57 protein-coding genes, 1 tRNA gene and 3 pseudogenes (1 of these 61 running past the window's edge) are annotated in these 55,581 nt (G+C 61.4%); 35 read left to right on the forward strand and 26 right to left on the reverse strand.

Annotated elements, in window-relative coordinates; translation table 11 throughout:
- Positions 1-71: 71 nt before the first annotated feature.
- Positions 72-1,298, reverse strand: coding sequence for a DNA recombination protein RmuC (locus N1937_RS00285; RefSeq protein WP_222386616.1), 1,227 nt, complete (start codon positions 1,296-1,298; stop codon positions 72-74).
- A gap of 204 nt (positions 1,299-1,502) precedes the next feature.
- Between N1937_RS00285 and N1937_RS00290 the strand changes: the two genes are divergently transcribed.
- From N1937_RS00290 to truA, 6 genes are all read left to right on the forward strand, one after another.
- The gene (locus N1937_RS00290; protein WP_260057171.1) at positions 1,503-2,999 is read left to right on the forward strand and encodes a globin-coupled sensor protein; all 1,497 of its coding nucleotides are present in this window, start codon (positions 1,503-1,505) and stop codon (positions 2,997-2,999) included.
- A gap of 97 nt (positions 3,000-3,096) precedes the next feature.
- A complete protein-coding gene (gene def, locus N1937_RS00295; RefSeq protein WP_222292507.1) occupies positions 3,097-3,612 on the forward strand; it encodes a peptide deformylase in 516 nt (171 codons plus the stop codon).
- Between the two features lie 64 nt (positions 3,613-3,676).
- On the forward strand, positions 3,677-3,961 hold the full coding sequence (locus N1937_RS00300) for a FitA-like ribbon-helix-helix domain-containing protein (protein WP_162115387.1): 285 nt from the start codon (positions 3,677-3,679) through the stop codon (positions 3,959-3,961).
- Entirely contained in the window at positions 3,958-4,380 is a 423-nt protein-coding gene (locus tag N1937_RS00305; RefSeq protein WP_260057172.1) for a type II toxin-antitoxin system VapC family toxin, read from the forward strand. Before N1937_RS00300 ends, N1937_RS00305 begins: the two co-directional genes overlap by 4 nt.
- Positions 4,381-4,400: 20 nt before the next feature.
- Positions 4,401-5,336 carry a methionyl-tRNA formyltransferase gene (gene fmt / locus N1937_RS00310; RefSeq protein WP_260057173.1) on the forward strand — a complete coding sequence of 312 codons (936 nt, stop codon included), beginning with the start codon at positions 4,401-4,403 and terminating at the stop codon, positions 5,334-5,336.
- Complete coding sequence (gene truA / locus N1937_RS00315) at positions 5,336-6,160, forward strand: tRNA pseudouridine(38-40) synthase TruA (protein ID WP_260057174.1); 825 nt, start codon at positions 5,336-5,338, stop codon at positions 6,158-6,160. The genes fmt and truA overlap by 1 nt, the downstream gene beginning before the upstream one ends.
- On the opposite strand, the gene N1937_RS00320 is transcribed toward truA, so the two are convergent.
- From N1937_RS00320 to dapD, 3 genes are all read right to left on the reverse strand, one after another.
- Positions 6,161-6,757 carry a hypothetical protein gene (locus N1937_RS00320; RefSeq protein WP_162115383.1) on the reverse strand — a complete coding sequence of 199 codons (597 nt, stop codon included), beginning with the start codon at positions 6,755-6,757 and terminating at the stop codon, positions 6,161-6,163.
- Positions 6,744-7,937 carry a succinyl-diaminopimelate desuccinylase gene (gene dapE / locus N1937_RS00325; RefSeq protein WP_260057175.1) on the reverse strand — a complete coding sequence of 398 codons (1,194 nt, stop codon included), beginning with the start codon at positions 7,935-7,937 and terminating at the stop codon, positions 6,744-6,746. Before dapE ends, N1937_RS00320 begins: the two co-directional genes overlap by 14 nt.
- A 101-nt stretch (positions 7,938-8,038) precedes the next feature.
- Positions 8,039-8,899 (reverse strand): 2,3,4,5-tetrahydropyridine-2,6-dicarboxylate N-succinyltransferase, encoded by an 861-nt coding sequence (gene dapD / locus N1937_RS00330; protein ID WP_260057176.1) that lies wholly within the window; start codon positions 8,897-8,899, stop codon positions 8,039-8,041.
- A gap of 192 nt (positions 8,900-9,091) precedes the next feature.
- Between dapD and N1937_RS00335 the strand changes: the two genes are divergently transcribed.
- The gene (locus tag N1937_RS00335) at positions 9,092-9,958 is read left to right on the forward strand and encodes an LOG family protein (RefSeq protein ID WP_260057177.1); all 867 of its coding nucleotides are present in this window, start codon (positions 9,092-9,094) and stop codon (positions 9,956-9,958) included.
- Between the two features lie 101 nt (positions 9,959-10,059).
- On the opposite strand, the gene N1937_RS00340 is transcribed toward N1937_RS00335, so the two are convergent.
- Both N1937_RS00340 and N1937_RS00345 read right to left on the reverse strand, forming a co-directional pair.
- Positions 10,060-10,701, reverse strand: a complete 642-nt coding sequence (locus N1937_RS00340) for an EF-hand domain-containing protein (protein ID WP_260057178.1) — start codon at positions 10,699-10,701, stop codon at positions 10,060-10,062.
- 104 nt (positions 10,702-10,805) lie between these two features.
- Positions 10,806-11,513, reverse strand: a complete 708-nt coding sequence (locus tag N1937_RS00345) for a pyrimidine 5'-nucleotidase (RefSeq protein ID WP_260057179.1) — start codon at positions 11,511-11,513, stop codon at positions 10,806-10,808.
- Positions 11,514-11,615: 102 nt separating this feature from the next.
- Here N1937_RS00345 and N1937_RS00350 point away from each other — a divergent pair, with 102 nt between their 5' ends.
- Both N1937_RS00350 and N1937_RS00355 read left to right on the forward strand, forming a co-directional pair.
- On the forward strand, positions 11,616-12,704 hold the full coding sequence (locus N1937_RS00350) for a bifunctional transcriptional activator/DNA repair enzyme AdaA (RefSeq protein WP_260057180.1): 1,089 nt from the start codon (positions 11,616-11,618) through the stop codon (positions 12,702-12,704).
- Entirely contained in the window at positions 12,701-13,471 is a 771-nt protein-coding gene (locus N1937_RS00355) for an isocitrate lyase/PEP mutase family protein (RefSeq protein WP_260057181.1), read from the forward strand. The genes N1937_RS00350 and N1937_RS00355 overlap by 4 nt, the downstream gene beginning before the upstream one ends.
- Before the next feature lie 172 nt (positions 13,472-13,643).
- On the opposite strand, the gene N1937_RS00360 is transcribed toward N1937_RS00355, so the two are convergent.
- Entirely contained in the window at positions 13,644-14,792 is a 1,149-nt protein-coding gene (locus N1937_RS00360; RefSeq protein WP_260057182.1) for an alpha-hydroxy acid oxidase, read from the reverse strand.
- Positions 14,793-14,860: 68 nt separating this feature from the next.
- A complete protein-coding gene (argB, locus tag N1937_RS00365; RefSeq protein WP_018068726.1) occupies positions 14,861-15,748 on the reverse strand; it encodes an acetylglutamate kinase in 888 nt (295 codons plus the stop codon).
- Between the two features lie 143 nt (positions 15,749-15,891).
- Between argB and N1937_RS00370 the strand changes: the two genes are divergently transcribed.
- The 3 genes from N1937_RS00370 to N1937_RS00380 all read left to right on the forward strand — a co-directional run bounded on the left by N1937_RS00370 (position 15,892) and on the right by N1937_RS00380 (position 17,826).
- Positions 15,892-16,431 (forward strand): sigma-70 family RNA polymerase sigma factor, encoded by a 540-nt coding sequence (locus N1937_RS00370; protein WP_222386629.1) that lies wholly within the window; start codon positions 15,892-15,894, stop codon positions 16,429-16,431.
- A complete protein-coding gene (locus N1937_RS00375) occupies positions 16,428-17,147 on the forward strand; it encodes an anti-sigma factor (protein WP_170257412.1) in 720 nt (239 codons plus the stop codon). The genes N1937_RS00370 and N1937_RS00375 overlap by 4 nt, the downstream gene beginning before the upstream one ends.
- A gap of 124 nt (positions 17,148-17,271) precedes the next feature.
- A complete protein-coding gene (locus tag N1937_RS00380) occupies positions 17,272-17,826 on the forward strand; it encodes a fasciclin domain-containing protein (protein WP_260057183.1) in 555 nt (184 codons plus the stop codon).
- A gap of 272 nt (positions 17,827-18,098) precedes the next feature.
- Here N1937_RS00380 and N1937_RS00385 read toward each other — a convergent pair whose 3' ends face one another.
- The 8 genes from N1937_RS00385 to rpmH all read right to left on the reverse strand — a co-directional run bounded on the left by N1937_RS00385 (position 18,099) and on the right by rpmH (position 23,689).
- Positions 18,099-19,175: a sensor histidine kinase gene (locus tag N1937_RS00385; protein ID WP_170257414.1), complete on the reverse strand. Its 1,077-nt coding sequence runs from the start codon at positions 19,173-19,175 to the stop codon at positions 18,099-18,101.
- Between the two features lie 123 nt (positions 19,176-19,298).
- The gene (locus N1937_RS00390) at positions 19,299-19,574 is read right to left on the reverse strand and encodes a hypothetical protein (protein WP_003544996.1); all 276 of its coding nucleotides are present in this window, start codon (positions 19,572-19,574) and stop codon (positions 19,299-19,301) included.
- Positions 19,575-19,701: 127 nt separating this feature from the next.
- On the reverse strand, positions 19,702-19,926 hold the full coding sequence (locus tag N1937_RS00395) for a hypothetical protein (RefSeq protein WP_260057184.1): 225 nt from the start codon (positions 19,924-19,926) through the stop codon (positions 19,702-19,704).
- Positions 19,927-20,058: 132 nt separating this feature from the next.
- Positions 20,059-20,268 carry a cold-shock protein gene (locus tag N1937_RS00400; protein WP_003588915.1) on the reverse strand — a complete coding sequence of 70 codons (210 nt, stop codon included), beginning with the start codon at positions 20,266-20,268 and terminating at the stop codon, positions 20,059-20,061.
- A gap of 263 nt (positions 20,269-20,531) precedes the next feature.
- Positions 20,532-21,185 (reverse strand): ribosome biogenesis GTP-binding protein YihA/YsxC, encoded by a 654-nt coding sequence (yihA, locus tag N1937_RS00405; protein ID WP_017966788.1) that lies wholly within the window; start codon positions 21,183-21,185, stop codon positions 20,532-20,534.
- Between the two features lie 153 nt (positions 21,186-21,338).
- Complete coding sequence (gene yidC, locus N1937_RS00410) at positions 21,339-23,132, reverse strand: membrane protein insertase YidC (protein WP_026154407.1); 1,794 nt, start codon at positions 23,130-23,132, stop codon at positions 21,339-21,341.
- Positions 23,132-23,533: a ribonuclease P protein component gene (rnpA, locus tag N1937_RS00415; protein ID WP_017966790.1), complete on the reverse strand. Its 402-nt coding sequence runs from the start codon at positions 23,531-23,533 to the stop codon at positions 23,132-23,134. Before rnpA ends, yidC begins: the two co-directional genes overlap by 1 nt.
- Before the next feature lie 21 nt (positions 23,534-23,554).
- Positions 23,555-23,689, reverse strand: a complete 135-nt coding sequence (gene rpmH / locus N1937_RS00420; protein ID WP_003545006.1) for a 50S ribosomal protein L34 — start codon at positions 23,687-23,689, stop codon at positions 23,555-23,557.
- Positions 23,690-24,107: 418 nt separating this feature from the next.
- Between rpmH and N1937_RS00425 the strand changes: the two genes are divergently transcribed.
- From N1937_RS00425 to N1937_RS00445, 5 genes are all read left to right on the forward strand, one after another.
- Entirely contained in the window at positions 24,108-26,105 is a 1,998-nt protein-coding gene (locus N1937_RS00425) for a methyl-accepting chemotaxis protein (protein ID WP_170277347.1), read from the forward strand.
- 356 nt (positions 26,106-26,461) lie between these two features.
- Positions 26,462-27,982, forward strand: coding sequence for an ATP-binding protein (locus tag N1937_RS00430; protein ID WP_170260439.1), 1,521 nt, complete (start codon positions 26,462-26,464; stop codon positions 27,980-27,982).
- Positions 27,983-28,104: 122 nt separating this feature from the next.
- Positions 28,105-28,181 (forward strand) — tRNA-Arg (locus tag N1937_RS00435).
- Between the two features lie 123 nt (positions 28,182-28,304).
- The gene (locus N1937_RS00440) at positions 28,305-28,541 is read left to right on the forward strand and encodes a CopG family ribbon-helix-helix protein (RefSeq protein WP_017966793.1); all 237 of its coding nucleotides are present in this window, start codon (positions 28,305-28,307) and stop codon (positions 28,539-28,541) included.
- A gap of 6 nt (positions 28,542-28,547) precedes the next feature.
- Entirely contained in the window at positions 28,548-28,835 is a 288-nt protein-coding gene (locus tag N1937_RS00445; RefSeq protein ID WP_162119278.1) for a type II toxin-antitoxin system RelE/ParE family toxin, read from the forward strand.
- Positions 28,836-29,484: 649 nt separating this feature from the next.
- Here N1937_RS00445 and N1937_RS00450 read toward each other — a convergent pair.
- Positions 29,485-29,730 (reverse strand): DUF982 domain-containing protein, encoded by a 246-nt coding sequence (locus N1937_RS00450; RefSeq protein WP_064245140.1) that lies wholly within the window; start codon positions 29,728-29,730, stop codon positions 29,485-29,487.
- 447 nt (positions 29,731-30,177) lie between these two features.
- Between N1937_RS00450 and N1937_RS00455 the strand changes: the two genes are divergently transcribed.
- Together N1937_RS00455 and N1937_RS00460 are read left to right on the forward strand one after the other, a co-directional pair.
- Positions 30,178-30,360 carry a hypothetical protein gene (locus N1937_RS00455; protein WP_170279306.1) on the forward strand — a complete coding sequence of 61 codons (183 nt, stop codon included), beginning with the start codon at positions 30,178-30,180 and terminating at the stop codon, positions 30,358-30,360.
- Between the two features lie 54 nt (positions 30,361-30,414).
- Positions 30,415-30,704: pseudogene (locus N1937_RS00460) on the forward strand (hypothetical protein).
- 229 nt (positions 30,705-30,933) lie between these two features.
- Here the strand turns inward: N1937_RS00460 and N1937_RS00465 are convergent.
- Complete coding sequence (locus N1937_RS00465; protein ID WP_162119282.1) at positions 30,934-31,425, reverse strand: hypothetical protein; 492 nt, start codon at positions 31,423-31,425, stop codon at positions 30,934-30,936.
- A 208-nt stretch (positions 31,426-31,633) separates the two neighbouring features.
- Between N1937_RS00465 and N1937_RS00470 the strand changes: the two genes are divergently transcribed.
- The 6 genes from N1937_RS00470 to N1937_RS00495 all read left to right on the forward strand — a co-directional run bounded on the left by N1937_RS00470 (position 31,634) and on the right by N1937_RS00495 (position 35,453).
- Positions 31,634-32,221: a hypothetical protein gene (locus tag N1937_RS00470; protein WP_260057185.1), complete on the forward strand. Its 588-nt coding sequence runs from the start codon at positions 31,634-31,636 to the stop codon at positions 32,219-32,221.
- Between the two features lie 237 nt (positions 32,222-32,458).
- The gene (locus N1937_RS00475; protein WP_170279309.1) at positions 32,459-32,779 is read left to right on the forward strand and encodes a hypothetical protein; all 321 of its coding nucleotides are present in this window, start codon (positions 32,459-32,461) and stop codon (positions 32,777-32,779) included.
- Between the two features lie 191 nt (positions 32,780-32,970).
- Positions 32,971-33,339 (forward strand): hypothetical protein, encoded by a 369-nt coding sequence (locus N1937_RS00480; protein WP_017966799.1) that lies wholly within the window; start codon positions 32,971-32,973, stop codon positions 33,337-33,339.
- A gap of 154 nt (positions 33,340-33,493) precedes the next feature.
- Positions 33,494-33,796, forward strand: a complete 303-nt coding sequence (locus N1937_RS00485) for a hypothetical protein (RefSeq protein ID WP_017966800.1) — start codon at positions 33,494-33,496, stop codon at positions 33,794-33,796.
- 330 nt (positions 33,797-34,126) lie between these two features.
- Entirely contained in the window at positions 34,127-34,798 is a 672-nt protein-coding gene (locus tag N1937_RS00490) for a class I SAM-dependent methyltransferase (protein ID WP_170257421.1), read from the forward strand.
- A gap of 19 nt (positions 34,799-34,817) precedes the next feature.
- Positions 34,818-35,453 (forward strand): TetR/AcrR family transcriptional regulator, encoded by a 636-nt coding sequence (locus tag N1937_RS00495; protein WP_260057186.1) that lies wholly within the window; start codon positions 34,818-34,820, stop codon positions 35,451-35,453.
- Positions 35,454-35,561: 108 nt separating this feature from the next.
- On the opposite strand, the gene N1937_RS00500 is transcribed toward N1937_RS00495, so the two are convergent.
- The 3 genes from N1937_RS00500 to N1937_RS00510 all read right to left on the reverse strand — a co-directional run bounded on the left by N1937_RS00500 (position 35,562) and on the right by N1937_RS00510 (position 38,121).
- Positions 35,562-36,284: an urease accessory protein UreH domain-containing protein gene (locus N1937_RS00500; RefSeq protein ID WP_260057187.1), complete on the reverse strand. Its 723-nt coding sequence runs from the start codon at positions 36,282-36,284 to the stop codon at positions 35,562-35,564.
- A gap of 136 nt (positions 36,285-36,420) precedes the next feature.
- Positions 36,421-36,699, reverse strand: a complete 279-nt coding sequence (locus tag N1937_RS00505) for a metal-sensing transcriptional repressor (protein ID WP_024323399.1) — start codon at positions 36,697-36,699, stop codon at positions 36,421-36,423.
- A gap of 72 nt (positions 36,700-36,771) precedes the next feature.
- Positions 36,772-38,121 (reverse strand): cation diffusion facilitator family transporter, encoded by a 1,350-nt coding sequence (locus tag N1937_RS00510; RefSeq protein WP_260057188.1) that lies wholly within the window; start codon positions 38,119-38,121, stop codon positions 36,772-36,774.
- Positions 38,122-38,522: 401 nt separating this feature from the next.
- Between N1937_RS00510 and N1937_RS00515 the strand changes: the two genes are divergently transcribed.
- From N1937_RS00515 to N1937_RS00550, 8 genes are all read left to right on the forward strand, one after another.
- The gene (locus tag N1937_RS00515; RefSeq protein ID WP_162119290.1) at positions 38,523-39,419 is read left to right on the forward strand and encodes an aldo/keto reductase; all 897 of its coding nucleotides are present in this window, start codon (positions 38,523-38,525) and stop codon (positions 39,417-39,419) included.
- A 309-nt stretch (positions 39,420-39,728) separates the two neighbouring features.
- Positions 39,729-40,715 (forward strand): IS110 family transposase, encoded by a 987-nt coding sequence (locus tag N1937_RS00520; RefSeq protein WP_222281449.1) that lies wholly within the window; start codon positions 39,729-39,731, stop codon positions 40,713-40,715.
- A 603-nt stretch (positions 40,716-41,318) separates the two neighbouring features.
- On the forward strand, positions 41,319-42,596 hold the full coding sequence (locus N1937_RS00525) for an alpha/beta hydrolase (protein WP_222296591.1): 1,278 nt from the start codon (positions 41,319-41,321) through the stop codon (positions 42,594-42,596).
- A 116-nt stretch (positions 42,597-42,712) separates the two neighbouring features.
- Positions 42,713-43,963, forward strand: coding sequence for an NAD(P)/FAD-dependent oxidoreductase (locus N1937_RS00530; protein WP_260057189.1), 1,251 nt, complete (start codon positions 42,713-42,715; stop codon positions 43,961-43,963).
- Between the two features lie 9 nt (positions 43,964-43,972).
- Positions 43,973-44,683 carry an SDR family oxidoreductase gene (locus N1937_RS00535; protein ID WP_260057190.1) on the forward strand — a complete coding sequence of 237 codons (711 nt, stop codon included), beginning with the start codon at positions 43,973-43,975 and terminating at the stop codon, positions 44,681-44,683.
- Positions 44,684-44,698: 15 nt separating this feature from the next.
- On the forward strand, positions 44,699-45,736 hold the full coding sequence (locus N1937_RS00540; RefSeq protein WP_260057191.1) for a 4-hydroxyproline epimerase: 1,038 nt from the start codon (positions 44,699-44,701) through the stop codon (positions 45,734-45,736).
- 665 nt (positions 45,737-46,401) lie between these two features.
- Positions 46,402-46,641: a hypothetical protein gene (locus N1937_RS00545; RefSeq protein WP_260059028.1), complete on the forward strand. Its 240-nt coding sequence runs from the start codon at positions 46,402-46,404 to the stop codon at positions 46,639-46,641.
- Between the two features lie 373 nt (positions 46,642-47,014).
- The gene (locus N1937_RS00550; protein WP_222351084.1) at positions 47,015-48,322 is read left to right on the forward strand and encodes an IS4 family transposase; all 1,308 of its coding nucleotides are present in this window, start codon (positions 47,015-47,017) and stop codon (positions 48,320-48,322) included.
- Between the two features lie 128 nt (positions 48,323-48,450).
- Here N1937_RS00550 and N1937_RS00555 read toward each other — a convergent pair.
- From N1937_RS00555 to N1937_RS00575, 5 genes and pseudogenes are all read right to left on the reverse strand, one after another.
- Positions 48,451-48,735, reverse strand: a pseudogene (locus tag N1937_RS00555) (TetR/AcrR family transcriptional regulator); the annotation flags it as partial.
- A gap of 232 nt (positions 48,736-48,967) precedes the next feature.
- On the reverse strand, positions 48,968-50,356 hold the full coding sequence (locus tag N1937_RS00560; protein ID WP_260057192.1) for a putative bifunctional diguanylate cyclase/phosphodiesterase: 1,389 nt from the start codon (positions 50,354-50,356) through the stop codon (positions 48,968-48,970).
- Between the two features lie 161 nt (positions 50,357-50,517).
- A pseudogene (locus tag N1937_RS00565) lies at positions 50,518-51,181 on the reverse strand (hypothetical protein).
- A 241-nt stretch (positions 51,182-51,422) separates the two neighbouring features.
- A complete protein-coding gene (locus tag N1937_RS00570) occupies positions 51,423-51,899 on the reverse strand; it encodes an RbsD/FucU family protein (RefSeq protein ID WP_170258858.1) in 477 nt (158 codons plus the stop codon).
- Positions 51,883-53,130 carry an ROK family transcriptional regulator gene (locus N1937_RS00575; RefSeq protein WP_260057193.1) on the reverse strand — a complete coding sequence of 416 codons (1,248 nt, stop codon included), beginning with the start codon at positions 53,128-53,130 and terminating at the stop codon, positions 51,883-51,885. Before N1937_RS00575 ends, N1937_RS00570 begins: the two co-directional genes overlap by 17 nt.
- A 229-nt stretch (positions 53,131-53,359) precedes the next feature.
- Between N1937_RS00575 and N1937_RS00580 the strand changes: the two genes are divergently transcribed.
- A complete protein-coding gene (locus N1937_RS00580; protein WP_017966815.1) occupies positions 53,360-54,379 on the forward strand; it encodes a sugar ABC transporter substrate-binding protein in 1,020 nt (339 codons plus the stop codon).
- 155 nt (positions 54,380-54,534) lie between these two features.
- Positions 54,535-55,581: the 5' portion of an ABC transporter permease gene (locus tag N1937_RS00585; protein WP_026154411.1), read on the forward strand. The gene runs 18 nt beyond the window's last position; only the first 1,047 of its 1,065 coding nucleotides appear in the window; the start codon lies at positions 54,535-54,537; the stop codon falls past the right edge of the window.

Here is a 55,581-nt window from a genome sequence, read left to right on the forward strand (position 1 = left end):
AAAGTGTGATCGGTTTTCGGCCGACATCATGCTCCTACTGTTTCATGCGGGCGAGACACTGCCCGAAGCGATCACTCCTCGTCAACCACCCGGAGCTTCAGAAGACCGGTGCGGCTTTCTACCGATTTGGCCGCGGCCTCGCCGTCGCGGGCGGGGGGTGCATCGCCGCCGCCCGCCTCAAATTCCAGCGCTTCGATCTTGGCGCCGCGTTTGGTCAGCTTGTCGGCCGACGTGACCACCATGTCGATATCCTTCTGCGCCATGGCGAAATGGCCTTGCAGCTTGCGCACCCGCTCGTCGAGGCGGCTGAGATCGTCCATCAGGATTGCCACCTCGCCCTGGATCAGATGCGCCTGCGCCCGCATGCGCTGATCCTTGAGCACGGCCTGGATGACCTGGATCGACAACATCAGCAGCGACGGCGAGACGATGACGATACGCGCGCGGTGCGCCTTCTGCACCACCGGCTCGAAGTGCTCGTGGATCTCGGCGAAGATCGATTCGGATGGCACGAAGAGAAAGGCCGTATCCTGCGTTTCCCCCTGGATCAGATATTTCTCGGAAATGTCTCGGATATGGATTTCCATATCGCGGCGGAACTGCTGGCCGGCGATCTTGCCTGCCTCGGGGCTGCCGGCGTCGCGGATCGCGTTCCAGGCTTCGAGCGGAAATTTCGCGTCGATCACCAGCGGCGGCGCGCCGTTCGGCATGCGGATCGTGCAGTCCGGCCGTGAACCGTTGGACAGCGTCTGCTGGAAGGCGTAGGCGCCCATCGGCAGACCGTCGGCAACAATCGTTTCCATCCTGGACTGGCCGAAGGCGCCGCGCGTCTGCTTGTTGGACAGAATGGCCTGCAGTCCGACGACATCCTTGGCGAGCGTCTGGATATTGTTCTGCGCGGCATCGATGACCGCCAGCCGCTCCTGCAGCCTTTGCAGGTTCTCATGCGTCGATTTCGTCTGCTCGGTGATCGTCGAGCTCATGCGCTGCGACATGCCGTCGAGGCGCTGGCTGATCGTCTGGTTGAGTTCGCTCTGCCGCGCGCCGAAGACCTCGGTCATCGCCGCGATGCGGCCCTGCATCTCGGCCTGGATCTTCAAAAGCTCGGCCATCCGCGCTTCGTTTTCCTCGGCACGAAAGCTCGCTTCCTCCGCCTGCTCGCGGCGAAGGCTGGCGCCGCGCAGCAGAAGCACGATCACTAGCAGGGCGAGGGCGGCGAGAACGCCGCCGGCAAGCGCCAGCATGGCCGGACTGATCGAGGCAAGGGAAAGGGCGAGCGATTCGGAATGGATGGTCATGCGGCAAGCATAACAGAAGAAACGGCGATATATAGATCAAAACGTGAACGGAATGGACGGCGTGCAATATCCTCGCACGCTATCGTTCTTCCTCGCTCCGGGAGAAGAAATCGCCGTCCGATTTAACGATTGCTCAACCATATTGGCCAAAACCTGCGGCGCAGAAATTCCTTCCCGCGCCGCGCGCCAAGTACAGAGATCTCCATGACCGCCCAGCAGACCGACAATGCCCTCAGGCAGCGCCTCGATTTCATCGAACTGGATGAGGCGGCGCGCAAGTCGATGCGGGATCTGCGCCCTGTGATATCAGAGCTGATCGGCGGCGCCCTCGACAAATTCTACGCCAAGATCGCCAAGACCCCTGCTGTCGCCGGCTTCTTCGCCGATAAGAATCACGTCGGCCATGCCAAGAAGCGCCAGCAGGATCATTGGGCCAATCTTGCCGGCGGCGCGTTCGATGAGAGCTATGTCAACGGCGTGACCGCAGTCGGCCGCACCCACGCCCGCATCGGGCTGGAGCCGCGCTGGTATATCGGCGGTTACGCCATCGTCATGTCCGAGCTCGTCAAAGGCATCATGGAGAAGCAGTGGCCGTCGATCTTTGCGCGCCGAGAGGGCAAGGCATTGGCCGAGAAGCTGTCGGCCGTCATCAAATCAGGCATGCTCGACATGGATTATTCCATCTCGGTCTATCTGGAAACGCTCGAAGCCAAGCGTCGCGCCTTGGAAGAAGAGCGCGCCCAGGCCGAATCCGACCAGGCGATCGCCCTGGAGCAACTGCGCCGCGGTCTGGAAGCGCTGTCGAAAGGCGATCTTGAAGCCACCCTGCCGTCCGACCTGCCGGGCAATTTCAGGCAGATGGCCGAGGATTACAACCGCGCCGTCAGGGCGCTAAGGCAGTCCTTCGCCTCCGTACGCGAGACCTCGGGCCATATCATGAGCGGCGCCGACGTTATATCCAATGCGACCAACGATCTGGCGCTACGAACCGCCCAGCAGGCGGCAGGCGTCGAGGAGAGCTCGGCCGCCCTGCAGCAGCTGTCCGTCAGCGTCGGCCAGACGGCCGCCAATGCCGAGAAGGCTTCGGCCGCGGTGCGCGAGACGCAAGAGAAGGCGAAGAACTCCGGTGAACTCGTCACCAGTGCTGTCTCGGCGATGGCCGGCATCGAGAAATCCTCGACCGGGATCTCCAAGATCATCGGCGTCATCGATGAGATCGCCTTCCAGACCAACCTGCTGGCGCTGAACGCTGGTGTCGAGGCGGCCCGCGCCGGTGATGCCGGCAAGGGTTTTGCCGTTGTCGCCCAGGAAGTCCGCCAGCTCGCCCAGCGGACCGCGGAAGCGGCCAAGGAGATCAAGAACCTGATCTCGCAGAGCTCGACCCAGGTCAACGAGGGCGTCGGCATCGTCTCCAGCACCGGTGAGGCGCTGAGCGATATGATCAGCCGCATCGATATCATCAACCGTTTCGTCGCCGATATCGCCGCGGCCGCCCGCGATCAGGCGACTGGCGTCAACGAGGTCAGCCTCGCCGTCCGCAACATGGGTGTGATCACCCAGCAGAATTCGGACATGGTCGAGCACTCCTCGGCAGAAACCCGCCGGCTCAAGGATGAGGTGGAGAGCCTGATTGAGCTGCTGCGGCGCTTCCGCGCCCGGCCGGAGGGACGTTCCGCCGGTGCTGCTCGACGGGCTGCTTGAGGCCAATATGGCAAAATTCCAGGCGGGGATGCAAAAAAGCGTATTCCCCGCCTGCCGGATAATTCCATAGTCGGAAAAGATGGGTTATGGGAACGCCATGACCATCAAGCCACTCATCATTCTTCCCGATCCCGTTCTCCGCCAGCTGTCCAAGCCGATCGAGCGGGTGGATGCCGACCTCCAGCGTCTTGCCGACGATATGCTGGAAACGATGTACGACGCGCCGGGCATCGGCCTTGCCGCCATCCAGATCGGCGTGCCGCGCCGCATGCTCGTCATCGACATCTCGCGCGAGGGCGAGGAAAAGCAGCCGCAGGTCTTCATCAATCCGGAGATCCTGACATCCTCCGACGAGCGCTCCGTCTATGAGGAAGGCTGCCTTTCGATTCCAGACTATTATGCCGAGGTCGAACGCCCGGCCACCGTCTCGGTCAAGTATCTCGACCGCAACGGCAAGGAACAGACCGTGGAAGCCGACGGCCTGCTCGCCACCTGCCTGCAGCACGAGATCGACCACCTGAACGGTGTGCTCTTCATCGATCACATATCGCGGTTGAAGCGGGAGATGGTGATCAAGAAATTCACCAAGGCAGCGAAGTCCAAGGCGCTCTGACGCTGCGTTGAAAATTTGCCGGCGAGGCACTATGATATCACTGATATCATGACGGAGGTGCCGAATGGGTGATTTTCTGATCAGAAATATTTCCGAAGCAATGAAGCGAGACATTGCGGAATCGGCGCAGCGGAGCGGAAACAGCCTTTCTGACGAGGCCAAGGAGCTTTTGCGGGAAGCGCTGAAAAGAAAAACCGAAGCAAAGCCAGAGACTTCGTCGGCCTATGAAGCGATACGCGCCGCTTTCGTCGGCGAAAACGCGGTAGACGATGAATTCGCTGCAATCATGGACGAAATCGAGGCGGCACGGAAAAACGATTTCGGCCGGCCGTTCGAGGATTTCGAATGATCGTTCTCGATACGAATGTGATTTCCGAGTTCGCCAGGCCATTGCCGAATGAAAACGTGAAGGCCTGGATACTGCGGCAGGATGGTTCGAGAATCTGGCTTTGCACGGTTGGCTTGATGGAGCAGATTTACGGAGCCGAAAGGGTTTTCTTGAAGACAGGATCGGACCGCTTCTCTCGCGCGATCGAGAATTTGGTGAAAGGCCAGTTTCGCGATCGTATCGCCGGCTGGGATTTGGAAACGGCCATGGCAACCGGTCGCTTGCGGGCGAAACGCGAGAACATGGGGCGGCCGATTTCGGTCCAGGATGCCATGATTGCCGCCATCTGCCTTGCAAACGGCGCGACGCTTGCGACCCGCAACACCCGAAATTTCGAGGGGCTTGATCTCAAGCTCGTAAATCCGTTTGAAGACGGTTGATCCTCAATTGGCGAGATAAAATGTCTCTTCGCATCATTTTCATGGGAACCCCGGAGTTCTCGGTTCCGACTCTGCGCCTGCTCGTCGATGCCGGCCACAGGATCGTTGCGGTCTATACGCAGCCGCCGCGGCCGGGCGGCCGGCGCGGGCTCGATCTGCAGAAATCGCCGGTGCACCAGGCGGCCGAACTGCTCGGCCTGCCGGTCTTCACCCCGGTCAATTTCAAGGACCCCGAGGAGCGCGAGAGGTTTCGTGCTTTCAATGCCGATGTCGGCGTCGTCGTTGCCTACGGGCTGCTGCTGCCGGAAGCGATTTTGAACGGGACAAGGGATGGCTGTTACAACGGTCATGCCTCGCTGTTGCCGCGCTGGCGCGGTGCGGCACCGATCCAGCGGGCGATCATGGCCGGCGACGCAAAGACCGGCATGATGGTGATGAAGATGGACAAGGGTCTGGATACCGGCGCCGTCGCACTCACCCGCGAGGTCGAGATCGGCCCGAACATGACCGCTGGCGAGCTGCACGACCGGCTGATGCTGGTCGGCGCTAAGGCGATGGCGGAAGCTATGGTGAAACTCGAGATGAACGACCTGCCGCTGACGCCGCAGCCGGATGAGGGCGTGCTTTACGCCGCCAAGATCGACAAGGCCGAGACCCGCATCGATTTCGCCCGCGATGCGCGGGATGTGCACAATCACATCCGCGGCCTCGCGCCGTTTCCGGGGGCCTGGTTCGAGCTGGAGATCGGCGGTAAGTCGGAACGGGTAAAGGTGCTGGGGTCCGAACTGGCTGAAGGTCAGGGTGCGGCCGGGCAACTGCTGACGGACGATCTCGTGGTTGCCTGCGCTTCGGGTGCTGTGCGGCTGACCAGGCTGCAGAAGGCCGGCGGCAAGCCGCTGGCGGCGGCCGACTTCCTCAGGGGCACGCCGCTTGCGGCGGGCACGAGGCTTTCCTGATGCCGCGTTTCCGCATGACCGTCGAATATGACGGCGGCCCCTATGTCGGCTGGCAGCGGCAGGAGAACGGCCCCTCGGTGCAGGGCGCGATCGAGGCGGCGGTGCTGTCGCTGACCGGCGAGACGGTGTCGGTGCGCGGCGCCGGCCGCACCGATTCCGGCGTCCATGCCATGGGGCAGGTGATCCATGCCGATCTTTCGAAGGACTGGTCGCCCTACCAGCTGCAGAATGCCTTGAACGCGCATCTGAGGATTGCCGGCGAGCGCGTCTCCATTCTCGACGTCGAGGCGGCTCCCGATTTCTTCGATGCCCGCTTTTCGGCGCTGCGGCGCTATTACCTCTATCGCATCGTCAGTCGCCGGGCGCCGCTGGCGCTCGAAGCCGGCAAGGCCTGGTGGGTGCCGAAGGTGCTCGATCACGAGGTCATGCACGCCGCCGCCCAGCGGCTGGTCGGCCGGCATGATTTTTCCACCTTCCGCGCCGCCCATTGCCAGGCAAACAGCCCGGTGCGCACGCTCGACCGGCTGGATGTGACGCGCAATGGCGAGCTGATCGAGATCCGCGCCACGGCGCAGAGTTTCCTCCACAACCAGATCCGTTCCTTCGCCGGCACGCTGAAGCTCGCCGGCGAAGGCAAGTGGACGCCTGATGATGTCGAGGCAGCGCTTAAGGCGCGCGACCGCAAGGCCTGCGGCCCGGTGGCGCCGCCGGACGGGCTCTATTTCATGCAGGTGGATTATTCCGACGTGATTCCCGACCGCCGGAGACCGGTCACCGTTGATGATGACGGTGCCGATGAAAGCGATGATCTATCGGAGGCTTGATCAGGCAGGATAGATGCCGAGGAAGTGCTGCAGATATTCCGAAAGGATCATCGATGGCACGAGCAGCACCAGCGTCATCGCGCCGACCATCAGCGCATGACCGTGACAGATCATCCGGAGAATGCGCGCCAGGACGAAGACCTGCGCCAGCATGAAGGCGAGCAGCAGCAGCGAGACGAGGCCGACGGAGCCGGGCAGGAAGAACACCAGTGCCAGCAGCAGCCCGTTGATATAGGAGAGCGGCACGCCGAGCCAGTTGACGCTGACGACGACGGGGGCGAAACGCTCGCCCATGCGAAAAGTAAGCAGCAGCAGCCCGGCAAAGACCAGCGGCACGAACCAGTTGGCGACCTCGACGAGGCCGAGCCTGAAATAGAAGGCAAAATCGACATCGGCTTCCGGCGGCATAGAGCGCAGGAAGGCCTGCCGCCACCAGAGCCAGGAAATGCCCATCGGCGGCAGGCACCAGGCCATCGCCCAGAACGAGCGGTTGACGCCGCGCTCGGACATGTCGAGGTAGCGGAAGCCGCGCGAATCCAGCCGGATCAGCAGCCAGAGGCCGGCCAGGTAATACTGAACCTCTCTAAAGCCCGGCATTGGCGAACCAGTGGGCGATGAAGGTTTCGTAGATCGCCGTCAGCGTCTCCAGATCGGCGACAGCGACGCGCTCGTCGACCATGTGCATCGTCTGGCCGACGAGGCCGAACTCGACGACCGGGCAATAATCCTTGATGAAGCGCGCATCCGATGTGCCGCCGGTGGTCGAAAGCCGCGGAGATTGGCCGGAAATGCTTTCGATGGCCGATGACAGCGAGGCGATCAGCGCATTGTTGCGCGTCAGGAAGACATGGCTCGGCCGGTCGGCCCAGACGATATCGTATTTCACCGGGTCGCGGCCCGGCCGCAAGGCGCCATCCCGGGCGGCGGCGTCAAGACGGCGCAGGATTTCGGCCCGCAGCGTTTCGACGGTCCAGCTGTCGTTGAAGCGGATGTTGAAGCTCGCCGACGCCTTGGCCGGAATGACGTTGGTCGCCGGATTGCCGACATCGACCGTGGTCACTTCCAGGTTCGACGGCTGGAAATCGTCGGTGCCGCCGTCGAACGGCGGGTCCATCAGCGCGTGCGTCAGCTGCAGCATGCCGCGCACCGGATTGTCGGCGAGATGCGGATAGGCGGCATGGCCCTGCACGCCGTGAACGGTGATCCTGCCCGACAGCGAGCCGCGCCGGCCGATCTTGATCATGTCGCCGAGCCTGTCCGGATTTGTGGGTTCGCCGACCAGGCAGGCATCCCAGCGCTCGCCGCGTTCGGCCGCCCATTGCAGCAGCTTGATCGTACCGTTGATCGCTGGACCTTCCTCGTCGCCGGTGATCAGGAAGGAAATCGAGCCCTTGGGCGGCCCGTTTTTCTCGACATGGCGGGCGACGGCGGCGACAAAACAGGCGATGCCGCCCTTCATGTCGACGGCGCCGCGGCCGAAAAGCTCGCCCTTGGAAATCTCGGCGGCAAACGGCGGATGCGTCCAAGCGGCTTCGTCGCCGACTGGCACGACATCGGTATGGCCGGCAAACATCAGATGCGGGCCGTCCTTGCCGAGACGGGCATAGAGATTTTCGATCTCCGGTGTTCCCTCTTCGCTCGCCTTCACCCTGTCGACCGCAAAGCCGAGCGGCGCAAGCATCGCCTCCAGCGCCGTGAGCGCGCCGCCTTCGGCGGGCGTCACGGAGGGGCAACGAATCAGCGTCTGGAGATTGGCGACGGGGTCGGTAGCGGTCATAGCGGTCGAACTATCCGGCGGGAATGGCAAAGACATGGCAAGGCGGGGCCGCATCGCGTAAAAAGACGCCGTCTGTTTACCGGATCAATGTCCTGAAGTCATCAATCTCTGAGCAACTCGTTGATGCCGGTCTTCGAGCGGGTTTTTTCATCGACGCGCTTGACGATGACGGCGCAGTAGAGATGCGGCGCCGGCTGGCCGTTGCCCATCGTTGCATTGCCCGACGGCATCGAGCCGGCGACGACGACGGAATAAGGCGGCACTTCGCCGTAGCTCACCTCGCCGGTGGCGCGGTCGACGATCTTGGTCGACTTGCCGATGAAGACGCCCATGCCGAGCACCGAGCCTTCGCGGATGATGCAGCCTTCGACCACCTCGGAACGGGCACCGATGAAGCAATTGTCCTCGATGATCGTCGGGCCGGCCTGCATCGGTTCCAACACGCCGCCAATGCCGACGCCGCCGGAGAGATGCACATGCTTGCCGATCTGCGCGCAGGAGCCGACCGTCGCCCAGGTATCGACCATCGTGCCTTCGCCGACATAGGCGCCGAGATTGACGAAGGAGGGCATCAGGATGGCGTTCGGGGCGATATAGGCCGAGCGGCGCACGACGCAGTTCGGCACGGCGCGGAAGCCGGCGGCGCGGAAGTGGTTCTCGCCCCAGTTTTCGAATTTCGAAGGAACCTTGTCCCACCAGGTGGAATTGCCCGAGCCGCCCCTGACCACGTCCATGTCGTTGAGGCGGAAGGAGAGCAGCACGGCCTTCTTCAGCCACTGATTGACCGTCCAGGCGCCGTCGGCGGAGCGTTCGGCGACGCGGGCCTTGCCGGCATCGAGCAGATCGAGGGCTGATTCGACCGCATCGCGAACCTCGCCCTTCGTCGACGTGTTCACATTGTCGCGATTGTCGAAGGCGGCTTCGATGATCTTTTCGAGGGATGCGAGGTCGGTGGCGCTCATGAGAATTCCTTAAACTTCGATCTTTATCGTGGAGACGGGGTGTCTCCGGAATTGCGGTTGGCGGGGTTTACCCTGCTCTACAGCATGAAGCCGTAGAACGGAAAGATTTTTCCAACAAGATGATACCTGGATTCAAGACGTTATAGCGACATATCCGGCTTCGAAGCCGGCAATACTGAAAGGCATTTCGACATGGCGAAGGGACGAAACGGCGGTTCGCGGCGCAAGGATGGCGTATGGGACCCGCTGAAGAGCAGCTCGACCGACAGGCAGCGCGCCGAAGCCGTGCCGAAGACGCCGCAGACGCTATCGCCTGCCTACCGCCTTGCCTATGTCGACGAGGATTTCCTCTGCCGCGAGGAATTGCGGCCGATCCGCCTGCAGCTGGAGTTGTTGAAGACGGAGATGATGCTGACCGAGCGCGGCATCAAGTCGACCGTCGTCATGTTCGGCGGCGCCCGCATTCCCGCCCCCGGCCAGAGCGCCTGGGCAGCCCGCAACGATATCCAGCGGGTCAACCTGGAGGCGGCCTCCGTCTATTATGACGAGGCGCGCAAATTCGCCCGGCTCTGCTCGAAATATTCGGCCACCTTGAATTTCCACGAATATGTCATCGTCACCGGCGGCGGCCCCGGGGTGATGGAGGCGGGCAATCGCGGCGCGGCCGACGAGGGCGCACCTTCGATCGGCCTCAACATCGTGCTGCCGCACGAGCAGGCGCCGAACGCCTATGTGACGCCGGAACTCAGCTTCAACTTCCACTATTTCGCCATCCGCAAGATGCACTTCATGGTGCGCGCCAAGGCGATCGCGGTCTTTCCCGGCGGCTTCGGCACGCTTGACGAATTCTTCGAATGCCTGACGCTGATCCAGACCGGCCGCATGGAGCGCCTGCCGCTGATCCTGTTCGGGGAGGCGTTCTGGCGGAGCATCATCAATTTCGAGGCATTGGCCGAATTCGGCACGATCGCGCCGGACGACGTAAAACTGATCAACTTCGTCGATACGGCAGAAGCGGCATGGAAGATCATCCAGGATTTCTACGAACACCGCGAGTAAGGGCTCAAGCGCGCGGTTCGGCCGAACGACACGCATTCACAATTTCCCCCGCTCCTTTCTGCCGGAGCGGCAATGGAGCGGGAGGAACGGTTCGTTCGGCCTTACAGAAGCGGCCGGTCCGGCATGTCGTCGATCGAGATGACGCCGTCCTTGTTGCGGTCCATCCGCGCAAACAGCTTGTCGAAGGCAGCTGTGGCTTCCTGCTTGGAGATCTGGCCGTTCTGGTCGGAGTCGATCCGCTGCATCATCAGCGAGGCGCGCATGAAGTTGCCGCCATGGCGCATCCAGCGATGTCCGTCACGACCGTCGTGGCCGTCGCGCGGCGGCCGTCCCTGGTCGTTGTTGTCGGCGGTTTCAGGTGCCGTTGGTGCGGCGTTCGCATCCTTGTTTTCGCCGGCCTCCTGCTTGCGCTGATCTCTCATCGCCTGCATCTGCGTTTTCCGGTACTCACGGATTTCGGCCGGTGTCAGCGAACCGTCCTTGTTGGTGTCGATCGCAGCGAAGATCTTGTCGATGCCGGCGGTCGCTTCGTCCTTGGAGATCTGTCCGTCCTTGTTCGTGTCGAACTGCTTCAGCATGCGGACATAGGTGATTTCGCGGAAGGCAGCGGCGCCCGGACCGGGTCGGCCCATGCCGGCATGCTGGCGCGATCCGTCGCCCGGTGCGGCAAAACCTGCCCCGGCGGCTGCGCCGAAGATGAGGGTGGAGGAAAGCGCTGCCAGTATCAGCTTGTTGCGGTACATCGTGTTTGCCTTTCGTAAGGTGTCCCCTCACGAAAGAAGATATGGCAGCAGGCACCGAAGACCCAGTTAAACATCGGTAAGCTGAATGAAAACTTCGTAATGCTTCAGCCGATAATCTTGCGGAGAAAAGCGGCGAGATCGTCGGTGACGAAATCGATATGATCCTCCTCGCCGCTGGTCTTTTCCCACCATTCGACGACCGTCTCTTCCAGATTGCGCGGCACCAGCAGCACGGTCTGCATGCCGAGCGCCTTCGGCACCGTCAGGTTGCGCGGCAGATCCTCGAACATCGCCGCCTTGGTGGTTTCGACCCGCTTCAGCGCCGTGAACTTGTCGTAGGTCGCCTGCGCCGGCTTCGGCACGTAGTCGGCAGCGACGATATCGAAGATGTCGTCGAAATGCTCGAGGATGCCGAGCGCCTCCGCCGTCATTTCGGCATGTTTGACGCTGCCATTGGTGAAGATGAACTTGCGCCCCGGCAGCGCCTTGATCGCCTCGCCGAGTTCCGGCTGCGGCGTCAGCGCCGTGTAGTCGATCGCATGCGCCTTTTCGAGAAAGTCGTTCGGGTCGATGCCATGATGGATCATCAGGCCCTGCAGAGTCGTGCCATGCTCGAGGTAATATTGCTTCTGCAGCTTGCGCGCCTCTTCCCGCTCCATCTGCAAGAGTGCCGCAACATAGGCGGTCATGTTCTTGTCGATCTGCGCGAAGAGATTGACATGATGCGGATAGAGCGTGTTGTCGAGGTCGAAGACCCAGTCTGTGACGTGCTGGAAATCGGCTTTATCGGGCGTGCGGTCGATCTTGGTCATGGCGGTCTTATGGCACGGCTTATCCGCCAAGGAAATCGACAAGAAAGAATAGACGCCCGATTTTCGGCGGACGGCGCCGGCGTGGAGTGGTAGGAAGCGCTCATGCTTTTCGAACGCCCCGACGATGATACGCTCTATGATGCCCTGATCGCGCGCAGTGCCGATTATGAGGGCCAAGCCTATGTCTGCGTCAAGACGACCGGCATCTTCTGCCGTCTGACCTGCCCGGCACGCAAGCCGAAGCGGGAAAATACGCTCTTTTTCGACACGATCGCCGCCTGCATGCACTCGGGATTCCGCCCGTGCCAGCGCTGCAGGCCGCTGGAGCAGCCGGGCAGGGAGCCGATCGTCGACGAGCTGCTTGCCGCGCTCGACCGCGAGCCGCAGCTGCGCTGGACCGAGGATGAGCTCGTGCGCCGGGGCCACGATCCCTCGACCGTGCGTCGCGCCTTCAAACGCGGGCTCGGCATGACCTTCCATGATATCGTCCGCTATATCCGGCTGGGTAAAGCGGCCCGGCAACTGGCCGATGGCGCGCGCGTCATCGATGCGCAGCTTGAGGCGGGATATGACTCTCCAAGCGGTTTCCGGACGGCTTTCCAGCGGCTCGTCGGCAAGGCGCCGGTGCTGTCGCAGAACCGCGAACTACTCTCTGCCGACTGGTTCGACACCCCGCTCGGGGCGATGGTGGCCGTTGCCGACAAGACGCATCTGCATCTTCTCGAATTCCACGATCGCAAGGCACTGCCGACCGAGCTCGAGGCGCTGCAGAAGCGTGTCCGCTCCTCGGTTGCGATCGGCCGCACGCCGGCGATCGACCAGGTTGAAGCAGAAATCCGGGATTATTTCGAAGGGCGGTTGACGGTTTTCAGAACGCCATTGGCCCTTGGTGGCACGCCCTTTGAAAAGCACGTCTGGGCAAAGCTCATGGAGATTCCTGCCGGCGAGACGCGCGCCTATGGCGATCTTGCGAGGGAGATGGAAAGGCCGGAGGTCGTGCGTGCCGTCGGCCGCGCTAATGGCGCCAATCAGCTTGCCATCATCGTACCCTGCCATCGCATCCTCGGTGCGGATGGTTCGTTGACCGGCTATGGCGGTGGGCTCTGGCGCAAGCAATGGCTGCTGCGGCATGAAGAGAAGATCAGAGCACAAGCACCTAACCAAGTACCTAAAATGGAGGAGACGGCATGAACCAGACTGAAAAGGCCGAGCTGTTCGGCACGCTGCACCGCAAGGGCAACCCCGTGGTTCTCTACAATATCTGGGATGCCGGCACGGCGAAGGCGGTTGCCGATGCCGGCGCCAGGGCGCTTGCCACGGGAAGCTGGTCGGTCGCCGCTGCCCATGGTTATGCCGACGGCGAGAAGCTGCCGATGTCGGTGCTGGTCGAGACGGCGAAATCGATCACCGCTGTCGTCGATCTGCCGCTTTCGGTCGATTTCGAAGGCGCCTATTCGGCCGAGCCTGAGGGAGCGGCCGCCAACGTCGCCAAGCTGGTGGATGTCGGCGCCGTCGGCATCAACTTCGAGGATCAGGTGATCGGCGGTGGCGGGCTTTATCCGGCCGAGAGGCAGGCGGCCCGCATCCGCGCCATTCGCGCCATGGCGGAAGGTAAAGGCATTCCCTTCTTCATCAACGCTCGCACCGATCTCTTCCTGGCCGAGAGCGATCTTTCCAAACATGCCGGTCTGGTGGACGAGGCGATCGAGCGCGGCAAGGCCTATGCGGCCGCCGGCGGCAGCGGCTTCTTCGTGCCTGGCTTGATCGATCCCGCCTTGATCGAGAAGATCTGCGCCGCATCGCCGCTGCCGGTCAACATCATGATGCGGACAGGTGCCCCCGATGTGAAGGCGCTGGCAAAGCTCGGCGTCGGCCGCGTCAGTTATGGTCCGGGGCCTTACCGGTCGATGATGGAAAAGCTGAAACAGGAGGCGGCGGCGATCTATAACCCGCTCTGACGTCGAATGCCCGAGGGCCGCAGATCTAAAGCATGTCGCGCAAAAGTGTGCAGCGGTTTTGCGACAACGGCATGCGTAAAAACAAAGAGCTAAAGCGCGACGAGCGAATCCGAAAGATCGCGACGCGCTTTAGTGCGAAAGGCTGCGGCCCCGGAATGAAATCCCGCTCCGCTCAGGAACGGAAGCGCAGATTCCGCCGGCTGAGCTGGCTGACCGAGGTGCAGCCCATCAGCTTCATGCCGCGCTCGATCTCGGTGCGCATCGTCTCCAGCGCCCGTTCGACGCCGGGCTGTCCGGCAGCGGCAAGCGGGAAGAGATAGTAGCGCCCGAGCCCGACAGCCTTCGCCCCCAGCGACAGCGCTTTGAGAACATGCGTTCCCCGCTGCACACCGCCATCCATCATCACGTCGATCCGGTCGCCCACGGCGTCGACGATTTCGGCCAGCTGGTCGAATGCGCTGCGCGAGCCGTCGAGCTGGCGCCCGCCATGATTGGAAAGCACGATGCCGCTGCAGCCGATCTCGGCCGCGCGCTTGGCGTCTTCGACCGACATGATGCCCTTAAGGCAGAATGGACCGCCCCATTCGCGCACCATCGCCGCCACGTCGTCCCACGCCATCGAGGGATCCAGCATCTCGGTGAAGTATCGGCTGATCGACAACGTGCCACCATCCATCTTGACGTGGTTTTCGAGCTGCGGCAGCCGGAAGCGCTCGTGCGTCAGCCAGTCGATCGCCCAGGAAGGCTTGATCGCGAACTGGGTCATGCCGGCAAGATTGAGCTTGAAGGGAATGGCAAAGCCCGTGCGCTTGTCGCGCTCGCGGTTGCCGCCGGTGATGCTGTCGACCGTCAGCATCATCGCCTGCACGCCGGCATTTTTCGCCCGCGCCATCATCTCGCGGTTGAGGCCGCGGTCCTTGTGGAAGTAGAACTGATAGACCTGCGGTCCGCTGCTGATCCGTCTCGCCTCCTCCAGGCTGATCGTGCCGAGCGAGGAGACGCCGAACATCGTCCCGTGTTTTGCCGCCGCCGCCGCGACCGCCCGCTCTCCCTGGTGGTGAAAAAGGCGCTGCAACGCCGTCGGCGAGCAGTAGACCGGCATTGCGAGCTTCTGCCCCATGACGGTCACCGACATGTCGACCTCGGCCACACCGCGCAAAACGTCAGGCACCAGATCGCAAGCCTCGAAGGCCGCCGTATTGCGCCGGTACGTCACCTCGTCATCGGCACCGCCGTCGATATAGTCGAATATCGGCCCGGGAAGACGCCGTTTGGCCATGCGCCGGAAATCGTGAAAATTATAGCAATCTGTCAGGCGCATTTCTTTCCTCGATACCCTGTTCCCGTGTGATGAAGATCCGCCCTTGGTGGTGAAAGGCGCAGCCTCGATCAGGGAACGATCAGCGTTCCGACGCCGTGCTCGGTGAAGATCTCGAGCAGCACGGAATGGGCAGTCTTGCCGTTCAGGATGACGACACCCTGCACGCCGGCCTTGATCGCATCGATGCAGGTCTCGACCTTGGGGATCATGCCGCCCGAAATCGTGCCGTCGGCGATCAGCGCATGGGCTTCGGCGACGGAAAGCTCCTTGAGGAGCTGGCCGTTCTTGTCGAGAACGCCCGGCACATCGGTCAGGAACAGCAGCCGGGTGGCGTTCAGCGCGCCGGCAATGGCGCCGGCAAAGGTATCGGCATTGATATTGTAGGTGGCGCCGTCGCGGCCGGGCGCCACGGGCGCGATGACCGGGATCATCTCGGAGCGGGCGAGCAGATCGAGCAGCGTGCGGTCGACCTCGACCACTTCGCCGACGAAGCCGAGGTCGAGCACGCGCTCGATGTTCGAATCCGGATCCTTCACTGTCTTGCGCGCCTTTTCGGCGAAGACCATGTTGCCGTCCTTGCCGCAAAGACCGATCGCCCATTCGCCGGTCTGATTGATGAGGGCGACGATTTCCTTGTTGATCGAGCCGGCGAGCACCATTTCGACGATCTCGACCGTCTTCTGGTCGGTGACGCGAAGCCCGCCCTCGAATTTCGATTCGATGCCCATCTTGCTCAGCATGGCGCCGATCTGCGGGCCGCCGCCATGAACGACGATCGGGTTGACTCCGGACTGCTTCAAAAGGGCGATGTCGCTGGCAAAGGCCTTGCCGAGCTCGGGATTACCCATGGCGTGGCCGCCATATTTCACGACAATCGTCTTGTTCTCGTAGCGCTGCATGAAGGGCAGCGCCTTGGCCAGAAGCCGTGCCTGCATTTCGCTTTCGGTTTCGTTCATGGGAACCCCGCAGAATTGTTCGCGGCCTTTTATCGCAACTTTCTGACAGAGGGAATAATCCAGAGGGCAATAGTTTTTCGTATCTGGCGCGAAGCCGGCAGCCGCTACCGTCCGGCGCACGCAAGCTTGATATGGGGAACGGCATGCAAGGCGATGAGATTGCAAACCTGATCGGCCGCGTCGCACTCGGCGATCGCAGGGCTTTCGTAGCCCTCTACAATCAGACCGGACCGAAACTTTTCTCGATCTGCCTGCGTATCGTGAAGGATCGCACGGAAGCCGAAGAGGTCCTGCAGGAAGTCTATATCGGCATCTGGCAGCGCGCTCGCGGCTTCTCCGTCGCTTCGGGTTCGTCCTCGGCGTGGCTGGCTGCGATTGCCCGCAACCGGTCGATCGATGCGCTGCGGGCGCGCAAGCCCGTCGCCGACGAATTGGATACGGTCTATGATCTCGCCGATGCCGGACCAGACCCGGAAAGACAGACCATGACAAAGGATGAAGGAAGGCGGATTGACACCTGCATGGAAGAGTTGGAAGCTGATCGTGCGGTCGCGGTGAAACGGGCTTATGTCGAAGGGCTGAGCTATCAGGAACTGGCCGATCAGTTTGGTGTCCCGCTGAACACGATGCGGACCTGGCTCAGGCGCAGCCTCTTGAAACTGAGAGAGTGCATGGAACGATGACATCGCCCGACAAAAGCAAGGGAGACCGCTCCCGCGACGAGGTTCTCGCCGGCGAATATGTGCTTGGCGTCCTGTCGTTGCAGGATCGCCGGGTGGTCGAAGAGCGGATGCGCCACGACCGGCCTTTCGCTGCGATCGTCAGCCGCTGGGAAACCAACCTCTCCGCCTTCAACGACGAGTATGAAGGTGTCGTTCCGAACCGGGAAACCTTCAAGCAGATCGAGGCGCGGCTGTTCGGCGATGGCCAAAAGCCCGCATCCTTTTCGCAAGGGCTTTGGAATTCCGCCGTTTTCTGGCGCTCGCTGAGCTTCGCCTGCGCCGTCGTCGCCGTCAGCGCCGTCATCTTCGCCTCCGGCGTGGTGCCGCAGCCGCAGGGGCCGGCACCGCTGGTGGCCTCGCTTTCAGGCCAGAACAGCACCATCAATCTTCTCGCCTCCTACGAGCTGCAGAGCGGCCGGCTGAAGATCGTGCCGGTCGCGGCCGGCAAGCCGAAGGAGAAGTCGCTGGAACTCTGGCTGGTGCCGGGCAGCGGCCTGCCGAAATCGCTCGGCGTCTTCCAGCCGGGCGAAAGCGGCGAACTCGTCATTCCCGCCGATCTGCGCAACCAGATCGCCGATGGCGCAACACTTGCCGTCAGCCTCGAACCCTTCGGCGGCTCGCCGACCGGCCAGACGACCGGCCCGGTGATCGCAAGCGGGCCCCTGCGCCGACCATAATCTGCGCCGGCCATAAATCATTTTCTCCTGCCTGAAACTCTTCCGCACAGCCCTCCGTAGTTCGAAATGTCCGGACGACGCTCAGGCATAAAGCCCGCGGATGGTGTCCGGTGAGGAGAAAATCATGATCAAGTCCGTATTGCGCGGCTTCGCGCTCGCCGCCGCCATGTCCGCTGTCGCCTTTGCCGCCGCGAAAAACCCGGTGGTTGGCGGTGCTGCGATGTTCGATAGCAAGAACATCATCGAGAACGCCGTGAATTCAAAGGATCACACGACGTTGGTCGCAGCCGTCAAGGCCGCCGGCCTGGTCGGCACGCTCGAGGGCAAGGGTCCTTTCACCGTCTTCGCGCCAACCAATGAAGCTTTCGCCGCGCTGCCGAAAGGCACCGTCGATACGCTGCTGAAGCCGGAAAACAAGGCGACACTGACCAAGGTTCTGACCTGCCACGTCGTTGCCGCCGATGCGATGGCCAAGACCGTTGCCAAGATGATCAAGGATGACGGCGGCGAGCACGACATCAACACCGTCGGCGGCTGCGTGCTGAAAGCCAAGGAAAGCATGGGCAGGATCACCCTGACCGACGAAAACGGCGGTGTCTCCCATGTGACGATCGCCGACGTCAAACAATCGAACGGCGTCATCCACGTCGTCGACAAGGTGCTGCTGCCGAAGATGTAAGCCCGCTCGTATCGGCAGACGCATTGGGGGGCTCCTAGAGCAATTCCAGGAAAAGTGCAGAGCGGTTTTCCGTCCGGAATTGCGCAAAAACAAAAGGTTAGAGCGGTTCTGCGCGTCCATGGAAAGCTGAACCGCTCTAAGGGCGCCCCAAAACACAGATTGATGAGGTGGCTAGCGCATAATCCGGATATCGGAATCGATTTCGGAAAGGATTACGCGCAAATTCAAGGCGATAGAGCGTCCTTAGCGCATCTGAAAAGATGCGCGGCGCTCTATTGGGCGGCCTCAGCTCTCGGGAAGACGAGGCTGACACTCATGCCGGTGTCAGGGGACGAGGTGACTTCAACCTCGGCGCGGGCATTCTGTTTCAGCGACTGTACGATCATCGCGCTGAGCTTCCCGGGCTGAGGCCAGGTCACATCCTGGGGAAGACCGACCCCGTTATCAGCAACGGTAGTCCTGCAGCCGGTATCGCTGACGACACAGCGAAGCGTGATCTCGCCGCCATCGCGCCCCACGAAAGCATGCTTCAGCGTATTGGTGAGGAGTTCATTGATGACGAGGCCGGCCGGCATGGCGACATCGACGGAGACCGGCCAGGTATCGACCTTCATGTCCAGCCTGATCCCTTCCACCGCATGGGCCGCCATCACAGAAGCGGCAATCTGGCTCACATAGGTGCCAAGATCGATTGTGGCGCCCTTCTCTTCGTCCGACAGCGAGCGATAGAGCAGAGCCAAGGCTTCAATCCGCCCGGCAAGGCGCGCAAACCTTTCGCTTTCCTCATTCTGTTGAGCATTGCGCGCCTCCATTCGGATGAGCGCCGTGATCATCTGCAGATTGTTCTTCACGCGATGCTGAAGTTCCCGCAGAAGGACATCTTTCTCCGTCAGCAGTTCGCCGAAACTCTCAGCGGCCGTCGTCTCATTGCGGGCAGCAAAAGCCACCAAACGGAAAAGCGGGGTGTCATCATCGTCAACGATGGTATTCGACCAGACATCGACAATGACGTTGCTCTCGGGTTCGGCCACCAGCGAGAAGGCACCGATATACTCCTCCGCAGAAGTCACGGCGGCGGTGAGCGGCACCTCTCCGGAGACGGCGGTGGAGCTCAATTCAATTTCCGGCCAGGGTTTTCCCTGGACCTCGGTTGCCTCCAGCGCCGTCAGCCGTTCGAATTCGAGGTTGACGTAAATCAGCGGTTCATCGCCACTGAGTTCGGAGACAGCCACCGCGAATGGGACATGATCGAGAAAGTGCCGAAACCGGCTATCATCAAGGGCTTCGGCAAGGTGAGGCAGGCTGTCCACACCTTCGGGCGAAAGGGGCTGGTCTTTGCTATCGGTCATCAAATATTACTCGTGGACACGGCTGCTCCCGACACGGCAGGAGAATTAAGCGTTGGCTTAAAAACTGCGGGGACGCAAGCGTTGATCGGCGGCGCGTCCATCGACTGCCGGCCAAAGGGTGATTTAAGTCCGGTCGTAGGTAAATGACGTCAGCAGCGTCGTGACGAAATTGCTCGCCCTTTCCTTGACCAGCACTTCCGTCCATTCATCCGTCCCGCGCAGCCGCAAATCCGTGTAAATACTGTCGACGGCCGCTTCTTCGATACGCTTGATATGCGTCTTGAACGAAGCCTCGCCGCCGCCGTGATACATGTCTCTGATCACCATGCGCAGAATTTCCTGAATGGCGATCTGCCAGGCCGTATTGATCGACTGAAGTTCCTGCGGAGTCTCTGCCATTGATGAATTCCTTGATGCGATGCGAGTGAATGTCAGCACGCTTCGGGTCGTCCTTCAGCGCGCGATCTGCAAGCCCATCGTTTCAGGCGCGGTCTAAATTTCGAGCCTTGTCAATCGGCTTGTGATCTCAGCAGGCCCTGGCGTGTTTTGCAATGAGGGCAGAGGTGGCCGACACCCGGTTACTCTGTTCCCTCGCAAGCCGGGCCTCCCGAAGCCGCAACGTCTTTGCCTGCTGCGATTGGGCGTCGGATTCGAGCTCCTCGGCCGCCTGGTTCTTCGCGAAAAACTGGGTCTGGACGCTGCCGAAGGCAATCTCCGCCCGCTGGCGAGATTTGCTGTATGTTTCTGTCATGTTGGCTCCGATACTCGTGGGCTCGACGCGCGAGCGAAAACAAAAAGGCCAGGCAAATCGCCTGGCCTTGGATTGATAATGTGCTTCCGGCAGTGCCAGTACATCCGTGGTCAAAGGAAAGCAGATACCGAATTAAGCGTTCTGGAGATTGCAAGCGGACATCTTGCCCGACTTGTTGTCACGCTCGAGGTCGAAGCCGATCTTCTGGCCTTCGACGAGTTCGCGCATTCCGGCGCGCTCGACGGCGGAGATGTGAACGAAGGCGTCAGCGCCGCCGTTGTCAGGCTGAATGAAGCCGAAGCCTTTGGTGGAATTGAACCATTTAACTGTGCCGGTGGTCATGATGATGAACCCTTTCATAGCAAATTGAAGAACCGCAACGCCGAGGCGATGCGGATGGTGATAGCGATTTTTGAAAGGAAGTTCGTTCAGAGCGCGGTGCCAATCGCGCGATAACCAAGCCAGCAAGCAAAATTCGATGACCGCTATCTAGCTCATCAAAGCTGTGTCGTCAACCGTTAGTTTTTAGGCCCTGCTATGTTCAACTGCGGGATGCCGCGGCGACCTTTACACCAAATGACTTCGCGTCCGGGTGCTCAGGCCGTCTATTTCCAGCGGGCGATGCCGACGGTTTCGGCGATCGCCTGGCGCAATTCGTCCAGCCCATCGCCCTTTTCTGACGAGGTGGACAGCACGCCGGGATAAGCGGCCGGGCGCTTGCGGATCTTTTCCGCCGTTTCGGCAATGAGCTTCGGTACACCAGCCGCCTTGATCTTGTCGGTCTTGGTCAGCACGATCTGGTAGGAGACGGCTGCCTTGTCGAGCAGATCAAGCACGTCATCGTCGTTCTTCTTGATACCGTGGCGGCTGTCGATCAGCACATAGACGCGCTTCAGCGTTGCGCGGCCACGCAAGTAATCGAAGACGAGCTTGGTCCACTTGTCGACCTGTTCCTTCGGTGCTTGCGCATAACCATAGCCCGGCATGTCGACGATCGCTGTCGGCGGCAGGTCTTGGCCTTCGCCGGAATAACCGTCCGGAACGAAATAGTTCAGTTCCTGCGTACGCCCCGGCGTGTTCGAGGTGCGTGCTAGGCCCTTCTGGCCGACCAGCGCATTGATCAGCGACGACTTTCCGACATTCGAGCGACCGGCGAAGGCCACTTCCAGCGGCCCTTCCGGCGGCAGGAAATTCAGGGACGGTACGCCGCGGATGAAGATCCATGGGTGGCCGAAGAGCGGCTTTTCGATGTCGGACATGCAGGCTCGGCAATCTCTGGGTTGGGTCTTTTACCGGGCTTCATGGTTTTGCGGGCGGATGTCAAGCTTTTCAGGCGCCTGCGCGGCATGCCTTGTCTCCTTCGTCCGCCGCCCGGAAATGAAAAGCCCCGCCGGAGCGGGGCTCTGCAAGCATCATTTCGACTGCGCCGTTTTTCGTCGGAACAGACCCTTCAGATTGTCGAAGAGTTCGACCTTGACGCCGTGGCGCTTCATGATCACCGACTGCTGGATCACCGAGAGCGTGTTGTTCCAGGCCCAGTAGATGACGAGACCGGCCGGGAAACTTGCCAGCATGAACATGAACACCAGCGGCATCCAGGTGAAGATCATCGCCTGCGTCGGATCCGGCGGCGTCGGGTTCATGCGCATCTGCAGGAACATGGTGATGCCCATGATCAGCGGCCAGACGCCGAGATGCAGAATGGTCGGCGCTTCGAAGGGCAGCAGGCCGAACAGGTTGACGATCGTCGTGGGATCGGGCGCCGAAAGGTCCTTGATCCAGCCGAAGAAGGGCGCATGCCGCATTTCGATGGTGATGTAGATCACCTTGTAGAGCGAGAAAAAGATCGGGATCTGCAACGCCACCGGCCAGCAGCCGGCGATCGGATTGATCTTCTCTTCCTTGTAGAGCTGCATCGTCGCCTGCTGCAGCCCCATGCGGTCGTCGGCGAATTTTGCCTTCAACTCCTCCATCTTCGGCTGCATGCGCTTCATGTTCGCCATCGAAGCGTATTGCTTGCTGGCGAGCGGGAAGAACAGAGCCTTGACGACGATGGTCGTGCACAGGATCGCCACGCCGAAATTGCCGAAGTAGCGGAAGAAGAAGTCCATCAGCTTGAACATCGGCTTGGTGATGAAATAGAACCAGCCCCAGTCGATCAGCCGGTCGAACTTCGGAATCGAGTAGCTGGCCTCATAACCGTCGATAACGGGCACTTCCTTGGCGCCGGCGAAGACGAGGTTCTTGAGCTCGATCGATTGGCCCGGCGCAACGGTGAAGGCATCTTCCTTGTAGTCGGCCTGATAGCGCGGCTGACCGTCGGCAAAATGCGAGAAGCTTGCCTCATAGGGAGCACTCTGCGGTGGAATGATCGTCGCCGCCCAGTATTTGTCGGTGATGCCGAGCCAGCCGCCGGTGGATTTGGCCGGCTTGACGGCTTCCTTTTCGGCGGCGGTATATTTGGTTTCGACGAGGCCGTCATCGCCGATGACGCCGATGAAGCCTTCATGCAGCACGTAGACGGAGGGCGTCGTCGGCTTGTTGTAACGCGTGACACGGCCGTAGGAATTGAGCGAGGCAGGAGCCTGGCCGGCATTCGCGATCTTGTCGGCGACGGTGAACATGTAGCGTTCGTCGACGGAGATGGTGCGGGTGAACGTCAGGCCCTTGTCATTGGTATAGGAAAGCGTCACCGGCGTCTTTTCGGTGAGCTTGGCGCCCTCGGGCGCGGTCCAGAGCGTCGAGGGACCGGGAACGCTGCCCGTCGCGTCGCTGCCGATATAGCCGAGTTCGGTGAAATAGCCGTCCTTGGTTTCGGCCGGGCTGAACAGCGTGATGATCGGGCTCGAGTCGTCGACGGTCTCGTGGTAGCCCTTGAGCTTCAGGTCGTCGAGGCGGGCGCCGGCAAGGTTGATCGAGCCGGAGAGGGCAGCAGTGTCGATGACGACGCGCGGGGTCTTTGCCAGCGCCTGCTCGAGCGTCGCTGTTGCGGCCGCCTGGTTGGAAGGTGCCGCACCGCTCGGCTGGGCCGGCGTCTGGCCGCCCGCTGCCGGCTGCTGCACCTGCTCGGTCTGTTGCTGCGCCTTCTGGGCTTCCTGAGTCTTGCGCTGGGCCTCGATGCGCGGATTCATATAGAGAAACTGCCAGCCGAGGACGATCAGCACCGAGAGAGCGATCGCAATGAAGTAATTGCGGTTGTTTTCCATCATACGTTCCTGGGGCGTCCGTCTCCGGAGCGCCGGTGTTTCGGCCTGGTTTCCACGCGGGATTTCAGTTCCGCGGCCAATTCCTGGAAGGACGCGTCAAGCACGTCCCTGCGCGCGACAACCACATAGTCGTGTCCGGGCTGCATTGCAAACCCCGCATGAAGCCGCACCGCCTCTTTCAGGCGGCGGCGCATGCGGTTCCGTTCGACCGCGTTGCCATGTTTTTTGGTGACTGTAAAACCGACGCGTGCCTGGCTGTCGGGTTCCTTCCGGTCGAGGACTTCGAGAAGGAAGAGGCCGCCCCGGCGTTTTTCGCCCTCGCGCGCGGCAAGAAACTGCGGGCGGCTCTTCAGCCGCCCGACAGTGTGTTTCATCTCACTGGTCGTCAATTCGCCCGCCATCTCTTACCGGGCAACCCGGCCTTACGCCGACAGACGGTTGCGGCCCTGCGCGCGGCGGGCTGCGATGACCTTGCGGCCACCCTTCGTGGACATGCGCGCACGGAAACCGTGGCGACGCTTGCGAACAAGCTTGGATGGTTGGTAGGTACGCTTCATTTATTTTAAACACCGCGGAGTGCGGCCCTTCTTGAATTTGCATAATGCAAGGAGCGTTGTTTTTCGAACGGGCGGACCATGAAAGGCTTGAGTGACCGAACGTGCGCGGGCTTATAAGGACGAAGCCCGCAAAAGTCAATTATGCCGGATCATTTCACTCTGCACTGCCGCCTCCAAAGTAAGTTCGCACTTTGGTGTTAAGAAATTAGGCATGCTCCGAGTGGTTGTAGTTTTCCGCCGCGGCAGGTCGATTGCCCCTATTTTCAGGCGCTTACGCCTTCCGGCCGCATTCGGCATGGATCATTTCCGAAGCCACAATCGTAAATATTAGAAATCTAACTTTAATTAATTTCGCCGATATTCAATGCATCGACTGGGAATTTGCTTTCCAGGCAGTGGCGTAGCTAGGAGCATTGCATTGAAGATCCGGGGCAAAATTAATCTGCTGGTTTGCGTGATGGGCGCGGTCGCACTTCTGATCGGCGCAACGGCATTGTCCGCCATGCACGAATACAGTCGCAACCTGACGGCTTATGAGCAGGCCGCCGCCCGCGCCTATGCCGGCGAACGGCTCAACCGTTTCGTCACGGCTGTGGTCATGGAGGCGCGCGGCATCTATGCCGCCAAAACGATCAAGGACACGCCGAACTTCGCCAAGGGCCTGATGGCCGACCTCGACGAGATCGACAAGGTCATTTCGGGCTGGGCGCCGCTCGTTCCCGAGAGCGAGAAGGCCGATTTTGCCAAGCTTGTCGCCCGCGCCGCGGAATTCCGCACCTTCCGCACGGAAACGGCCCGCCTCGGCACGGAAGTCGGCCCGGAAGCCGCCGGCCAACAAGGCAACAATGATGCCAACCGCGCCAACCGCAAGGCGTTCCAGGCGGAAATCGATGCCGTCGTCGCCACCGACAAGGCAGCACTGGAAACCGTCAATGCCGAGATCGAGAGCTTCCGCTCCTGGGTGCTGATGCTCGTGCTCAGCATCACCGGCATCGGCATCGCGGTCGGCATCGGCATGGGCTTCTATATCGGCACCAGCCATCTCAGCCGCCCGATCAAGCGCGTTACCCATGCGATCAAGGAAGTCGCCGACGGCAACTTCGACGCCGAGGTTCCCTTCGCCGGCCGGCCGGACGAAATCGGCGAGATGGCCGCAGCGGTTGCGGTTTTCAAGGCAAACGGCCTCGCCGTCAAGCGCCTCAACGCCCAGGAGGCGGCGATGCGCGCCAAGAGCGACGACCTGCAGTCGAGCATGTCGGTCGTCGTGGCCGCGGCTGCTGCCGGCGACTTCGGCCACCGCATCAGCAAGGACTACGAGGACGACAACCTCAACCAGTTCGCCGGCAACATCAACACACTGCTGTCGAGCGTCGATGCCGGCATCGGCGAGACCCGCCGCGTCATCGCAAGCCTTGCCGAAGGCGACCTCACCCAGACGATGAGCGGCAACTTCCAGGGCGCCTTCGCCGAGCTGCAGCAGAACGTCAACAATACCTTCGTCACCCTGCAGGCGACGATGCGCGAAGTGCGCCAGACGACGGAGGCGATGAACGGCAACACCGCCGAGCTGCGCAACGCCAGCGACGACCTGTCGAAGCGCACCGAGCAGCAGGCAGCCGCCCTCGAACAGACCTCGGCAGCCCTCGACGAAATCACCGCCGTCGTCCAGAATTCCACCGAGCGGGCGCATGAAGCCACCATCATGGTGTCCGAAGCCAAGGAGAATGCCGGCCGCTCCGGCGTCGTTGTCGGCAATGCCGTCGAGGCGATGGGCCGCATCGAGCAGGCGTCGCGCGAAATCAGCCAGATCATCAACGTCATCGATGAGATCGCCTTCCAGACCAACCTCTTGGCGCTGAATGCCGGTGTCGAGGCGGCCCGCGCCGGCGAGGCCGGAAAGGGTTTTGCGGTGGTCGCCCAGGAAGTGCGCGAACTCGCCCAGCGCTCGGCAAAGGCCGCCAAGGACATCAAGGCGCTGATCACCAAATCGGGCAACGAGGTGCAGGTCGGCGTCAAGCTGGTGCAGGCGACCGGCGAGGCGCTGGCGGAAATCGGCACCCGCGTCATTGCCATCAACGACCATATCCATTCGATCGCGACGGCTGCGACCGAGCAGTCGACCGGCCTCAAGGAAGTCAATACCGCCGTCAATCAGATGGACCAGGTGACACAGCAGAATGCGGCGATGGTGGAAGAAACCTCCGCCGCCACCCACAGGCTTTCAGCCGAAGCCGGTGGACTGGTGCGCCTCATTGCCCGCTTCAAACTGTCGGATGATGCGCCGGCACCAGTGGCGCTAGTCCGCAACGAGCCGCAAAGGCCGGTTGCCTCGCCCGCCCGCCGCGCGATCGCCAAGGTCGCCCGCGCCTTCGGCGGTAATGCGGCCGCAGCCGAGCAGAGCTGGGAAGAGTTCTAAGCTTTACTGATCACGCGCCTTTTAACGCCGCCTCCGGGCGGCGTTAGTTTTTCTGCCCGATCGGCAAAGACCCCGCCCCAAACCCCTCCCCACAAGGGGGAGGGGCTTAACCTGTCGCGCTGGCGCTTCCCACTTCGTCGTTTCATCCGCGGAAAGGCTGACATTTGCTGCGCGGGCGCCGCAATTAGTCCCTCCCCCTTGTGGGGAGGGTTGGGGAGGGGCTTTCCTCCTCTCGGGCGGCATTTTCTTGTGACGAGGTGACGCTGCTCGCAAAGATTTGAAAGCGGAGCATCTTGGTCTAATATAGAGCTCAGCGGTAAGGACGGCTGAAATGCTGCCGATCGGGCGAGACGAGAATGCCGATAAGAGACCAGGGCGACAATCCTTCGGCGGAAAACCCGGCGGCCGGCGAGGCCGCAAGGGCGCGGTGCCCGTCTGCCGGCCTGTTCGGCGGTCTCTCCGGCAAGCTGCTCTGGCTCACCATCGTCTTCATCATGCTCGCCGAAATCCTGATCTTCTTTCCCTCGGTCGCCAGCATGCGGTTGCGCTGGCTGCAGGACAGGCTGAATACGGCCGCTGCCGCCGCCATCGTCATCGATGGGCTGCAGCCCGTCGAGTTGCCGCGCGCGCTGCAGAAGGAGACGCTGGAGGCGACCGGCACCAAGGCGATTGTGCTGCGCAAGGACGGCACCTCGCGGCTGTTGGCGACGACCGATATGCCGACCTCCGTCGACGAAGCCTACGATCTGACCGACGTGCCGGCGCTAACGGCGATACGCGATGCGCTCGACACGCTGGTCTTCGGCGGCAACAGGATGATCCGCGTCTATGGCCCCGTCGGCGACACCAACACCGGCGTCGAGGTGGTGATGAAGGACCGGCCGCTGCGCAGGGCGATGTTCGTCTATTCCCGCAATGTCCTGTTGTTGTCGGTGCTGATCTCGCTGTTCACGGCAACACTGATCTTCTTTGCGATCAACCGCATCCTCATCGGCCCGATCCGCCGGCTGACCGGCAGCATGCAGCAATTCTCCTCCGATCCGGACAACCCGGCCCATATCTATATCGGTGACGGCGGCCGCGACGAACTGGCGGTCGCCGGCCGCAACCTCACCTCGATGCAGATGGAGCTGCAGAAGACGCTGAAGCAGCAGAAGAACCTTGCCGCTCTCGGACTTGCCGTGTCCAAGATCAATCACGACATGCGCAATATCCTGGCCTCCGCGCAGCTGATGTCGGACCGGCTGGTCGATGTCGATGATCCGATGGTCAAGAGCTTCGCTCCGAAGCTGCTGCGCACCATCGACCGCGCCGTCGGTTATACCACCGAGGTGCTGTCCTACGGCAAGGCGAGCGAATCCGCGCCGCGCCGCCGTCATATCCTGCTTCTGGAGCTCACCCAGGAGGTCAAGGATATACTGGCGATCGATCCGCAGAGCGGCATCGAATTCGTCGAGCAGATCGGCGCCGATCTCAAGGTCGATGCCGATGGCGAACAGCTGTTTCGCGTCATCCACAATCTCTGCCGTAACGCGCTGCAGGCGCTCACCGCGCCGAGCGAGGGTGCGCCTGGCGCCTTGAAGCGCATCACCGTCGCCGCCCAGCGCGTCGGCAGCGTCGTCAGCATCACGGTCGATGATACCGGTCCCGGCATGCCGCTGAAAGCGCGCCAAAACCTCTTTGCCGCCTTCCGCGGCTCCGCCCGTTCCGGCGGCACCGGCCTCGGTCTCACCATCGCCCGCGAGCTGGTGCTCGCCCATGGCGGCACGATCGCCCTGGTGGAAAAACCGACGGTCGGGACGCAGTTCCGCATCGAGATCCCCGATCGTCCGGTTTCGCTGGAGGATTACCGCAGCCGGGCGCATATCGAGAAGTGACGTGATTTCCGAAGGCGCGGCTGCTGGCAGACAAAGACGCGATTTTTTCAGAAATGCTCTTGCATTGTCCCGAAGGACGTTTTAGAGGATCGCCACGCAAGCGGCACCGCCGCATTTTGCACGCACCCGTAGCTCAGCTGGATAGAGCACCAGACTACGAATCTGGGGGTCAGGAGTTCGAATCTCTTCGGGTGCGCCATTACTCTTTTGTTACGACAAATCTGCGTTAACGCCTCGAACGGCAAGGTCAAGCCCGTCGTCCAGCCGAACGTCAACTTGAATTAGCTTGGCAGGGGGTTGCAGGGTATGGCAGAATAAACCCATGAAAAATACCGTTGAGATTGCAGAAGACCTCAGCCGCAGGATCGATATGTTGGCCGAGCGTTCGACGTTGACGCGCGGGCAGATCATCGAGGATGCTCTGGCCCATGGCCGTTCTCTGGCTTGGCAGGAAAAGTGGATTGCGGGCGTTCAGGCCGGGATCGAGGACGCCGACACAGACGGATTTGCAACCGATGAGGAAATCGCGGCCGTTCTCAATAAATACAATCCGGCGTGACAAAACGTGCGCATCGTCTGGACGAGACGTTATCTTCGAGAACTTGCTGCTATAGGCGATTACATCGGGGAGCGTAATCCGCGCGTGGCTTCCCGTGTGGTGAATGACATTCACACAAAGACTGGCAAACTCCTGTCTGCAAATCCGTTTATTGGCCGTTTGGGTGAGATCAAAGGCACCCGCGAACTCGTCATTCCGCAAACGCCCTTCATCGTGGCTTACCGTGTTCGCGAAGAACATGTCGAAATCCTCTTTGTTCAACATGGCGCGCGCGAATGGCCGGATGACGTCTGATTTTTAAAGCGCCGTCCTAGCCCCGCACATAAAGGCGACGAAAAACACATGAGCAAAGCTCATATTGGCGATCTTTTCCTTTTTAGCTATGCAGGTGATCTCGTATTGAGCAGAAGCGATCCGCCTTCGCAGGTGGTACCGTTCGTGCGCGAAGGGGTCAAATACACTCTGCTTGTTCCGCAAAGGACAAGGCCTATCTTCACCCCTCGATTACAAAGACCGCCGCCGCGCAGTTAATCCCGCCGATAGCGGGCCTCGAAAATTTTCCTCCCTCTAGCGCAATACTTGCTGGAATAAATGAGCAGAACCAGCTCACCTTGTACTTCGATCACCCGGGCAATGCAGACATGTTTGGACGGCATTCGGTCGATACCTTTGCCATTGAGGTGATCGGCCTCGACAGTTCGGATGGCCGTACGGCGGTTGCTACCACAATGATGTCGGAGCTTTTCCGATGGTTGAGAGTGGCAACAGATCAATGGTGGGCTGGCCGCGCATCAATGATATCGGCACCCAATTCTCTAACCCGGTTGGATGCGTCGGCTCCAGGACGGATATCTGGAACCGTGACAAGTTCACCGGCCCGTGATCACTCCTCCACTCTCTCACGCATGCATATTAGGCCTGTCTCACCTCAGCGCATCTAGCTTCATTCCTTAATCGGGATTCCGGCTTCGATCGCAGCGTCGATGAAAGCCTGTCGCGCCTCTTCCCGGTTCCGTTTTCCCGCCATGACGTCGGCGCAAACCGCACAAGCCTTATCCAAGGCAGGACCCTCTTCGGTCGGCCAGTCTTCGACCAGCGCCCATGTCGCGGCCTGGGTCGTCTGGATCACCACCCACTGATCCGGCCCTTCAAGGGCGAGCGTTACCGGCTTCTTCCAAATGGTTTGCATGATCTCAGGACCTCCGCTGCGTGCTCTCTGCCGCTGCAGCCTGCACACATAGGGCGATTCATCCGGCGTGGCGAGGTGCAGCATGAACGAGATGCCTTTCTCGATCAGCGAGCTGCTGGGATGTGCTTTTCGAAAATAGTTTCGTGCCGCTGTTTCGCGCGCTTATGCTGCGCCTCTCAGAATTCCTGAACGAATTCACGTGCCAGCAAGGTTTTGCCGGGCAAGGTGTCTCCCTGGCGAGCAACGATTGAGACCTTTCCGGGTCCGGCCATACCGGGTTCTGGCTGCAGATCTCTGCCGGGAGCTCGCACGAATAGCCCTTGCTACCCCAAGTTTAGTCTCTCAGCTCCACTCTTCTCTTCCGTCTGGCCGTGCTGGTGAGTAGGATGAGCGGCATCGGGCGCGGAGACGGAGATATCGCAGCGCCGCTTCGAAGGCAGGAACGTCATGATCGCAGCCTATATCGATGAAATCATCATGTTTTGCGCCGGCCTGTGGATGACATCCGTCGGCTTTGGTTATCTGCCATATCCAGGCAAGCCGGCCAGCCGGCCGCCCCTGCTTCGCCACTTCAAGTGGATGGGTCCCATGCTGCTCGCGATCGCCATTATTCTGGCGGCCGCCTCCTAGAGCCGCGTGCCCATGCTGGGGTGAAGCAATGACCAATATCTTGGCCTGCCCCTCGTGATCTTGGCCTGCCCCTCGTGCGGATTGGACAAAACGGAATCGATCGTTCATCGCGGTTCCTACATTCTCCGCTGCGCCGCCTGCGGCGAAACGATTGTCGCCACACCATTGATGGCGATGCTGGATTCGGATCACCGGTGTTCGGCCTTTATCGATCCGGGTCCCGGTAAAAACCCTCCGCCAGAGGCGCTCGTCGCGCGTGGACCGTTCCGGCGATTGCAACGGCGATCAGCGATGCGGCGAGAGACGGAACTATGATACACCTGATCCCTGAAGCGAAGGGTTGAAGTCCCGCGTCGTTCACCCAAGGCCTCTGAACATTGAAGGGTTGTAGGGCGCCTTCCGGCTGCCGGGCCGCGGGCCTATTGGCTGATGAAGAGAATGGCTAGTGCCGCCGCTGCGATAATCGTTTTGCGCGAAGCTGCTCTAGGTTTTCAAGATTGAGATCGGGAGATCAAGGTTAAGCACTTCTCGTCGGCCGCTCCAGTCTCTCCCCCAAGGCAACGAAGCGAAAAACTATTGCGCGTCCGGATAGTCTCTCAAATAGTCTTCCCGTTCTTCCTTCCCGAACAGGGCTGAGTAATAGCCGCTGCAAACCAGATATGAGCACTCATCCGGGTTGCCCGTTTGCCATCCCGGCTGGCAGAGTACGACGTTGTGGAATTTGGCGTTGCAAAGTCCGTGGTTTGCTAAGAGCCGCGGATCGTTTCCGAAATAGGCGCTTATGGCTTTCTCGCGAGTCCATGCAGGCACGACTTTCCAATCAGCGTCGCCGCCCTCATCGGTCACGTTGGCGATCGCACAGAACGACCAGTTAGATATCACGATGGTCTGATCGCAGGAAAAAGCCTGAACGGCGCTTCCCAGCAAAATCGAAATCAATGCCAACAATCGCCTGATGCAAACGACCACGTTCTTCTCACCCATACCGCTTATTCGCATCGCGCTTCTACCCCCGAGATTCATTGCAGCGATCCTAGCAGAAGGGACTGGATAATAGAAGATCATAACTAAGAATATTTTCCTAGTTCATGGATCGTTCTTGCGCTAGGTTTGCCGCAGTTGCAACCACGGACTGTTAGATGTTGAGCAAATTTTTTCTCAGAGATGAGGTGATGGTGTGGACGAGCTTTGGCCGTGCGCTGCATGAACGGAGTTCCCGCAACAGGCTCGGGAAGGCGGGCGGATACCGACCGACAGCACGGGCCAGGGGCTGATGGCGGAATTCAACCCTCGCGACAAAAGCCGAACCAGTCAGGGAAAGACGCGGGCGATGGTGCGCAAGCATACCGCTCCCCCGAGCGCGGCAGATGACGGCAGTCTTCGCTGGCAATGGTTCACCATTCAGTTGCTGGAATCTGCGGCCTTCACGACATTGAGTGCGAACGCCTGCCGCGCCTTCTTCCGCATCGTCATCGAGCACGCGGCCCACGCCGCCTTGGAAAACGGCAAGCTGATCGTGACCCATCCTCAGTTCGTGTCCTACGGCGTGACCGGCGAATATGTGGCCGATGCGATCGATGAGCTCGAATATAAGGGGCTGATAAAAGTTCGCCGCGGCCGGGCAGGCAGCGGTGTTGCGCATCCCAACCGGTTCACGCTGACCTTTGTTGGTGACCATGAGGGTGCGCCACCGACCGATGAGTGGAAACGGTGCACGGTGGAAAGATGCCGGAAATGGTCCGAGACCGACCGCAAGCTTGCCGCCGACAAACGCGGTCGCGTCGGCAGGAAGAAAAAAACCTCACTTCGGAATCCCGAAATCCCCCCGCTTCGGGATTCCGAAATCCGCCGGGTTTCGTGACCTGTGCAGGTGAGGAAACGTTGAATGAATTCAATGCCCCAACCAATTTCGGGATTCCGAAGTGCTATATAGATCTTGGTGGGGTGTTCCTAACGAAGACATTTCGCCACGATCAGGAACTCCGTCTCCCAACCCCCGGTTCGAAATTGGCGGGCAAGCCGTCTGCCTAGTTTCGCGCAACCTTCCTGATGTATCCGCAGGTTTGGTGATTCAGAGGCGCTTCAGCCGGAGGAATGCATGACGGTGCGAATTTTTCGGGCTCTGGCTGCCCTGGCAATGATGACAACGCTTGCCGGCTGCGTCGACCATGCCAATGATCCCGTGCTCCTGGCGGTCGGCGTGCCGGTCAATCCGCCCGCTGTCGCGCACGGTCTTTGCATGACCGACGGCAACGCCATGTATGACGAGGCGAGGAAGCAGTATCAGCTGCGCGCCCAACTGACCGGATATGCCGGGGCCGATGAGCTGGAGGCCGAAACGATAGCGCGCGCCGCCGCCCATCGCCAATATGTCGCCTGCCTCTCCGGCCAAGGTTACCGGACATTATACGCGAATTGAGAACAGAGAATTCAAGTTTCCTCAGAAGCGCCGTTTAAGCCCTCTTCCTGATCGCGGCTTTTCACGATTTTGGCCGATTCAGTCACGCCGGATCGCCTGCAATCACGACTGTTGGAAGTTGCGTGCGGCAAGGGAACTCTGCGCGCCAAGAAAGCATTTTCCTGACGTAGATCCAGTAAGGAGGGTTTATCATGAAAATGCTCAGTCTTGCCCCATCCACCGTCGCGCTTGGTCTCATTCTTGGCCTTGCGCCGATCGTTTCCGCGCGGGCGGCGACCGTGCAGAGCGTTCCGACACCGATCGTCTCGGACGTGAAAATGGTGCAAAATAAAGAACATGCCGGTACATGGCGTGGCTATCAAGGTTTTCGCACGGAGCGTCCCGGCACCCGCCGCCATTCCGATGGCTACTGGTATCCGCTTGCCGCCTTCGGCGCCGAGGCCGGCACCACGGGCTCCGTCCGCCAGCCGGTGAACAGGCCCGCACGCCCGGGAATGTGCAACCCCAAGTTTTCCGGATCGATCGGTCCTGGCAGCATGCCGTGTGATAACGGCTATTGAGCCGGCAAATGAAGGAGGCGGCGACGAGCCGCCTCTTTCTCGATCGGGCCGCCGCTCACATGTCCGTGACCTCTGCTTTGGCACCGTAGTATGTGACAGATCGCCTTCCTAACTCCGGGGCGTAAATTCCCTGAATCCTCCCAAGGAGACGATGATGACCACGACTTTCAAGAACGGCCTGGTGGCCGCTGCCTTCGGCGCAATCCTCGGCCTCTCGGCCTTCCAGGCCACGGCAGCTCCCCTCCAGTCCAGCGCGACAGAGCAGGGTGCAGCCAAGCGCCCGGTCGTGCGCCAAGAAACCAAGGTTGAACACGACAGGCGCACGACCGGTTCGATCGGCGAGCGCGCCTCGGAAACCACGGGCTCGACACACTATATGATGAACCCGAAGAAGCCGCTCAACATGGATTGCAAGCTCGGCTTCAACCCGACGAGCAGCTCCAGCTGCAATTACTGACGAGACGCTCGGCCGTTCGCCATCGAGCGGCCCCGTCTGAGCTGAAGGGCGGCCTCCGAGCCGCCCTCAGTTTGTTGGCAGACATCGCTCTCCCCTCGGCACCATCCTCGGCCTTGCCAGCCGGATACGGCATGTCCTTCCCCAGCTGTCGTTCTTACGATGTTGCACCAAATGCAAAAATGCAATAAGTACAGAATCGCGCAAACAGTTGACGGTGGTGTTGCGAAAAGCCGCAGCCAGGAGCGATTGACGCGTCTGCCTTGGAATTGCCATGCTCGCCGCGATGGTCGCATTTCGTAATCAATCGAATTTCAGACGGGTGGGATAATCATGACTGCAAAGTCCGCGCGCGCCGATTTCCTGCATTTTTTCCGCTGCTGGATCAGCAATCCGCTTCGGGTCGCGGCGATCGCGCCGTCAGGGGATTCGCTTGCCAGGATCATGACCGGTGAAATTGCCGCACTCGACGGTCCGATCATCGAGCTCGGCCCGGGAACTGGCGTCTTCACCCGGGCGCTGCTGGCGCGCGGGGTGAGCGAAGCGGATCTGACCCTGATCGAGTATGGCCCGGAGTTCATCACCTCGCTGCAGGCGCGGTTCCCAACGGCGCGCATATTGCAGATGGATGCCGCCCATCTCGCCCATGCCGATATTTTCGAAGGCGAACCGGTCGGCGCGGTTGTCAGCGGCCTGCCGCTGCTCTCCATGTCGCCCGACAAGATCGCCTCGATCATGGCCGGCGCCTTCGCCTATATGCGGCCGGGCGGGGCCGTCTATCAGTTTACCTATGGTCCGCGCTGCCCGGTGCCGCGGCCGATCCTCGAGCGTCTCGGCCTGAAGGCGGTGCGCATCGGCGGGACGGTGCGCAACCTGCCGCCGGCGTCTGTCTACAGGATTTCGCGCAGCAAACCGCTGGAACTGTCGCGCGAGCGCATCGGCTATCGCGAGAGCGAGACTGATATCGACGACGTCGCCGCCTTTTCCAATGAACCCGGCGGCTGAACGATGATGCCGGGCCGGAATGGCTGAGAACAAGCGGACGGAGACGACCGAAGGCAGGCGGGAACGCAAGCGGCGGCAGACGCGCGCGCGCATCGAGCAGGCGGCCATGAACCTCTTTCTGCAGCGCGGCTTCGAGGCCACGACGATCGAGGACATCACCGAGGCGGCCGATGTCTCCAAACGCAGTTTCTTCGATTATTTCCCCTCCAAGGAAGAGGTGGTTTTCGCCTGGCAGGATGCCTTCGCCGATCGCCTGATGGCCGCAATCGCCGCAAGGCCGGTGGGCGAGTCCTCCGTCGCCGCGGTCGAGGCGGCGATCATCGCAACCGTCATCGCCTCCGTCGACGAGCCTGGCTTGGCGAGTGGGGACCTCATCCATCGCACGCCGGCGCTGAAGGCCCGCGACCAGCTGAAATACGCCAGGCTCGAACAGAAGCTCGCCGAGGCGCTGCTGCTGCGCAAGGGAGGTGATCCGCTCGAGCGGCCGCGCATGCGCGTCCTTGCGGCCATCGTCATCGGTGCGCTGCGCGTCGGGGCTGAGCTCTGGCAGCAGCGCCCGCCAAGTGCTTCGCCGCAGGATTTCGCCCGGGAGATTTTCACCGACCTTTGGAAGATGCTGGCGGAATTCGGCGACGAGGCAAAGACCAGGCGTTGACGCGGGGCCGGCTGAGGCGGCTCAGCCCAGCTTCGGGTTCCAACCGCCGTCGATCTGACGATTTCAGTCGTCCGCCTTTGATCGGTGCATAAGCCCGCAAGCAAAAGATCAGGCAAAAATGATTTCATGGAGAGCGACGGCAACGAGGATCGCGCCGGCCGCCGCCTCGATGGATTTCGAAACCACCGCCAGAAGCCTCGGCCGCGTGCTCATCAGGCGGGCGAGCTGCTCGCGGAACATCACGGCGAGGATTGCGACCGCCGAAAGCGTGACGCAGACCCCGAACATCATCGACAGGGCAAAGAGCAGTCCGGTGATGACCACCTGATGGATCATCGCGAAAGTCATGACGAACAAGGTCAGAGGGCAGGGGATCAAGCCGGCCATGAAACCGACGGCGACGCCTTCGCCGCTTGAATGGGTGTGTGCATGTCGGAAGAGGGCGCTCGATACCATCCACAGCCCGATGAGGCCGAGCAGGCCACGGCTTACGGCCTGAAGTACGGGTGCCGACCCGGCATCGACGAAGGAATGCGAGACCAGAGGCAGCGCGAGCAGTGCGATCAGCACGGCCATGCTCACATGGGTGAACGACAGAGCCACCGACACCAACACCGCCTTGTGGGCCTTTATCGAGGATCCCGTGAGGTAAGTGGCGAGCACGGCCTTGCTGTGCCCCGGCGTCAGGGCATGGGCTGCGCCGAAGGCGACGCCCATTGGAAGAAAGGCAAGGAAAGCAAACCAGCCGCCGCCAGCGGCGAACGACTTGATATGCTCTGCGAATGACAGGTAGATGTCGCGCTGGAATTCGATGATCTGCTGCCAGGGCATCAGGCCAGTCCCGTCGTCAAAACTGTAAGCAGGATATAGCGCCCCACTTTGGCGATGGCCACCGGCAGACCGGCAGGATCGAAGCGGCCGCCATTACCCACGAAGAGTAGGCCGCCAGGTAACCTCGGTCATTTCCTCAAAGATATTTCGTAATCGTCTTGAACTCGTCGATCGACTGCCGCTTGTCGCGCGGCAGGGCGCCGACCGTCTCTTCGAGGCAGTGGTCGAGATGATCCTGGATCAGCGTCCGTTTGGCGTTGATGATCGCCTTCTCCACCGCAGAGAGCTGCTGCGCGATGTCGAGACACGGCTTGCCTGCCTCGATCATCGTGATGACGCTCTTCAGATGACCCTCGGCCCGTTTCAGGCGCTTGACGATCTCCGGATGGGTGGCGTGGGTGTGAGGTTCGGTCATCGTGTCCCTGTTCTCGATCCTTCCGAGCAGAAGGGCGCTCGACCTTACGCCGGGGATCGCCTCCGGGACAAGTCAGTGATGATGGCCTTCCGGCGCTTCCATTCGAAACGGAAGGTCGTCGACGTCGACGCCTGCCATCAGCTTCAGCACCGCATCGAACGCGTGAGGCTCGGCCGGAGCGACGTTGCTGATCAAGGCGTGATGATCGGCCGGCGAAGGGAGCAGCGGCAGCCGCTCGACGAGACCATCGCGGGCGATCTCCACGACGGCCTCGAGCCCCTTTGCGTGTTTCGAAATGGAAAGCCGCATGCGTTCACCCTCCGGCGTGTCGACAATCTCCAGCAATCCGGTCGCCAATCGGGAACTCACCGTGAACGCAGCGGGAGCGTGGTGATGCCCGTGGCCGCGATGGTTGGAGGGCGCTTCGGCGGCTGCCTCGGCGATCTGGATGCTCGCCGTACCCAGCGCCGGAAGATGGGCGTGAAGCTCATTGCGAAGCGTGGCCACGATGACGTTGGCATCCGCGACGGGCTTGTCGCCGCTGACCGAGATCGTAACGTCGGCATGGAGCCGGTGACCGATCCAGCGAGCCTTGACGTCCGTCAGGCGTTCGATGCCTGCGACATGCTCTGCTGCATGGTGGATCTCGTCCGTAATCCCCGGCTCGATGCCGTCGAGGCTGCGGGTGATGATGGCGCGCGCCGATTGCCAGACGATGCCGAAGATCGCGATGGTGATCAGCAGGCCGATGATGGGATCGGCGAGCGGAAAGCCGAGCCAGACCCCGACCGCACCGAGCACGACGGCCAGGCTTGTCAAACCATCGGTGCGGGCGTGATAGCCGTCGGCGATCAGCGCGGCGCTGTTCATCTGCCTGCCGACACGGATGCGGAACACCGCCACGGCCTCGTTGCCGATGAAGCCGACGACGCCGGCGACGGCGACCGCCAGAAGCTGGGTGATCCGCTGCGGGTTCAGCAGGCGGTCGATTGCCTCATAGCCGGCGACGATGGCGCTGAAGAGAATGATCAGAACGATCAGCATGCCGGCAAGGTCCTCGACGCGGCCGAGGCCATAGTTGAAGGTTTTCGTCGGCTTCCGTCGGACCAGTGTGAAGGCGATCCACAAAGGAATTGCGGTGGCGGCATCGCCGATATTGTGGATGGTGTCGGCCAGCAGCGCCACGCTTCCCGAAGAGAAGACGACGACGAGCTGCAGGGCTGCGGTGATGGCCAGAATGACGAACGACCACTTGATCGCCCAGATGCCGCGCTCGGACGAGGCGATGCTCGGATCGACGACGCCGTGCGTATGCCCGTGGCCTCCGGCATCTCCATGCGAATGGCCGTGCGAGCCGCGACTGTGGCCATGGGATTGACCGCCTTGACCGAAACCGAACCATTCCCTGATGCTGACCAACATTGCAGATCTCTATCCAAACTGGATTTAGACCTATCCCCCTGGAGAGGATAGGTCAAGTTGGCTTCTTGTCTGCAGGTGCGATCCAATTCCATGCGAGGCTCGAACGCTCCTTGCGAGTCTATCCGGCGCCGCTGTTCCAGCACCATTTCTTTCGTCGGCCCCGTTTGTCGAGCCCTGTTATCGGGTCTGTCCTGTCCTATATCTGCAAGCGTCGCAGCGGCCACATTCTGATGATCCCCGCGATAGGCGGATCTTCACCATGCCGGGCATCGCTTTCGATCAGGGCAGACATTCGCGCTCGAAGGCATCTCCGAAAGCCTCGGCATCCGTGCCGCGGCTGTGCAATCCGCCTCCGAGCGTTCCACAGATTTCAATGATTGATTGATAAGAGAGGAAAGACCATGTCCAGTCACAACGCAGCCCAATACAACGCAGCAAAGTCAGGCACCTTCAGGATCGGCGGCGATATCGAGATCAATCGTCTCGGTTTCGGCGCCATGCGCGTCACCGGCAAGGGCATCTGGGGCGAGCCTTCCGATCATGCCGAATCCATCCGCACGCTGAAGCGCCTGCCGGAACTCGGCGTCAACTTCATCGATACGGCCGATTCCTACGGCCCCGATGTCTCCGAATGGCTGATCAAGGAAGCCCTGCATCCCTATGGCGGCAAGTCTGTCATCGCCACCAAGGGCGGCCTGACCCGCCACGGTCCCGATATCTGGCTGCCCGTCGGACGTCCGGAATATCTGATCCAGCAAGTGCATAAGAGCCTGCGCAATCTCGGCGTCGAGCAGATCGATCTCTGGCAGCTGCATAGGATCGACCCGAAGGTGCCGGCCAGGGAGCAATTCGATGCGATCAAATCGCTGCTCGATAGCGGCCTGATCCGCCATGCAGGTCTGAGCGAAGTGTCCGTTGCCGACATCGAGGCGGCTTCGAAGCATTTCAAGGTCGCGACCGTCCAGAACCGCTACAATCTCGTCGACCGCACCAGCGAGGACGTGCTCGATTATTGCGCCAAGCACAATATCGGCTTCATCCCGTGGTATCCGCTGGCCGCCGGCGACCTCGCCAAGCCAGGCTCACTGCTCGATACGATCGCCAGGAAGCACAATGCAGCACCCAGCCAGATCGCGCTCGCCTGGGTGCTGAAGCGCAGCCCGGTCATGCTGCCGATCCCCGGCACCTCCAAGGTCAAGCATCTCGAGGAAAATGTCGCAGCCGTCGACATCACCCTCTCGAACGAGGAATTCTCCGCCCTCGACGGCGAAGGCAGGAAGGTCTTCAAGGCTGCTTGACGAGGCGGGAAACGGAGAGGTCGCGGTGTGTTCCCTTCTCCCCTCGGGGAGAAGGTGCCGGCAGGCGGATGAGCCACACGGCGTGCCCTTCCATTCCTATCCCGCACCCGTTGTAGGAAAGACCGGCTTCGCCGGCCCCCTTGCATGTTCAAACTGCATCCGTTGATGATGGGTGCGACCCCTGGGGGATGGCCATCCCCCAGGGGTCGGACGGGCGGGACCGTAACCCCCTTGGCGTGAACCGGGGATGAGCCTGGTCCGCCCGTCCTTCGCGTTTGTCCTGAACAGATAGTGGGGAGCAGGTCCCGTATGCAAGGCAAGGTATCGTCCGAACGCACCGCGATGGCGACAGTTTATGTCGGCATCGATGTCTGTAAAGAGTGGCTGGACATTCATCTGCATCCTCTCGGCCGCAGTTTTCGGGTGACCAACGACACGGCCGGCCTGCGCCGCCTCAAGCGGGAGCTCGATGCGCTTGACCAGATGCCGCGCTCGGCGCTGCGTATCGTCATGGAAGCGACCGGCAAGTGGCATCGCGCCGTCCAGCGCTCGCTGCATGCCGATGGCTTTTACGTGTCGGTCGTCGACCCGCTGCGCGCCCGGCTGTTTGCCAAAGCCTGCGGCTTTCTCGCCAAGACCGATCGGCTCGATGCGCGGTTTCTGGCCATCATGGGAGAAGCCCTCAAGCCCGCACAGACCCCACCGCCGGACCAAGCGCTGGAAGCCCTGCAGGAACTGGTCAATGCCCGATCTGCCGCCAATGGCGAACGCACCGCCCTGTCCAACCGGATGAAGACGGCCGTGACCGCCTTCCTGCGCAAGGAACTGACGCGCCGGCTTGCCGCGCTCGACACCCATATCGCAAGACTGGACGCCGAGATCGAGCGCAGCATCTGCGCCGATCCCGAGATGCGCCGCCGCCTCGACATCCTCATCTCCATTCCCGGCATCGGAGCCGTCACCGCCGCAAGCCTGATCGCTGGCCTTTGCGAACTTGGCGCCTGCTCCGGCAAGCAGGCCGCCATGCTGACCGGCCTTGCGCCGATTGCCTGCGAAAGTGGCGAGCGGGCCGGACATCGCTCCATCAGGGGCGGACGCCCAGCACCCAGGAACGCCATCTACATGGCCGCCCTGTCCGCCTCCCGTCACAACCCGGACCTCGCACGCTTCGCCGCAAGGCTGAAGAAAGTCGGAAAACCCAATAAGGTCGTCCTCGTCGCCGTCATGAGAAAGCTCATCGTCCTGGCAAACACCCTCATCACCAAAAACCGCATCTGGACACCAAATCCACCTTGACACCAAACACAGATGCTCATCCGCCCTCATCCGCCCTCATCCGCCCTACGGGCACCTTCTCCCCGCTGGGGAGAAGAGGGAGTCGAGACGCCGCGGCATGTCCCTTCGCTCCGTTTACGTGACCGTGGACGGGTCGAGAGCTGTGGTTCGACCCGGCAGAGGTGGCGGCCTCCAGATGAGGGCAATGCCGGCGATCCCCGAGTCTCCAAATTTTCGGCATAATTTTGACCATCCGGTCAAGCATGCTGCAAAATGAGGCGGTGACCTGTTGTTTTGAGGGCAAGCCTTGCATGCAGTGCATTGCTGCATTGCGGTATTTTCGCTATGCCGAATCAAAAGAATTGGCTATATCTATCTTCGTAAGCAGCGCACTCCTCCTCCCAGCGCTCTTACATCGGACTGACAACACTCCTCCTCCCAGTTGTCAGTCAGGATCAAGAGCCCGGCGCACCTCCTCCCGCGTCGGGCTTTTTTCTTTTCCCCCAAGTCTCATTTCTCTCATGCCCAAAAGGCTTCGACCGCCCGCGGTTTGACTCGGCAAGCGTCGCCGGACTATTTGGACGGGCGCCGCCTGTCCGGTGCGTGAACCGATTGGAGTTGGTCATGATCGGCAAGAGACGCGCCCCGCACGCGGCCGTGACAGGTCTTTTGGTGGCAATGATGGCGCTTTCCGGCTGCGGCGGCAGGCCGGTCGGTGTCATGCAGGCGACCGGCACCGTGCCGCCCGGCACGTCGAAGGTCGATCTGCTCGTCGCCACGACACGCGCTGCCGACGACAATCCCGCCGTGCTTTTCTCCGGTGAGCGCGGCACCGGGCTCGCTGTCAATGCCGTCGATGTCTCCATCCCGCCGGAAGCCAATCGCAAGGTCGGCCAGGTGCAATGGCCAAGCCGCCTGCCGGCCGATCCGCTGCGCGATTTCGTCACCGTTTCCGTCGATCCGCTGGAAGGCGAGCGGGCCGGCGAGACCTGGCTGAAGTCCCATATGCCGAAGAGCCGCCGCGTACTGGTCTTCGTCCACGGCTTCAACAATCGTTATGAGGATGCCGTCTACCGCTTCGCGCAGATCGTCCACGATTCGCATGCCGACGTCGCGCCCGTCGTCTTCACCTGGCCGTCGCGCGGCAGCATCTTCGATTATAATTACGACAAGGAAAGCACCAACTATTCCCGCGACGCGCTGGAGGAGTTGCTGACCCGCACCGCCGCCAATCCCGCCGTCAGCGACGTCACCATCATGGCCCATTCGATGGGCACGTGGCTCACCGTCGAAGCGCTCAGGCAGATGGCGATCCGCAACGGCCACGTCGCACCGAAGATCAACAATGTCATCCTTGCTTCGCCGGATCTCGATGTCGATGTCTTCGGCCGCCAGTTCGCCAGCCTCGGCAAGGACAGGCCGCACTTCACCATCTTCGTCTCTAGGGATGATCGGGCTCTGGCGCTGTCACGGCGCATCTCCGGCAATGTCGACCGGCTCGGCCAGATCGATCCCTCAGTCGAGCCCTATCGCAGCAAGCTCGAGGCGGCCGGCATCACCGTGCTCGATCTCACCAAGCTCAAGGGCGGCGACCGGCTGAACCACGGCAAATTCGCCGAAAGCCCCGAGGTGGTGAAGCTGATCGGCGACCGGCTGATTGCCGGCCAAGCGATCACCGATTCCAATGTCGGCCTCGGCGAGGCCGTCGGCGCCGTGGCGATGGGCGCTGCCCAGACCGCCGGAAGTGCTGTCAGCGTTGCCGTCAGCACGCCGATTGCGATCTTCGATCCGCGCACCCGGCGCAACTACGACGCCCAGCTGAAACGTCTCGGCCAGTCGATGAACAATACCGTCGGTTCGGTCGGCGACAGCGTCGGTGCGGGGCTGCCGGAAAGCCAGTAAAAATTCCAGCAATTCCGTGAATCGGAAAAAACCGGAAATTCTCTAGGCATCGCATCTTGTTGTGATATATCAGATGCACGACGGCACTTCTGTCTGCCGTGCGATGGGTTGATGGCATGGCGGATGAGACGAAGAGAAACGTGGCGGTCGTCGGCGCAGGCGTGATCGGCGCCTCGATCGCCTTTGAGCTGCAGCGGCGCGGGTTTGAGGTGACGCTGATCGACAAGGGCGAGCCGGGCCGCGGCACCTCCTTCGGCAATATGGCAAGCATCGCGCTCGATTTTGCCGCCGGTTCCGGCCCTTCGACCTGGAAGAAGATCCCCGGCTGGCTGCTCGATCCGGAAGGCCCGGTCTGGCTGCGTCCCTCTTATGCCGTAAGGATGCTGCCCTGGTTCCTGCGCTTCCTCGCTGCCGGCCGGCCCCCGCGGCTCCGAGAAATCGAGGATGCCGGCATGCGCCTGTCGAACCGGGCGCTCGGCGATTTCAAAGAGCTGCTCGAGGCGATCGGCGCACCCGAGTTGATGACCGAGGAGGGGTGCCTGGCGATCTACGAGACCGAGGCGGAATTTGCCGCCGATCGCGGCCATCTCGCCATGATGCAGCGCTACGGCCTCGAATTCGAGGTTTTGAGCAACGGCGCCATCCAACATTACGAGCCCACTTTGTCACCGGCGATTGCCAAAGCCGTGCTGCTCCCCGACAACAAGTCGATCCGCGATCCTTATAGGCTGGTCGTGAAACTCGCAGACGCCGCAAAGGCTGCCGGCGCAAGCTTCGTCTCCGGCACTGTGCGGAATATCGAGCACCGAGGCGATGGCACCGCCGTCGTTCTCCTCGAGGATGGCAGGCGCATCGAGGCCGCTTCGGTGGTGCTTGCCGCCGGCGTCCACACCCGCTTCCTCGCCGAAAAGCTCGGCGAGCCGATCCCGCTCGAAACCGAGCGCGGCTATCACACGCAGATCATGAAGCCCGGCATCTCGATGCGCTATTCGGTGATCTGGCCGCATCGTGCCTTCATGGTGACGCCGACGGCGGGCGGCATCCGCATCGGCGGCAATGTCGAGCTCGCCGGCCTCGATGCCGCGCCGGACTTCCGCCGTCCGCGGGTGCTGGTGCGCCATGCCCAGCGTGCGCTGCCCGGCCTGAAGATCGAGGAGACGACGGAATGGATGGGGCATCGTCCGGCCCTGCCCGATACGATCCCGATCATCTCGCCCTCGTCGAAAATGCCCGGCGTTTTTTATGCGACCGGCCACGGCCATCTCGGCCTGACCTTTTCGGCAACGACAGCGCTGGTGATCGCCGATATGGTGACCGGGCTCAAACCATCCCTCGATATGACGCCGTTCCGCATAGACCGATATTAGGAGGCCCCGATGTCCGAAACCACCAAACCCGTCGCGCTGATCACCGGTGGCGGCCGCGGCATGGGCGAGGCGATCGCCCGCGAGCTCTCTGCGCAGGGCTACCGGCTGGCGCTGATGTCGCCGTCGGAAAGCTGCGAGACGCTGGCGGCCGAACTTGGCGGCGTCGCCTCGCGCGGCGTTGCCGAAAAGGCCGAGGACCTCAAGGCGATCTTCGACCTGACGATGAAGACCTATGGGCGCATCGACGCCGTCGTCAACCTGAGCGGCCATCCGCCGAAGGGCGACCTGCTCGATATATCGGACGAGAACTGGACGCTCGGTTCCGACATGATGATCCTGTCGCTGGTGCGCATGGCCCGCCTGGTGACGCCGGTCATGCTGAAACAGGGCAAGGGCGCCTTCGTCAACATCACCACTTTCGCCGCCTACGAGCCGACGCTGGTCTTCCCGGTTTCCTGCACCTACCGCGCCGCTGCAGGCGCCTTCACCAAGCTCTATTCCGATCGTTATTCGGCCGACAATATCCGCATGAACTGCATCCTGCCGGGTTATATCGATAGCCTCAACCACAAGCCCGAGACCGTCGAGAAGGTCCCGATGAAGCGCATCGGCCACGTGGAGGAGATCGCCAAGACCGCGGCCTTCCTGCTCTCCGATGGCGCGGGTTATATCACCGGCCAGAATATTCGCGTCGATGGCGGCGTCACCCGTCACGTCTGATCTGGAGTTTTCGATATGAGATGGAAGCGCACGATCCAACTGCTGGATGTCCATGCCGAAGGCGAGATCGGCCGCGTCGCGATCGGCGGCGTGCCGAAGATCCCCGGCGATACCATCGCCGCCCAGTTGCACTGGCTGAACACCGATCCGAAGGGCGACGAACTTCGCCGCTTCCTTTGCCTGGAGCCGCGCGGCGCGCCGATCGGCTCGGTCAACCTGCTGCTGCCGGCGCGCCACCCGGAGGCCGACGCCGCCTTCATCATCCTGCAGCCCGACCAGGCGCATGCGAGCTCCGGCTCGAACTCGATCTGCGTCACCACGGCGCTGCTCGAATCCGGCATCGTCGAAATGAAGGAGCCGGAGACGATCGTGACGCTCGAAACCGCCGCCGGCATCGTCAAAGCGACGGCGACCTGCCGCGACGGGCGCTGCGAGAAGGTCAGGCTGACCATGGTGCCCGCCTTCGTGCATGAGCTCGATATTGCAATCGACACGCCGCATTGGGGAAGGATCAAGGCCGATATCTGCTATGGCGGCATCTTCTATGCGCTTGTTGATGTCGGCCAGGTAGGTCTGACGATCGAGAAGGCCAACGCCGCCGGCCTCGTCCAGGCCGGCATGATCCTCAAGGAACTGATCAACCGCGACATCGAGGTCGTCCATCCGGAGATCCCGGCGATCTCGGGCGTCGCCTATGTCATGTTCCGCGATACCGAAACCGATGGCACGGTGCGCACCTGCACCACCATGTGGCCGGGCCGGGCGGACCGCTCGCCTTGCGGCACCGGCAACTCCGCCAATCTCGCGACGCTCTATGCCCGCGGCAAGGCCAAGGTCGGCGACACCTTCACCTCGAAGTCGATCATCGGCTCCGAATTCGAAGTCGGCCTCCAGGCAGTGACCGAGGTGGCCGGCCGCCCCGCCGTCATCCCCACCATCACCGGCCGCGGCTTCACCTTCGGCCTGACCCAGGTAGCCCTGGACCCGTTCGACCCACATTCGAACGGCTTTGCGCTGACGGATGTCTGGGGGCCGGCCGCCGGGGAGATATGAACGTTCACGACGGTGTGAGCGATCTTTTATAGTACGCAGAACACACGGCAACGGCCGGAAGATCAGCTGGTCAACTGTGACAGTTCGCGCCGCGTTGACAAGATGGCTGATTAAGTCGAACCGTGTCTCGACGTTCATCGATAGGTACGTGACAGAACCATGCAAGTATCAAGTCCCCAAGAGGCCTATCCCCAGATAGGAACCGTTGCCAATCCTGCAGTGCTGTACGATGGGAACGACGCTTTCATGTGTTATGAAGCCTCTGCGCGCGAGGGAGGCTACAATGTCGTGCTCAAATTCGGTGAGGTTATCGACTTCCGAATAACGCCCATGAACGTTCATGGCCTGAGAGAGTGCAGGTACCCAGTCAATCCGTGGGCTTTCAATGAGATTATTGGCGGTGAGGAGACAGCCAAATGGAACGCCCTCAATCCACGACTTTGGCTTATATCTTTCAATGACGTCATGATCGAAGTTCTCTTCGAGACGGTGTCTCTCATCAGCCGAGACGCAGAAGGCGGCCCACAACATAAGACGCTGATTGGCGCCCTGCGATGAGCGATATCGAAACTATTACGTTGTGGCGTCCGGTCGGGCCCGAGGAACTGGCGCTTATTCGCGATCTCGACATGCGCGGATTTCCGCCACGCTAGCCGGATCAGCCGATCTTCTATCCCGTGCTGTCGGAGGATTATGCGGTCAAGATCGCGCGCGACTGGAATGTGCCGAGGAGCGGGTCAGGCTCCGTGACGAAGTTTGCCGTGAGAAAAGATTACCTCGACGGCCATGCGGTTCAGGAAGCGGGCGGCCGGGCGCATCTCGAATATTGGATACCTGCAGAGGAGATGGACCGCTTCAACGCTGCGATCGTCGGAACCATTGAGGTCACGAAGACCTTCCCGTAACCGGCGTCCCGCCGGTGTCGTCCTGACGGGACGGTTCGCTCGAATGGCTGCCCCTCACCCTAACCTACCAGGGTCGAGCCACTCGTCTCGACCCGTCCTTCGGACCCCCGTAAAAACGGGGCGAGGGGACGTGCCCTGCGAGAGGTTGGTGGGGAACGGAGAGGTCGCGGCATATCCCCTTCTCCCCGCGCGCGCTAGGGCATATACATAAGTCGGTGCGACGGATTGACTCGGTTTGCGGGGGGCGGATTCCTTTACTGCGGGCCGTATGATTGTTTTGGCGACGTTTTGATTTGGGAGCGTCGCCGATGGATGTAGGGCATGATTTTTCGTTGGGCCGGTTTGGAGATCGTCGTCTCGATAAAGGGGGGCGGTGCTGCTCCGTCGCATTGTGCTGCGCGAGACGGTTTGCCTTCGCCAGTTGGCCGAGGGCAACCATTCGCAGGAGATCCGGTTCGGGCGTTTTCTCAACAACAGTGCGGTGAGCGTGGAAGAGATCATTGCCGGCTGGAGCCAGGAGACCCGGTCTGCGGTTGAGGGTCGCCACGTGCTGGCGCTGCAGGACACCAGCGAGATCAAGTTTGCGACGACGCCGGACAGCCGGCGGGAATTGGGCAAGATCAAAAAAGGCAATTGCTTTGGCCTTTTGCTGCATCCGATGCTGGCGCTCGATGCCGACACCGGCAGCTGCCTTGGCCTGGTGGGCGGCCGGGTCTGGACGCGGGGTAGCAAAGAGCTTACGCCGCATGCCGAGCGGCCGTTGAACGAAAAGGAATCGCGGCGCTGGGTGGAGACGGCAGAGGCGGCCAAACTGGTGCTTTCGCGTGCGGCCCGGGTCACGGCGATCGCCGACCGGGAGGGTGACTTCTTCATCATGTGGGCGCGCCTGCCCGATCGGCGCTTCGATCTTTTGTCGCGCGTCATGCATGACCATGCGCTCATCGACGGTTCCAAACTGCGCCGCGCGGTCGAAACGGTGGCGTTTTGCGATACTCAGACGATTGATCTGCGCGAGCGCGCCGACCGTCCGGCGCGGCAGGCGACGGTGTGCCTGCGCTTCGGCGAAGCGACGATCCGGCGGCCGCAAAACCTGCGCGAGGCCGGCCTGCCCGATGGCGTCAGGCTGAGCTGGGTCGAGATCGTTGAACCGGCCGCCCCCGACGGTGTCGAGCCCTTGCACTGGCTGCTCCTGACCACCCATTGGCTCAGCAGCCCGGCCGATGCCTGGCAGATCGTCGCCTGGTACAAGCAGCGCTGGATGATCGAGCAGTTCTTTCGGGTGATGAAGAACCAAGGCTTCAAGATCGAGGACAGCCAGTTGCATCTGGCGGCACGGCTGGAAAAGCTCGTCGCCATCGCCGCCAAGGCCGCAGCAATCGTCCTCCAGCTCGTCCAAGCCCGCAGCGGCGGCGATCACCAGCCGGCAAGCCTGACCTTCACGGCAGCCGAGATCGATACCCTCGCCGCCCTCGAAAGCCGTTTCAAGGGCACAACCAAGCTGCAGTCCAATCCCCACTCTAAGGCCTCGCTGGCTTGGGCCGCCTGGATCATCGCCAAGCTCGGCGGCTGGAACGGCTACGCCTCGGCCAAGCCGCCGGGCCCAATCACCTTCTTCAACGGCCTCAAATACTTTCGAGCCGTCGCCGATGGATGGGCTTTGCGAGATATGTATATGCCCTAGCCCGCGCGCGGGGAGAAGGTGGCGGCAGCCGGATGAGGGGCAGCGGCACGCGCCGGCGATCTTATCAAGCTTCCGCGACCAACTGACCAAAGCACATGACCATCCGCGTAACAATATTCGAAACGCGCTCAACCTCGCCTGCGGTCAGCACCGCCGGTTCGAGTGTCCCAACCCAGCATGGCCAGTTCGGCGACTGCCTCCAGTTCGCCGCGGGTCGCTCCGTCGCGGGCCAGGATCGACATGCCGTTCTGAACGGTCTGGACGAAGCGGGAGCGCGCATGCACGTCGGTCGAGGCTGGAATTTCGCCTGCTGATATCGCCTGGTTCAGGCGCGCCTTCAGGCGGTCGAGCGTGACGGCGCGGGCGGCGCGCACGAGTTCGCCGAGTTCCACGTGACCCTCGCTGCCTCGGTCATCCCAAGTGCGTGAGCATCCGTCGCTTAAGGTTTAGGATGAACGTTTTGGAGAGTGTGGAACGGCTGGTCGGCCAGATGGACAGCGCTTGTTTGCCGATGGCGTCAGGTCCTATGCGTTCGATGCCGACAAAGCCAAGCAGCTTTGACCGAAAAGTGAGGCATTGATAAGCGTAACTTGAAGTCGGCAAGCTCGTGTCGGCTCTGATTCAGAGCCGACATACCGCGGCCCATCAACCGCGTTGCAAAATTCTGGCGCTGGCCTGGCCTGTGGCAAGCTTCTCGGCCGGCGCTGGCCTGCCAAGCAGATATCCTTGGCCGATGTCGCAACCCAGGTCCTGAAGCCGCTGAAGCTGGCTCTCCTCTTCGATACCCTCGGCCGTTATCGTCACGCCAAGTCCCACGCCGAGAGCGATGATCGCCCTGATCACCTTGTCTTGCTTATCGTCGGTTTCGAATGAAGAGACGAAACTCCTGTCGATCTTGATCTTGTCGAACCGGTAGTTGGATAGTTGCGAGAGGCTGGAATAACCTGTTCCAAAGTCGTCGAGAGCAATCCCGACCCCGGCATTCACCAGATCATCGAGGACGATTCGTGCCGTAACGGCGTCCTGGATGATGGCGCTCTCCGTCACTTCCAGCTCGACCCGGTGCGCGGGCAGACCGACATCGCCCCATATCTTGAGAATTCTGAGCCCCAGTAACCGATCGCTCAGTTGGATCGGAGAAAGGTTGAATGACAGGACGATCTCGCTTGGCCAGGAAAGCGCATCGGTGCAGGCGTGGCGAAGCAGTTGGTCGGTCAATTCGACGATCAGACCGGCTTCCTCCGCCACCGGAATGAATTCGTTCGGTGGGATGAATTCGCCGGAGGCCGTCTTCCAGCGTGCCAGCGCCTCGAAGCCGATAATCCTATTCGTTTTCAGGTCCACGAGCGGTTGATAGTAGGGAACGATCTCGGCCTTCCTGATGGCTGCTCTCAGATTAGCTTCCATCCGAATGCGCTTCGCCAACTCGTCCTGCATCGAAGGCACGAAGGGCTTCACCAGATTGCGCCCCTGCTTTTTGGCGACATACATCGCACAGTCGGAATGTCGAATGACTTGACTGAGGTCATCGCCGTTCTCCGGAAAAAGCGCGAAGCCGACGCTGGCGCCGAGGTCAACGGCGACACCATTGAATGTGAACGGCTTGCCGATCACGGTCACTATGCGGTTCGCCAACACGGCAAGATCGGGATTTCCGGTTCGCCGCGCCAGGACAACGAATTCGTCTCCACCAAGGCGGAAAACGTGTTCGCGGGGAAAGAGGGAAGAGAGCCGCTGAGCAACAGTCTTCAGCACCGCATCACCGTGATCATGCCCCAGGAGGTCGTTGACCTTCTTGAAGCCGTCGAGATCGATGCTGAACACGGCGTAGGCTTCTTCCCTTTGATCGGTCATCGCCTGCGCGCATACGGAATCCAGAAACCTGCGGTTAGGCAGTTCGGTCAGCGTGTCGTGACAGGCAATCCAGTCTACGTTCTTTTCGGCGGGCGTTTCGCTGCGTGAATTGGATATCTTTCCCGTAAATCGGATGAGGCTTCGATTCGATGGTGTCTGCCGGTCGCCGCCATCTGCCATTTTCGAATGGTTGAAGAACCCGCCGGAGGATCAGTAGTCCTTGAAAAGGAATGGGCGTGACGGATTTACAGCGCCCTCGCGTCTTTTCAGCATCCGCGCGTCGCCGGCGACCGCGGGCCGGCTCCGCAGTCTCGCCAGGGTAGGGCGCATCCCAGGGCCGATCAACCCGCCAGCATGGTATCCCCCAGGCTGTAGCAGTGGCTTGCCTGATAGGCGTTCCGACCTCGGTTCATGTGCGTCACATTGAAAGTCCGAATGGCGCGCAACATGCGGCGTTCCGCCAGGAATTTGTGGATCGAGGCGGAGCCTCGCACAGTGATGCCGAAAATGTCCTCGCCGCGCGGAAAAAAGTAACCGACGTCTTCGGGCGTCGTGACGCAGTCCTCGAGAAAAGCCTCGTCCACATTGCCCTGCGCGGGTGAATGGTCGGTGGTGAAATGCGAAAGATGCACCAGGAATCGTGCACGCAGGCCCTCGCCGTCGGCGTAGAGCGTGAAAAGCTCCATCCAACTCGCATTGATGCGGATGAGCGGCTTGTCGGACGTCGAGGGCAGGCACGAAAACCGACCAGTAGTGACGCTCGGTCTTGCGCGGGATGGGGATGCAGGTTTGTCCATAGACTCTGAGAATTTCCAGAAGGTCTTGCGCCTGCGGGCGACGAAGCAGCTTCTCGAACCGCGCAACGTACCTGAACCGCTGTTCCAGGGACTCCAAGCGCTCGTCGGCGTCGATCAACTCCGCCTCGCCTTCTATCCAATCGCGCTGTTGCTCAGGATCCAGAAACTTGCGCAAGCCGGTGGTGTTGCGACGGGGAGTCGTTCTCATGTCAGATCCGTGTCTTCATCGCTCCACCGGCCTGATCCCGCACGTGTCCATGCAGCCCCGCGACGTCGGCTCCTGGCGGTGAGGCGCCGTTCGCAGCCGGGCGGCTTGCCGGCGCGGTGCATCAACGCACCGGCCGCACCATAACATCTATCGAACGAATGGCGAAAGACCGACCTTCATCTGGCCCGAAAGCCAAAGCTTACTGACGACCAAACCGCTGCGCACTTTTCGGCATCATGCTCTAGTAGACGAACGGATCGACCTCGGCCGCGGTATGGGTTCCCGGCTCTTTCGGATAGATCACGCCCTTGCGCAGGATGATGTTGGCGTAGAGCCTGGGCTCGCCGGTCTGGATCACCGCATGGGCGGTCTTCACCCTTCCGTAGAAATCCTGGCCGATCAGCGGCACCACCTGCCGATGCGGCTCGTGGCGGGCACAGCAGTCGATCATCTCCTCGTGCACGGGGTCGAGCTTGTCGCGCTCGGCCTTGACGGTCGAGCGGAAGATCGCCTCCGCCACGAAATCGTCGATCGGCAGCACGCTGAGCACGGCGTTGAGGACCGGGATGAGGTGGTGGCCGTCGAGCCGGATCAGCCGGCGGGCATGTTCGACGCCCGGATAATTGCCGTCGACGATGGCAATCTCATCGCCGTGGCCCATGGCGCGAAGCGTAAATAGCAGCTCCGGGCTCAACAGCGGATCAAGTCCTTTCAGCATGGTCTATCTCCTTGAAAAGTACGTTCTGGTCGGTGAGGTAACGCGCGAAGATCGGCAGGCTGGCGCCACCGATGGCGCGCGCCTGGGCGCCGACCGCGCCCTCGATGATTTCAGGCATGACGACGCCCTGCAGGTCGAGTTTGGCAGCTTCGTCGATGGTGGCCTGCACCAAGCGGCTGCGCACCCAATCGGGAAAGCCGCCATCGATGACGGCCGCACTGAAATCGAGGATCGAGGCGGCGGCGACGATCGCCTGCGCCAACGCCTTGGCGCTATCCCGGATCCAGGCTTCCATCGGCTCGCCGAAATCCACCCAGTCGTCGGCGGAATACCAGAGCGGCTCTGGATCGATGCCGCGTTCGCGCAGCATGTTCTCGAGCACGAAGATCGAGGCGATTTCGAGCAACTGCTTCGTCTCGCCGTTCTTGCCCCGCACCGGCAGCGGTCCGATCGCGCCTGCCGTGCCGGTGCGGCCGGAAAAGATCGCCGAATTCAAGACGATGCCGCCGCCGATGAAGGAGCCGATGAAGAAATAGACGAAATCCGGGTAGGACGGCCCAACGCCGAAGACGAGTTCGGCGCCGCAGGCGCTGGTCGCATCGTTCTGCATGAAGACCGGATAGGAGACGCGAGAGGCGACGTCGGCCTGCAGGTCGACGTCGCGCCAGACCTCCATGGCGCCCGGCGGCGCACCCACCTCTTCGGCCCAGTTCCAGAGCTCGAAGGGGGCGGCGATGCCGAGGCCGGCAATGCGGCCGCGCTGCTTGTCGTCGAGCCGGTCTTCCAACTCGCGGATGCCCGAGGTGACGAAGGCGAGGATTTCATTCGGCAGCGGATAGGCATAGGTCCGGTGCAACTGCATGCGGATGCGGCCGACGAAATCCATCAGCACCAGATCGGCGCTGCGCCGGCCCATCTTCAGGCCGAAGGAATAGACGGCATCGGGATTGATATGCATCGGGATCGACGGCTGGCCGACGCGGCCGCGCACCGGTTCCCCGCGCGACAGCAGCCCTTCCTTTTCCAGCACCCGCATGATGACGGAGACGGTCTGCGCCGACAGCCCGCTGCGGCGCGCGATATCGGCCTTCGACAGCGCGCCGTAGAGACGCACCAGCGACAGCACGAGCCGTTCGTTATAGGCTCGCACCCTGACCTGGTTCGCACCTCCGGCCGGATTGAGAATTGGTGGCGGGACCGGCGTGTGTTCCGGTCCATCCAAGGACGACATGGCCGCTCCTCCCGATCGTTGGCCTATTGCCCTAATTCGTTCGAGCATGCCACATCGAATTAATAATTCAATTGGATTTATTTATTGACAAGCCAATTTCTTTTCGCTCTTAATTGCCGTCGTCAAGGGCACGGGACCGCTGGGAGGCATTAGCGATCCACGGCGAAGTGTCATATCTTAAGCTTCCGGCCCCGCAGGGGCGGCGCCGGCAAACTCTGGGAGGAGTTCCATGAAGAAATCCGTTCTCGCTTTCGGCGCGCTCGCGCTTGGTGTCACCTTTTCCGCTCCTGTCATGGCGGCTGACGTGGCTGCCTGCCTGATCACCAAGACCGACACCAACCCCTTCTTCGTCAAGATGAAGGAAGGTGCGACGGCCAAGGCCAAGGAACTCGGCGTCTCGCTGAAGTCCTATGCCGGCAAGGTCGACGGTGACAGCGAAAGCCAGGTGGCTGCGATCGAAAGCTGCATTGCCGACGGCGCAAAGGGCATCCTGATTGCTGCTTCCGACACCAAGGGCATCGTGTCTTCGGTCAAGAAGGCCCGTGATGCCGGCCTGCTGGTCATCGCTCTCGACACGCCGCTCGAGCCGGCCGATGCCGCCGACGCCACCTTCGCCACCGACAACCTGCTCGCCGGCAAGCTGATCGGCCAGTGGGCCAAGGAAACGCTGGGCGACAAGGTGAAGGACGCCAAGGTCGGCTTCCTCGATCTGACCCCGTCGCAGCCGACGGTCGACGTTCTGCGCGACCAGGGCTTCATGATGGGCTTCGGCATCGATCCGAAGGACCCGAACAAGATCGGCGACGAGGACGATGCTCGTATCGTCGGTCATGACGTGACCAACGGCAATGAAGAAGGCGGCCGCAAGGCCATGGAAAACCTTCTGCAGAAGGATCCGAGCATCAACGTCATCCACACGATCAACGAGCCGGCCGCTGTCGGCGCCTATCAGGCGCTGAAGGCTGTCGGCATGGAAAAGAACGTGCTGATCGTCTCGGTCGACGGTGGTTGCCCGGGCGTGAAGTCGGTCAAGGAAGGCGTCATCGGCGCCACCTCGCAGCAATATCCGCTGATGATGGCAGCCCTTGGCGTCGAAGCGATCAAGAAGTTCGCCGACAGTGGTGAAAAGCCGAAGCCGACCGAAGGCAAGTCCTTCTACGACACCGGCGTCTCGCTCGTCACCGACAAGCCGGTTTCCGGCGTCAAGTCGATCGACACCAAGGAAGGCACCGACAAGTGCTGGGGCTGAGCCCTGATTGTTGAAAGCAGACCGGCCGGGGCTTGATCCCCGGCCGTTTTCGACGGACGATGTGCCGTCGCCTCACGAACCGGCTAATCAAAGACCGGATGGATATCGGTGACGGCCCCCGCGCGAGTTCGGCGCGCGGATGCGGAGGAGGAACCATGACCGGAACACAGGAATTCGAACGTGTCCTCGACGGCAGCGACAAGAGCGTTGCCTCCTTCGAGCACGAGAATGTCTCGCTGATCAAGCGCGCGCAGCATTTTCTCCACTCGACGCCGGCCGCCGTGCCGCTGATCGTGCTGGTGCTGGCGATCATCATTTTCGGGATCACCATCGGCGGACGGTTCTTCTCGTCCTATACGCTGACCCTGATCCTGCAGCAGATCGCCATCGTCGGTATTCTCGGCGCCGCCCAGACGCTGGTCATCCTGACTGCCGGCATCGATCTTTCGATCGGCGTCATCATGGTGATCTCGGCGGTGATCATGGGCAATGTCGCCATCACCTACGGCATACCGACGCCGATCGCGGTCGCGGCCGGCATGCTTGTCGGCGGCCTTTGCGGATTGCTGAACGGCTTCCTCGTCGCCTACATGAAGCTGCCGCCCTTCATCGTCACGCTCGGCACGTGGAACATCGTCATGGCGACGAATTTCATCTATTCCGCCAATGAGACGATCCGCGACACCGACGTCGACGAAAAGGCGCCGCTGCTGCATCTTTTCGCCGTGAGCTTCAAGCTCGGCAGCGCCGTGCTGACCGTCGGCGTCATCGCCATGGTGCTGCTCGTCGTGGTCCTCTGGTATGTCCTCAATCACACCGCCTGGGGCCGGCATGTCTATGCCGTCGGCGACGATCCGGAGGCAGCCAAGCTCTCCGGCATTCAGACCAAGAAGGTGCTGCTGACCGTTTACGCCATCTCGGGCGTCATTGCCGGCTTGGCCGCCTGGGTCTCGATCGGCCGCAACGGCTCGATCTCGCCGTCCTCGGCCGTCACCGATTTTAACCTGCAGGCGATCACCGCGACTGTGATCGGCGGCATCTCGCTGTTCGGCGGCCGCGGCTCCATCCTCGGCACGCTCTTCGGTGCGATGATCGTCGGCGTCGTCTCGATGGGCCTCAACATGCTCGGCGCCGACCCGCAATGGAAAGTCCTTTTGACGGGTGTGCTGATCATCGCCGCCGTCGCCATCGATCAGTGGATC

Source organism: Rhizobium sp. WSM4643 (assembly GCF_025152745.1).
Classification (GTDB): domain Bacteria; phylum Pseudomonadota; class Alphaproteobacteria; order Rhizobiales; family Rhizobiaceae; genus Rhizobium; species Rhizobium leguminosarum_I.

Coding starts and splice junctions, on each gene's coding strand:
- N1937_RS00395 (WP_260057184.1), bottom strand. CDS start 19,926: ATGACAGAAACATACAGCAAATCTCGCCAGCGGGCGGAGATTGCCTTC.
- N1937_RS00370 (WP_222386629.1), top strand. CDS start 15,892: ATGCAAGGCGATGAGATTGCAAACCTGATCGGCCGCGTCGCACTCGGC.
- fmt (WP_260057173.1), top strand. CDS start 4,401: ATGTCTCTTCGCATCATTTTCATGGGAACCCCGGAGTTCTCGGTTCCG.
- N1937_RS00290 (WP_260057171.1), top strand. CDS start 1,503: ATGACCGCCCAGCAGACCGACAATGCCCTCAGGCAGCGCCTCGATTTC.
- N1937_RS00560 (WP_260057192.1), bottom strand. CDS start 50,356: ATGGCAGATGGCGGCGACCGGCAGACACCATCGAATCGAAGCCTCATC.
- N1937_RS00520 (WP_222281449.1), top strand. CDS start 39,729: ATGCAAGGCAAGGTATCGTCCGAACGCACCGCGATGGCGACAGTTTAT.
- N1937_RS00480 (WP_017966799.1), top strand. CDS start 32,971: ATGAAAATGCTCAGTCTTGCCCCATCCACCGTCGCGCTTGGTCTCATT.
- N1937_RS00455 (WP_170279306.1), top strand. CDS start 30,178: ATGATCGCAGCCTATATCGATGAAATCATCATGTTTTGCGCCGGCCTG.
- N1937_RS00300 (WP_162115387.1), top strand. CDS start 3,677: ATGGGTGATTTTCTGATCAGAAATATTTCCGAAGCAATGAAGCGAGAC.
- N1937_RS00470 (WP_260057185.1), top strand. CDS start 31,634: ATGGCGGAATTCAACCCTCGCGACAAAAGCCGAACCAGTCAGGGAAAG.
- N1937_RS00350 (WP_260057180.1), top strand. CDS start 11,616: ATGCTTTTCGAACGCCCCGACGATGATACGCTCTATGATGCCCTGATC.
- N1937_RS00535 (WP_260057190.1), top strand. CDS start 43,973: ATGTCCGAAACCACCAAACCCGTCGCGCTGATCACCGGTGGCGGCCGC.
- rpmH (WP_003545006.1), bottom strand. CDS start 23,689: ATGAAGCGTACCTACCAACCATCCAAGCTTGTTCGCAAGCGTCGCCAC.
- N1937_RS00540 (WP_260057191.1), top strand. CDS start 44,699: ATGAGATGGAAGCGCACGATCCAACTGCTGGATGTCCATGCCGAAGGC.
- N1937_RS00500 (WP_260057187.1), bottom strand. CDS start 36,284: ATGCCCTGGCAGCAGATCATCGAATTCCAGCGCGACATCTACCTGTCA.
- N1937_RS00450 (WP_064245140.1), bottom strand. CDS start 29,730: ATGCAAACCATTTGGAAGAAGCCGGTAACGCTCGCCCTTGAAGGGCCG.
- N1937_RS00440 (WP_017966793.1), top strand. CDS start 28,305: ATGAAAAATACCGTTGAGATTGCAGAAGACCTCAGCCGCAGGATCGAT.
- N1937_RS00355 (WP_260057181.1), top strand. CDS start 12,701: ATGAACCAGACTGAAAAGGCCGAGCTGTTCGGCACGCTGCACCGCAAG.
- N1937_RS00530 (WP_260057189.1), top strand. CDS start 42,713: ATGGCGGATGAGACGAAGAGAAACGTGGCGGTCGTCGGCGCAGGCGTG.
- N1937_RS00495 (WP_260057186.1), top strand. CDS start 34,818: ATGGCTGAGAACAAGCGGACGGAGACGACCGAAGGCAGGCGGGAACGC.
- N1937_RS00340 (WP_260057178.1), bottom strand. CDS start 10,701: ATGTACCGCAACAAGCTGATACTGGCAGCGCTTTCCTCCACCCTCATC.
- def (WP_222292507.1), top strand. CDS start 3,097: ATGACCATCAAGCCACTCATCATTCTTCCCGATCCCGTTCTCCGCCAG.
- N1937_RS00345 (WP_260057179.1), bottom strand. CDS start 11,513: ATGACCAAGATCGACCGCACGCCCGATAAAGCCGATTTCCAGCACGTC.
- rnpA (WP_017966790.1), bottom strand. CDS start 23,533: ATGGCGGGCGAATTGACGACCAGTGAGATGAAACACACTGTCGGGCGG.
- N1937_RS00320 (WP_162115383.1), bottom strand. CDS start 6,757: ATGCCGGGCTTTAGAGAGGTTCAGTATTACCTGGCCGGCCTCTGGCTG.
- argB (WP_018068726.1), bottom strand. CDS start 15,748: ATGAACGAAACCGAAAGCGAAATGCAGGCACGGCTTCTGGCCAAGGCG.
- N1937_RS00525 (WP_222296591.1), top strand. CDS start 41,319: ATGATCGGCAAGAGACGCGCCCCGCACGCGGCCGTGACAGGTCTTTTG.
- N1937_RS00360 (WP_260057182.1), bottom strand. CDS start 14,792: ATGCGCCTGACAGATTGCTATAATTTTCACGATTTCCGGCGCATGGCC.
- N1937_RS00575 (WP_260057193.1), bottom strand. CDS start 53,130: ATGTCGTCCTTGGATGGACCGGAACACACGCCGGTCCCGCCACCAATT.
- N1937_RS00400 (WP_003588915.1), bottom strand. CDS start 20,268: ATGACCACCGGCACAGTTAAATGGTTCAATTCCACCAAAGGCTTCGGC.
- truA (WP_260057174.1), top strand. CDS start 5,336: ATGCCGCGTTTCCGCATGACCGTCGAATATGACGGCGGCCCCTATGTC.
- N1937_RS00430 (WP_170260439.1), top strand. CDS start 26,462: ATGCCGATAAGAGACCAGGGCGACAATCCTTCGGCGGAAAACCCGGCG.
- N1937_RS00465 (WP_162119282.1), bottom strand. CDS start 31,425: ATGATCTTCTATTATCCAGTCCCTTCTGCTAGGATCGCTGCAATGAAT.
- dapE (WP_260057175.1), bottom strand. CDS start 7,937: ATGACCGCTACCGACCCCGTCGCCAATCTCCAGACGCTGATTCGTTGC.
- N1937_RS00375 (WP_170257412.1), top strand. CDS start 16,428: ATGACATCGCCCGACAAAAGCAAGGGAGACCGCTCCCGCGACGAGGTT.
- N1937_RS00285 (WP_222386616.1), bottom strand. CDS start 1,298: ATGACCATCCATTCCGAATCGCTCGCCCTTTCCCTTGCCTCGATCAGT.
- N1937_RS00380 (WP_260057183.1), top strand. CDS start 17,272: ATGATCAAGTCCGTATTGCGCGGCTTCGCGCTCGCCGCCGCCATGTCC.
- N1937_RS00335 (WP_260057177.1), top strand. CDS start 9,092: ATGGCGAAGGGACGAAACGGCGGTTCGCGGCGCAAGGATGGCGTATGG.
- N1937_RS00580 (WP_017966815.1), top strand. CDS start 53,360: ATGAAGAAATCCGTTCTCGCTTTCGGCGCGCTCGCGCTTGGTGTCACC.
- yihA (WP_017966788.1), bottom strand. CDS start 21,185: ATGTCCGACATCGAAAAGCCGCTCTTCGGCCACCCATGGATCTTCATC.
- N1937_RS00485 (WP_017966800.1), top strand. CDS start 33,494: ATGACCACGACTTTCAAGAACGGCCTGGTGGCCGCTGCCTTCGGCGCA.
- N1937_RS00385 (WP_170257414.1), bottom strand. CDS start 19,175: ATGACCGATAGCAAAGACCAGCCCCTTTCGCCCGAAGGTGTGGACAGC.
- N1937_RS00570 (WP_170258858.1), bottom strand. CDS start 51,899: ATGCTGAAAGGACTTGATCCGCTGTTGAGCCCGGAGCTGCTATTTACG.
- N1937_RS00490 (WP_170257421.1), top strand. CDS start 34,127: ATGACTGCAAAGTCCGCGCGCGCCGATTTCCTGCATTTTTTCCGCTGC.
- N1937_RS00390 (WP_003544996.1), bottom strand. CDS start 19,574: ATGGCAGAGACTCCGCAGGAACTTCAGTCGATCAATACGGCCTGGCAG.
- dapD (WP_260057176.1), bottom strand. CDS start 8,899: ATGAGCGCCACCGACCTCGCATCCCTCGAAAAGATCATCGAAGCCGCC.
- N1937_RS00515 (WP_162119290.1), top strand. CDS start 38,523: ATGTCCAGTCACAACGCAGCCCAATACAACGCAGCAAAGTCAGGCACC.
- N1937_RS00505 (WP_024323399.1), bottom strand. CDS start 36,699: ATGACCGAACCTCACACCCACGCCACCCATCCGGAGATCGTCAAGCGC.
- N1937_RS00305 (WP_260057172.1), top strand. CDS start 3,958: ATGATCGTTCTCGATACGAATGTGATTTCCGAGTTCGCCAGGCCATTG.
- yidC (WP_026154407.1), bottom strand. CDS start 23,132: ATGGAAAACAACCGCAATTACTTCATTGCGATCGCTCTCTCGGTGCTG.
- N1937_RS00475 (WP_170279309.1), top strand. CDS start 32,459: ATGACGGTGCGAATTTTTCGGGCTCTGGCTGCCCTGGCAATGATGACA.
- N1937_RS00510 (WP_260057188.1), bottom strand. CDS start 38,121: ATGTTGGTCAGCATCAGGGAATGGTTCGGTTTCGGTCAAGGCGGTCAA.